This is a genomic window from Planctomycetia bacterium (genome assembly GCA_016795155.1).
Classification (GTDB): Bacteria; Planctomycetota; Planctomycetia; order Gemmatales; family HRBIN36; genus JAEUIE01.
Genome location: JAEUIE010000015.1, coordinates 1 through 57,671, shown reverse-complemented (window position 1 = coordinate 57,671; position 57,671 = coordinate 1). Strand labels below are relative to the sequence as shown.

Sequence of the window (57,671 nt, the reverse complement as noted above, 5' to 3'; positions counted from 1 at the left end):
CGCCCTCCGTAGGTAGCTTCACTGACGATCAAATCACTTTCAGGAAGTGCACTGACTGGCTTGAGGAATGGAAAGGATAAGCGACCCAGATCGCCTGTAAATGTAAGGCTCCTGTCTCTGGTGCCATTGCTGAATTGAACATGAATCAGTGCAGAACCCAGTACATGTCCTGCATCGTGAAAGGTGCACTGCGCGTCATCAACGGGTGTTAATGGACAATCATACGGAATGCTCTTGAGCAGCTTTAAAGTCTGATGAACATCGTATTCGTTGTAAAGGACAGAGTTATCACCCTGATATGTCGAAATCTTACGGGTCTGCACTTTGGCTGAATCAACCAGCAACGGAAACAGAAGCGATTGAGTTGCAGGTGTGCAGTAGATTGGCCCATGAAAACCATGCTTCACCAGGGTCGGCAAATTGCCACTATGATCCAGGTGGGCATGACTGAGAACTACAGCATCAATATCACGAGGGTCGAATGGGAACTCATCATTTCTGCGTTGGCTATTCGGCTCAAGATTCAAGCCGCAGTCAAGGAGTATTTGATGCTTCCCGGTGGCCAGCATGTGCATGGAACCCGATACTGCTCGAGTTGCCCCCCATGTTGTAAGAGTCGGCCCTTTGTCTGGAATTGCTTTACGATTCTTCATGCTGACATGATATAAGTACAACACGATTCAGCAGATATATCTGTGCGGCAATTAAACTGATAAGATGTGCTGAGAGCTTGAAATAAACGCGTGAATCGAACTATGCCCACCACATTAGCCGACCGTACTGTTCCTTTTCTTACCAGTCAGTTTCAACGAATCTTTGAGCTCTCGAGACAGCTCAAACAGCCCGTGAATCTGGGAGTTGGGCAGCCACATTTTGATGTTCCCGATGAAATAAAAAGTGAGGCTATACGAGCCATTCAGCAGGGCATGAATGGGTATACTCTGCCCAGCGGAAACGGAGATTTGCGACAATTGATAAAAACCAGCCTCGATAAACAAAATGAAAAGAACAATGATGTGATCATTGCCTGTGGCACACTCGGTGCGCTGACACTTGCCATGCAGGCCATTCTCAATCCCGATGATGAATTACTGATTCTCGATCCCTACTTTGTAGCATACCCGCAACTGGCAGGCCTGTTGGGCGCTAAAGTCACCTACATTTCTACCTATCCACATTTTCAACCAGACCCCGATCAGGTTGCCCGTGCCATCACTTCAAAAACCAAAGCATTTATCTTGTGCAGTCCCGGAAACCCAACTGGTGTTGTGGCCGAACCTGCACGTGTGAAAGCACTTGCTGAGCTTGCCGATATACGAGGCATATGGCTGATCAGCGATGAAATCTATTCCACCTTCATTTACGACCAAACGCATATCAGTCCAGCAAAGTATGCCGAGCACGTCATTGTTTGTTCCAGTTTCAGCAAGACACATGCTTTAACCGGCTGGCGGTTAGGTTACGCCTATGGCCCAGCTCCGTTGATTCGAGCTATGATCGCCATTCAGCAGGCTACATTCGTCTGTGCCCCTTCCATGGCTCAAGCTGCTGGAATGATCGCCTGGGATTATGCGATGGATAAATACAAAAAGGAATACCAAACCAAACGTGACTGGGTGCTGGCAAATTTGAACCCCAGGTATGAAGTAACCAAACCTGGAGGCGCTTTCTATGTGTTCCCAAAATGTCCTGCTGGAAGTGCGACTCAATTCTCTGAGAAAGCCATTCAGAACAACCTGGTAATTATGCCCGGCAACGTATTCAGTCAGCAGGATACACATTTCCGGATAAGTTACGCTGTTGACGATACGACACTGCAGCGTGGAGTAGAAATACTCAACAGCATGGTGTAAGAACCTCTTGCTCGTACCGAAATAGAATTCTTAAGATCATGTTCACCCTGTTGCAACTAAAGCTACAATAGCTGTTAATCTCGTATACCATGCATTTACAGGACAAGGCACGATGCAATCAGTCAGCAACTCTTTCAATACTCTCAGTACACTTTCCGCAGGAGGGAAGAACTACACCTTTCACCGGCTTGCCCCAGTATACCGAGCATTTCCCAACGCAGAAAAACTCCCGTTTTCACTGAAAATTCTGTTGGAAAATCTTCTTCGTAACGATAATGGCATCAGTGTCCGCAAGCAGGATATTGAAGCACTGGCACAGTGGAATGCCAAGGCAGAACCTGACAAGGAAATCAGCTTCAGCCCAGCGAGGGTGATTCTGCAGGATTTCACAGGTGTGCCTTGCGTAGTTGATCTGGCCACCATGCGTGATGCGGTCGCTGCCATGGGTGGTGATCCCAAAAAAATCAATCCCTTGCAGCCAGTGGAGCTGGTGATTGATCACTCATTTCAGGTCGATGTTTTTGGCACCCCAACTGCCCTGGCTGAAAACACTGCCATCGAGTTTCAAAGAAACCAGGAACGCTATGCATTCCTCCGATGGGGCCAGCAGGCATTTAGAAATTTCAAAGTAGTGCCACCACAGAATGGCATAGTGCATCAGGTGAACCTGGAATACCTGGCCCGCGTGGTGTTTGTCAATGAAGCCAATCAAGCTTATCCCGATACGCTGGTAGGCACCGATTCTCACACCACCATGATCAATGGCCTCGGTGTATTAGGTTGGGGCGTTGGTGGCATCGAAGCCGAAGCAGCCATGCTTGGCCAACCTGTTGTCATGCTTATTCCCCAGGTTATTGGTTTCAGACTGCTTGGCAAACTCAAGGAAGGGGCAACTGCCACCGATCTTGTCCTCACTGTTACACAGATGCTGCGAAAGAAAGGTGTCGTTGGAAAGTTCGTCGAATTCTTCGGTGCTGGCCTAGCGGAGTTACCACTGGCAGATCGTGCCACCATTGCGAATATGGCTCCTGAATATGGCGCAACATGCGGTATCTTTCCAGTCGATAATGTTACTCTGAATTATCTGCGACTGACTGGGCGCTCGCAGGAACAGATCAACCTGGTTGAAACCTATTACAAAGAGCAAGGCCTGTTCCATGATGCCAACACGCCTGAGGCGAACTATTCGGATGTGCTTGAACTTGATCTGAGCACCGTTGAACCAAGTGTCGCCGGCCCATCTCGCCCCCAGGATCGCGTTGTGCTCAAAGATGTTTCAGCCGGTTTCAAATCAGCTTTGCCAGGCATGCTCGCAGCCACTAAACCCAAAAAGCCTGCGCTGGAAATGGCTGCACCTGTTCCACAGAAACAAACAAACGGCAATGGTTTTTCGTTAGATCATGGTTTCGTTGTCATTGCATCGATTACCAGTTGTACCAATACCAGTAATCCAGCCGTCATGCTGGCAGCAGGCCTCCTGGCCAAGAAAGCTGTTGAAAAAGGACTGCACACTCAACCTTGGGTTAAGACCAGTCTGGCACCTGGATCTAAAGTCGTTACTGATTATTTAACTAAAGCTGGACTGCTGCCTTATCTTGAACAACTCAAGTTCAACGTCGTGGGCTATGGCTGTGCCACCTGCATAGGAAACAGCGGACCCTTACCTGCAGCAGTCTCCCGGGAAATTGAAACCAAAAACCTGGTGACTGCTTCCGTATTATCCGGCAATCGAAACTTTGAAGGTCGAATTCATGGTGAAATTCGCGCCAACTATCTGATGTCTCCCCCTCTGGTTGTTGCTTACGCATTGGCTGGACGAATTGATCTCAACCTGACACAAGATCCACTGGGTACAGGCAAGGATGGCAAGCTAGTTTACTTGAAGGACATCTGGCCAACCCAACAGGAGGTACAGAAAGCTATCAAGGAATCGATTAATTCAGACATGTTCGCCAAAAGTTATGGAGATGTGTTTGATGGCGGCCCGCAGTGGAAAAATATGCCTATTCCTGCTGGTGATCTCTTCCAATGGGATGAGAATTCTACCTACATTCGGAAAGCACCCTACTTTGATGGCATGACCAAAGTTCCTGGCGCAACCTGTGACATCCATCATGCCAGGGTGTTAGCCCTATTAGGTGACAGCATCACTACCGATCACATCTCACCAGCAGGCAACATCAAGGCAAATAGCCCAGCAGGCGCTTATCTTTTGTCACATGGCGTCAGTCAGGCCGACTTCAACAGCTATGGCGCTCGTCGAGGCAATCATGAAGCGATGGTGCGAGGCACCTTTGCCAATGTTCGTCTTAAGAATCTTCTGGTACCTGGCGTCGAAGGCAACGTGACCAGATACCTTCCAACCAACGAGCAAATGTCGATCTACGATGCAGCCATGAAGTATCAGGCTAATGGTACACCAACCATAATCCTCGCTGGCAAGGAATATGGTTCAGGTTCCAGCCGCGACTGGGCAGCCAAAGGGCCAATGCTGCAAGGTGTGAAAGCTGTGATCGCTGAGAGTTTTGAACGAATTCATCGCAGCAATCTTGTTGGCATGGGAATTCTTCCATTGCAGTTCAGACCAGGTGAAAACGCACAATCGCTGGGACTGAGCGGGGAAGAAACCTTTGAAATCGATGGCATTGCCAAGGGAGTTGCAACCGGATTTGCCAGTGGGAAGACCATAATCGTCCTGGCTGTTGCACCCGATGGAAAACGTACTTCATTTACTGTCACCGTGCGAATCGATACGCCTCAAGAAGTCGAATATTACCGTCACGGAGGTATTCTGCCTTATGTCCTAAGGCAGATGATCAATCCTTCATAACCATTCTGGACGGGTAACGCATGACTACCATCATGTGGTTCAGGCAGGATCTGCGCCTTCATGATAATCCGGCGTTACACTCAGCAGTCAGCCGTGGCGATGTGATTCCGCTCTACATCTGGGATGACAGCAAATACCCGTGGAAACCTGGAGCAGCCAGCCAGTGGTGGCTGCACCATTCACTGGCTGCATTAGATACTAGCCTGAGGAATGCAGGCTCCAGGCTGATTCTCAGGACGGGAAATCCACTCGAGCAGCTTTTTGCAGTCATTCAGGAATCAAAGGCTGTACGGATACACTGGAACCGTTGCTATGAGCCATATGCCCGAAAACGCGATGAAAAAATCAAGACTACTCTGAAAGAGCAGGGGATTGAGGTAGAGAGCTTCAATGGCAGCCTGCTGTTTGAGCCATGGGAGATACAAAATAAATCATCAACACCTTATCAGGTGTTCACTCCGTTCTGCAATGCGTGTCTGTCCAAGGCAGTTCCTCGCGCACCTGAACCGCCGCCTTCGGGGATTCGAGCACCCGAAAAGATGCCCTTTTCAGAAAAGCTCGACTCACTCCGACTTTTGCCTCGAATCCCATGGGATGAGCAATTTTATCATTATTGGAAACCGGGAGAACAGACTGCAATATCCAAACTCGATCAATTTCGTCGGAACGCCATCGCGTTATATTCAAGTCGACGTGATTTGCCGGGCAGCCAGGGTACCAGTCAATTTTCGCCACACCTGCATTTTGGCGAGATCAGTCCTCGCCAGATCTGGCATGCCTGCATCAATCGGCCGGATTCCCGGCAAACTGCTCTGCCGTTTTTACGACAGATCGCCTGGAGGGAGTTTGCATTCCATCTCCTTTACCATTATCCGGATTCTGACTGTAAGCCGCTGAAAGAACATTTCAGTCATTTCCCGTGGTCGTCGAATACTAAGTGGTTTAATGCCTGGAAGAAGGGGCAGACTGGTTATCCGCTGGTAGATGCGGGCATGCGCGAGCTCTGGACTACAGGATGGATGCACAATCGAGTTCGCATGGTGGTTGCATCCTTTCTAGTAAAACATCTGCTCATACCGTGGCAGCAGGGAGCGGAATGGTTCTGGGATACTCTGGTTGATGCAGATTTGCCGAACAACACGATGGGCTGGCAATGGACTGCTGGGTGTGGCGCAGATGCTGCACCATTCTTCCGCATTTTCAACCCGATGCAGCAAGGAAAGCGTTTTGATCCCGAAGGAGCCTATATTCGAAAATGGATTCCAGAGATTGGATCATTGCCAGACGAATTCATTCATGAACCCTGGCAGGCTGGTCAGCAAACTTTAACAAAGGCTGGAATTAAACTCGGATCATCCTATCCATTTCCTATTGTCGATCATCAGCAAGCTCGCAACAAGGCCCTGGAAGCCTATGCAGCAATGAAGAAAAGCTAAAGTTATTTTCGAGAACCCGATTTCGAGAAGGCTTCCAGTTTCGCCTGTGCCAACTGAATCCAGGGACGATACTGCGGATTATCGACAAATTTCTTTTTTTCGTCCTGCTGTTTGAATCCTTCCTCTTTGAGTATTTTCCATTTTTCGATGGCTGCTTCGGGCTGCGCCTGAAGTTCATCATTCAGTGCCAGCACCGCCTGATACTCAAATTTACTCGCGGTTCGCTTCCATTCCGGATTATTCAGTATGTCTTTCTTTTTCAGTTGCTCCAGCGCAGTTTGGTGTGCCAATAAACGATTGAGTAAATCCATACTTTCAGGAAAAGAAGGTGATTCCGGATAAAACTGCTGTACCATGGTCAGTTTTTTGATCGCTTCGGGCCAATCGGATTCTTTGTCTATATCTGCCTTGGCTTTGCTTTCTGCGAGCAATACCGGAGCATGATACTCCATAATCTCTTTTCGGGCACGATCAACAAAGGTCTTCGATGCGGGGGTCTTGAGTTCGTAGAGTTTTTCATAGCCTTTTTTGTAAGCATTACCCCAATTACTTACAGGTTCAGTACCCAGAATTCCTTTGCCTAATCGGTAATAATTTCCCGCTTCCAGAAACTCCAGATGCTCTTTTGCAATGGTCGCTTCCTTGCTTTCAGGATATTTGCCTCGCAGTTTCTCGAGTTCCGTTCTGGCATCCTCCCAATATTCAAAAACTTTATAGGAATCGCTCGTATCAGCCATTAAAGCTGCATCAAACTTTTCCATTTTCTTCACGGCTGAATTGAGCATGGCAACAGGTCCAGGACCCTGCATGGCGTAGATAATCATAAAAACCACGCCAATCAGTAGCACGCTGATTCCTGCCGCAGCCAGCAGTTGTTTCCTGAATTCTACTTTGGCCTTTTCCTTGCGTTTTTTGATCTTCTTTCCAGCAACAATTTCCTCAGCGAGTTGTTTATCTTTGCCATCGCCTTTACGGGCGACCTTGTTCGCTAGTTCAGCACCAAGACTTTTATGCGATTCAACACGTTGTCGCACTTCATCCAGAGCCTGAGCCACCGTCCGTGCATCAGCAGGGCGATGTTCGGGCTTCTTCTCCATCAACTGGCAAACCAGCGTATCCATCCAGGGTGGAATATCCATGACGATACGAGCTGGCCGTTCAAAAGTACCAGAGACATGCTGTATAAACATGTCCATCGCATTTTCAGCCGCGAATGGTTTGCGACCGGTTAACAGTTCATAAAAGACAATTCCCAATGCATATAGATCAGACTTGGGTGTGAGATCGCGTTCACCACGACACTGCTCAGGCGACATATAAGCAGCTGTACCAACGGTTGAATTCGCAGACGTGAGACCGGACATGTCACTGTCTTTGGCAATTCCAAAGTCAGTCAATTTCACATTGCCATGCCTGTCAATCATCAAGTTGGAAGGCTTCAGATCACGATGGATGATTCCATGATCGTGAGCATGCTGCAACGATGCACAGATCTGCTTACCCAGTTCGATAAGTTTTTCCCAGTGTATTCTTCCCTTGGTGGCTAACTGATGATCTAACGAATACCCCTCGATGTATTCCATGGCATAAAACGGGCGTCCCTGAAACTTGCCCGTTGCTAGCAATCTGACTATGTTTGGGTGTTTCAACTGCTTGAGGATAGTGGCTTCCCGTTCGAACCGTGCCTGGATTCTTTCGTTATCACCTAGGCCGGGAGCAATGACTTTGATAGCTACTCGACGCTGTTTGGTATCATCCTTGCTGAAGGTGGCACGATATACCGTGCCCATAGCTCCACTGCCCAATTCTTTTTCAATTTTGAATGGACCTATGGTTTGACCGATCAACATGCTTTTACTCGATGCTCTGAATTACCAACTGCTGCAACCTGAAGTTCGATTGAATATAGCATAAAGTAGCTTACAGTACCTGGCATATCAATACAACGCTTGATTGTATCGTACTTTCGAACAGGTCCAAAGCGTTAACATGAGTATGATGCCGTCTTTTCATCTTTGTTATGCATGTTTTCTTTCGCACTTCGAGCCTGTACGCTCGAGGTGGCAGGGGCCTCTGCAATCATTCCGTTCTGCGACCTTCGCCGGTCGCGGGCTGCTCTCACAAATTCCCTGAATAAGGGATGTGCCTGAATGGGCTTGGATTTGAATTCCGGGTGATATTGTACTGCAACAAACCAGGGATGATTCTTCAGTTCAATGACTTCCACTAATTTCCCATCTGGACTTAGTCCTGACAGTAGAAATCCTTTTTCAGAGAACTGGAAACGGAACTGATTATTGAATTCATAACGATGCCGATGCCGTTCCATGATGGATGCTTTGCCATAAGCTTCATAGGCCTTGCTGCCTACAAGAAGGTCACAGGGATACTGTCCCAATCGCATGGTACCACCCATGTCCTGAACTTTTTCCTGCTCGCTCATCATGCAAATGACCGGGTAGCGCGTATCATCGGTGAATTCCGTACTGCTGGCGTCCTTGTGGCCAAGCACATTGCGGGCAAATTCTATCGTAGCGCATTGCATTCCCAGACAGACACCAAAAAATGGGATGTTGTTCTCCCTGGCATATTTGACTGCCATGATCTTGCCTTCTATGCCTCGGTCTCCAAAACCACCCGGGACCAGAATGCCGTCCATCCCGCTCAAGAGACTATCTGCCCGCTGCTCATCTTCGAGATCTTCAGCATCAACCTTGGTAATGCGAACTCGTGTGCTATTGGCAATACCTGCATGAACCAGTGATTCATAAATGGACTTGTAGGCATCGTGTGTTTCCATGTATTTGCCAACGACTGCTACATTGGCCTCATGCACAGGATTCTTCAGCTTGGAAAGCATCTTCATCCATTCATCCAGATTGGGTGGCTGAGCAGCAGATGTCAGTCCAAATTTTTCGATGATTAGTTCATCGAGTTTCTTTTCATGCAAGCTGATGGGCACTTCATAAACACTGAAATCTCTATCTTTCTCAGCAATGACTGCACGATTTTCCACATTGCAGAACAGACCTATTTTCTTTCTCATTTCCTCGGAGAGATCTCTTTCAGTCCGGCAAATCAAAATATCCGGCTGAATACCGATCTGCCTCAACATACCAACAGAATGCTGTGTGGGTTTCGTCTTCAACTCCTGTGCCGCTTTCAGATATGGCACGAGGGTCAGGTGAACGTAAAGGCAATTGTGCTTGCCGACATCCAGCGCAAACTGGCGAATCGCTTCCAGAAAAGGCAGACCTTCAATATCGCCTACCGTGCCGCCAATTTCAGTTATGACGACATCTGTTTCTGGCTTTGCCATCAAGTGGATACATCGCTTGATTTCATCAGTCACATGGGGAATCACCTGGATCGTCTGGCCCAGATAGTCTCCATGTCGTTCTTTATTGATGATAGTCTGGTAAATACGACCAGAAGTGTAATTGCTATGCCGATCGAGTTCTGCATTGGTAAATCGCTCGTAGTGGCCCAGATCCAAATCGGTTTCAGTACCATCATCCAGAACGTACACTTCTCCATGCTGAGCAGGATTCATGGTTCCAGGATCAACATTGAGATATGGATCAAATTTCTGCAGGCGTACATTGAGGCCTCGACGTTCCAACAACATTGCCATGGAAGCGCAGGTAATCCCCTTACCTAAAGAACTGACCACTCCGCCAGTTACGAAAATGTGCTTTGCCATGGCTACACTCCGGTCAATTTAAAAACGTATTATACAACTTGTGAAATTAGTCTAACAGCTTAATTGGGCAGAAGGTTGACATCGCCATCATTGGTTTTCCAGGATTCCATTTGACTGCTGAATTTTGCTTCATCTAAAGCATAAAAAGGTGGCTCAATGGCTTTATCATACTGCTGATGATGTGTCACATAATCAACTTCCTGTTCCAGTTTGCGAATCCAGACGGGGACATCCAGCCCGGAACCAGTCGTTTTACGAGTCTGTAAATCGATAGCGGAAAGTAGTTTCTCAAACGCAGCAAGTGTAGAAGAAGGTCTATCTGCGACAACAGGTCCGATACTTTTCTGAAGTTGTAATTCCAGATTCGCGGGAGTTACTAGCGCGGTCATGGTGTCTACATCGAGAGTGGCCGTGAATTGCTCCGCAATTAAATCTGCCACGGTGCGCAACTGCATTCCGTGTTCAGACTGCAATTCTTTCAGATGCTGCATATGCCGCTGAGAAATTTCACTGGTCATTCGGGTAATGGTCTGCTTCCAGATTAATGCAGCAGAAAACTGACCTTCACGAGCCAGCGTATCATGCACCCAGATGAGCGGCTTGATATTCCAGACATGGCGTTCGTACGTGCTTTTCAAACGAAGGAAAGCCACTAAACGGAATAGATTTTCGCCGTAATCCGACTGGGTGGTTGTCGCGTTATAGTCCTTGTACTCTTCGTAATTTTCGACTATCGCTTTCAGTACCAATTCAAACTGTCGCACAATCTGTTCACGATTCACGAGCTTGCGACGCAGTGCAATCAGCAGTTTTTCGCAGGTGCTTGCATCTTCACCGTACGTAACGGATGCATCTTCCTCAAGGTACGTCAGGTAAGCATGCACGCCCCGGCTGAGTATAGCTCGCAGATTGGCCAGGGTCATAAACTTGGGATGAAACAATTCCGATCCAAACTTGCGAATGAATTCACGTAACTCCAGCCATTCCTCTTCACCATGAATCGCTTCGACACTGGAAAGTCTAACAGAATGACTGTGATCAATCCACAGCATCAGGAATGGCTTCACCAGCAGATCGAGCATACTGACCAGCTTGGCCGGTTCGGGTGATGGTTTCCATTGCTGGGCTGAACGCGAAATACTCAAGGTCAAACCATTCATGGCGGATTCGAACAGCCGGTTGAACTCGGTAACCACGCGGCCTTGTATCGATTGCGCCCGTTCCAGGTCTCGAACAACCTTCAATACCTGGTAAGTTTCCTGTACCATCCCCTGTCGGGGAAGAGACATCATCAATTCACGAAGAATGGTTTGTGCAGTTCTAGTTTGAATAATCTCATGAATTCGTCCACCGGCATCCACTGGTTTGTACAGGAGAGAGACTGAGCCCAAGGCAGATAAGAACAATTTCAGACGAGAAGGAATCTTTTCAATCTTTCCAAGATACAATAAATTTTCCATTTGAACCGCGTGATGCTCCCAATCCTCGCTCGTCGTACTGGGAACTTCCTTGTTCTCTATAGCATAGCTTAAAGCATGCAAGGAACGCTCGGCCATGGAGATATCCAATACTGCCGATATGCCCGCTTCAAGAAGCTTATCCTTAATGTTCCGCTGCCTGTCGTATTCCATCATTGATGCCTGATTACCCAGTGGCTCAGGTACAGGACAGCGCTGAATCTTTTCAAGAAGTGGAATTAATTTTTCCCGCTGGGCGACCGCCGTTTTCCACCATGAGCTAAGTGTTTCTGACAACTCCGTCTGCTGCGCATAGCGTTTTGCCTGGCGAGCAACGAGTTTCCACAAGTGTGCCATCTGCGCCTGAAAATGAATTTTCTGAGTAATTACCTCAGACTGCTGCTCCAGCGGGAATTCCTGCTGACGTCCGTGCATAGGCTCTTCAGACAGGCTGCCTTGTACACCGTCATCCGTGGTATCCCGATACTCCATGCCTTCGTAAGCCGCTGCATACGGATTCTCTTCCTTGCGATTTGCACTCGAATCCGCTTCCAGATCAAACGTTACCTCCAGATAATCTTCCGCATTGGCTTCGATCAGGTCAATAAACCGTTTTACCAGCTTCCATTGCTCGGAGTTGCTTAACTCCGATGATTGCAGCACTTGTAGGAACCATTTTAACATCAGGTCGTATAGGCTGCTTTTTCCATCTTCCAAAGGAACTTCCGTCGCGTGGCTCAGCCAACTGATCATGAGAGCCATGGCGGCTGAATAATCCTTACGATGATGGAGTACGTCAACCACCGCTGCAAACGACGATGCAGATTGAAATCGATGTAGATGCTTTCGCCAGAACGCTAGATCACCCGAAGTTTGACCGAGCTGATGCCAGTCCGTCAGAGCTTCAGCCACCTGCATGGCAGACGACAGGCTCTCTTCACCTGCTGCCCTGGGCAACTCGGTGACTTCAAAGGTAGCGTATTGATCCCACCACATGGCTATGCGTTTGAAAATTTTCTTGATTCCACTAGCAATCTGATGCTGCCCGGATGCTGCCGCCTCACACATCACTCTGCCTGCCAGTTGAAATGTGGAATCCATGAATTCGCACAGTTCAATCAGGCGATGGTCCAGAACTGCATCTTCCATGGACTGGAAAATCGGGAACTGAGCCTGAAATCCGAGAGCATTCCAAGGATCAGGCAACGCACCACATTCAATTCCCCGATGCAATATTTCCTCCAGATTGACGAATTCACTTTCCGCTGAATTCAGCGAGTTGATTTTGACCGCGATCTGTATGTTGGTCAATGTTGTCGTCAATAACTGCTGAAAACGATCTGAAAGTGGGCTATCTGCGCGAAGTCGTCTTACTGCTTCCCGTGGATTTCCCAGGTCGGACAAAAAAAAGGCAATGTGCCTATTTTGTAACTGCTCTGCGCGGTGTCGGGTAATAGCCTGGTTGAGAGACTGCCGGGCACGCCCGAATGGCTGCCTGAGTTCCTCAGCTTCAATTGCCATGCGTTTTCTGTGCTGTCCGTGCAGACGTGAAAAACAATAGCTGTAAAAATTGTCGCGGAGCTTGGCAATGCGAGGTACCAGCGTTGAAAGTTTCACGGTCGAATCGTAGCTTCCCGGCGCCCGTCCACTCATGGCTGATGCCATGAGCACTGTCCCAGCCAGTACTATGCCTGCTTCCCTGGTATATTCCTGATGCAGTTCCGGGTCTGTCGTCTTCATTTGATCAGAAAGTATTTGCAGAGTGACTGCTCGAGACACATACCGCTGATATTGGCCCGCTTCATCCAGCGAATGGGGGTCCCATTCACCAAAGACATAATTCGGGCGACGATTGGCAGGATGTGAGTGATCGTAATTTCTCGGATCGTAAGCCCATTCTTCAAGCCTATTCAAGTCAAACGATGCTTCATCGAGAATATCTTCAGGCAGGGAGGTCAGCACCTGCATCGCTTCCAATATTAAAGCGTGGTATTTCGTATGTCCGCAACCTGCCTGTCTGATGTAAAGTGGAATGGGTCGAAATCGCTCATGAGCATAAGGCTCGCCCAGTTGTCTGTTCTCAAGTGTAGCTATGGGCCGATAGCCCAGAAAATCATTCAGCCTGTGCAATACTGCAGAAACAAGCTTATCCTGTTGAACTGTCAGTGAACTTTCTGCGAGAAGTGTTTCGATCATTCGAACAATAAAAAACGGTGAGAACAATTCACGACTGGTTACATGGCCGAGCAGATCAGTATGAAATCTGCCATATTCCGGAATCAATTTCTGCTTGAGAATTTCCAGCATGGCGACGGCATGTGAAAGATCTTTAAACGCACTGCCGCCTTCTTCAGACAACCTGGGACACTGCAACCTGAGCCATTCAATCAGGGCAAGGCAAGGCTCAGCTGATTCTGTGAAATCGAAATATTGTTGTGCAGTATTCCACGCTACCTGAAATCGCGGATCAGGTCTTCCATTTGAAAAATTCAAATAGCCCAAGATGCTCGCAACATCGATTTTGTCTAATCCATCCCTTGGCTGAGCATCCACGTTATCCATACCTCGACAAAACTATTTCCTTATTTTACGCAAAGCATCCGTCACGAGACGTCGTAATTGTCTGTCGGGATTTCCCTCTGCAAGAACCGCTTCGAATACAGGGATGGCATCTTTTGCATCAGGCCCGATTTCACCCAGAGCATTGATATAGCTGGCTTTAATCTGAACATTACCTCTTCTCATATTCGGAGACTCCGATTGATAGGCTTTGATCAGATCAGGTACAGCATCTTTTGCCTCCACGCCGATGGCAGCCAGGGCATCTGCAGCATGTCGTCTCACCTGATTATCCTTATCACTTAATGCTGTTCGCAGGGCGGGTACAGCCTTCTTTCCATATTTTCTCAATGAAACAGATGCCGCAGCGATAACATCAACATCCTTATCTTTCAAGGCCTTCGCCAGGGCAGGGACCGTGGTACTCGCATCACCTCCCGTCATACCCAAAGCTTCTGCTGCTCCTCGTCTGACCAGCACATCCCTATCTTTTTCGAGAAGCTGAATTAAATAAGGATTCGCAGATTTTGCATCCTGACCCAGTTTGGCTATCTCTGTAACGGCTTTGCGCTTCTTGACTGCCTGATTGCTTTTAAGATCACCGATTAGCTGTTGAACCTGAGTGTTTTCCTGTGACAACGCCTTGTTATTTGCACCGAATGCAACCAGTATAAGAAACAACAACATTGCTTTCATTACTCTACCTCCAACAGTTTTATTGTTCATGATTTAACGTTGTTAAGCAAGTTGAGTTACAATAAAAGATCAACCTCGAGATTTTCATCTCATCAGGAAGTAGACGAAGTTGTCATTCAGACTGCTATAATCACGGATGAAGAACAGTCTAAGGGATAAACGACATGAGCGATGCGTCAAAGAAAATCATCATTGATGAAGACTGGAAATCCGAAGCACAACAAGAAAAAGAAATGCTGGAGGAAAAATTAGAGCAGGAAAAACTTCAACAAGGCAAAAGTATGCCCCAGGCATCCTTCGAAGTGCTGGTCAATTCTCTGGCCATGCCTGCCATGTTGAATCTTGGTTTGATTCACGTGCCTCAGCAAAAACCTCAAATTAACCTGGCTGAAGCACAGTTCTATATTGATTTGCTAACTGTTGTTGAAAACAAGACGAAGGGAAACCTGGAAACGGCAGAGCATAATCTGCTCAAGACCATTCTCTACGAATTACGCATGGCATTTGTCAACTTGAGCCAAAGCATCGACAAGCAGGGAACTCAAACGTCTACTTGACCTTCCTGATTCATTTTGAGAATCGACTCAGGCAGGATTGTTCGTAACCCGGATTGATCATTGAGAACGATTCCGTTCCAATGCAGTGACTTCACTTTTCCAGTAATGACACCTTGAGTTGTTACTGCTTCAACATGCCGTCCCAAAAGTCCACTATAATTTTCCCAACCTGCAAGAAGATCTTGATGCTGGTCATTTTGCAACAACTTGGCATACCCTTCATTCAGGCTGCTGATGATGGAATCAGTTACTTCCTCAACTTCGATCATGCGTTTCGTATGTTCATTCAGAAACGTTGAGTTGCTGATTCCCTTCTCGTGGTAATGGTGCATTGGCTTGTGAACATTAATTCCAATACCGATTACACACCATGGATTACGAATCTCAACCAGTATGCCACATAACTTTTTCTGGTTAATCAACACATCATTCGGCCATTTAAGGACGGGTTTAACTTGAGACCAATGATCAATTACTTTGCAGACACTGACTCCAGCCCAAATGGTCAACACAACTGGCCGACAAAGTTGCTCATCCAATTTGATGAGAGTTGAACAGAGTAGGGCAGTGCCCCGTTCCGCATGCCATCGTCTGCCTCGAGTTCCTCGTCCTGAATGTTGTTCATCAGCAATAACAACCAGGCCGTTGAATTGATCATCAGTTGCGTACTGCCAGGCAACGTCATTCGTGCTGGTGACTGATTCCAGATGAATCCGGCAGTTACCTATTGTGTTCATGATTCGGTGTAATCTAATGCAATATCGAGAGCAACCGCGGAATGGGTCAGTGCTCCGATGCTGACGAAATCAACACCTGTCTCGGCAATCTCGGTCAGGTTATCAAGAGTAATACCTCCTGAGGCTTCCAGCTTGGTCACACTTTTCAACCGGTCCCTCAGTTTTACTGCTTCAAGCAGCAAATGAGGCTTCATATTGTCTAGTAACACAATATCCGGTCTGGATGGCAGTATCTCGTTCAACTGATCCAATGATTCAACTTCAACCTCAACCAGCGGGCTGCCGTTTACTCTTTTCGCCTTTTCGATCGCTGCAAGTATCGGCGCGCGATGCTCTTTCAAAGCGGCCAGGTGGTTATCCTTGATCATGATCCTGTCAAATAATCCCATCCGATGATTGATGCCACCGCCACACCGAACTGCATATTTTTCAAGGTATCGCCAGCCAGGTGTGGTCTTTCGCGTGTCCAGCACCTGACATTTCGTATCTCGAACACGACTGACATACTGATGAGTCAGGCTGGCGACCCCAGAGAGCCGTTGTATAAAATTAAGAATGATTCGCTCAATGGCAAGGATGCTTCTCAGGTTTCCTTGTAGAGTTACCAGAACGTCGCCTGGTTTAACTTCCACTCCATCGGAGAGTCCAGTCTCAAGAGTTAAGAACGGATCGAAAGAATCCATTACCAGTTTGATGATTGGAATCCCTGCAATGACTCCTGGCTTTCTGACAACAATATTCGCCTTACCGGCAAATTCCCTTGGGATTACCGTCAGGGATGTAATATCACCTTGGCTTCCCAGATCTTCTTCCAGGGCGAGTTTGATCAGTTTCGTTGCAGCCTGCTTCTCAGCTTGACCGAATAGCATTGGCATTTCTCGTTACTGTAGGTGAGAAGTCCCAGTCATCAGCTTGCCACCTTGCAGAGGGTTATTATCATGACGTTGATCGAACGATGCATCGTATGACAGGCATTCAACTTAGGTTGTTCTATAACATTGGTATCAGGATTGTGCTGCATCGACGAACGAATAACTGAAATGATGCGTATACCTTGTATCGTTTCACAATCTACCTTGAGAAATTTGCAAGTTCAGGCTGATCAATTAAGGAAACAACATGGCAGAAAGCCCCAATTCAACAGCACAGGAAGTGATTGTTGAAACTCGAAATCTCAGCAAGGTTTATCTTGATTTCTGGGGACGAAAAAAGAAACAGGCCCTTCGTTCACTCAACCTCGACATCAAGAAGGGTGAAGTTTTTGGATTGCTGGGGCCTAACGGTTCAGGGAAAACCACCACCATCAAATTGCTCCTCGGTCTGTTATTTCCCTCAGAAGGCGAAGGGCTGGTTTTCGGAAAGCCGGGAACTAATGTTCAGAAGAACGAACGCATCGGCTACCTGCCTGAAGAATCGTATCTGTATCGTTTTCTCACCGCGGAAGAAACACTCGATTTCTACGGCAGATTATTCAACATACCAGCTGATGTTCGTCGGCAGCGTGCCAACGAGCTAATTGAAAAGGTCGGTCTGGCTCGTGATAAGAAACGGACGCTGAAAGAATACTCCAAGGGGATGCGGCAACGTATTGGGCTGGCACAAGCACTCATTAACGATCCTGATCTTGTCATTCTCGATGAACCTACTTCAGGTCTTGATCCTATCGGCACCAAATGGATGAAAAATCTCATCCTTGAATTGCGTGATCAGGGCAAGACCATATTAATGTGCAGCCACCGTCTGGAAGATGTGCAGGATGTTTGTGATCGCATTGCTATTTTGTTTGACGGTGAACTCCAGGAACTTGGTTCGGTTGACAAGCTGCTTGAAGTTGAAGAAATGGTTCAGTTGACGGCACGAGGAATGAAAATCACCGATTCTCTACGAAACGACCTTGCAGAAGTCGTGAAGAAGCACGGTGGGAATGTTGACAATATTGACCATCCAACCACCACGCTGGAAGATCTATTCCTGCGCATCGTAGAAGACAGTAAAGCCAGACCAGGCAGACGGTATGTTCCACCCAGTGATCGACCAGCTGGAAATCAGAAAGTTTAAGACGGTTATTTCTTCAAACTTCTCAACAGGTGTAATCAGGAATGATGTTTGCAGCGTTTAATATTGAAACGGTTTATCCAACACTCGAGCGAATGGGCGAGTACGCAGAAATATGGCTCCGCAAGGCTGGAATTGGTTCCATCATTTTATTGCTGATCTGGACTCTGTGGTTTGTCCTGAAGGCTGCACTGCGTGATGGTCAATGGGTGCCTTATGGACTCACCGGCAGGTTGAGTTCGGAAGGCACAGAAAACAACTGGCGTGCCAGGGTCTTCTGGATACTGCTCGGCCTGACGGCAGTTGCATTTATTGGCATGATTGCTTACTTTGGATACCATTTGTTTACTCAAAATACCATTTTTGATCCGTTTGATGTCCCCAGTCCGGAAAACAAGTATCGAGATCATACTCGGACCGATATTGCGGTAAACTTCTTCTGCGCTCTGGCACTTCTGACACTCTCAATTGAATTTATTTTTGAAGTTCTCAGATTCAGCCCCCGTCGATTGATGGCCATAGCCCGGTTCAGCATCAAGGAAGCCATACGCAGGAAGGTGCTCTGGGTGTTTCTCATCCTCGGTATTGTTGTTTTGTTTGCCAGTTGGTTCATCACCACAGAGAAAAAGAACGATCAGTGGCAGCAGTATATCAATCTCGTTTTCTATGTCGTCACCACGATGATTCTGGTAACGTCAGGTATCCTGGCGTGTTTCAGTATCCCGACTGACATTAAACATCAGACCATTTTTACCGTGGTGACGAAGCCAGTCCAGAAACTGGAAATCGTACTGGGCAGAATTCTGGGCCTGGTGGGGTTGATGACAGTTATTCTGATTCTTGCTGGTGCAGTAAGTCTTATCTATGTTGCGCGAGGAGTTGATCAAGAAGTCAAGAAATCCATACGTGCGAGAACTGTTGCTTTCGGAAACCTGTTATTCCTGGATATTACCCCTTCCGGCGAAGTAGTTGTCAAAGAACGTGGTGGCGATAACGTCGGACGTGTCTGGGAATATTTCCAGTATCTATCTGGAGGCACTGGACAGGAAGCAGTGTGGTTCTTTGATAAACTTCCAGCTGCAGTTGCCAATCGGGAACTGGTAACCATCGAGGCCACCTTCGATATCTTCCGAACGAGCAAAGGTGGTGCAGACGGATTTGAACAGGGTGTTGCTGTTCAATTCTCATTTGTGAACCGAGCGAAATGGAAAGGTAATTTTGATGAATACCGCAATGCACGTGATCCCAAAACAAACCTGCCACTTTCCGCTGACGAAAAAGCCCGTAAGTTTGGTTACTACGAATTGCCCAAGCCTGCAAGGGTATTTGATGAAGGCGAACCAACGCTAGTCAGTTTCCCGGGAAGCATCATGGCTGACAGCCCTTCCAATGCCATTCTGGAAGTCCATGTCAACTGCCGATCCAATTCACAGTATCTGGGCACTGCTCAGCGTAATCTGTTCATGCTGGTGGATGAAGGCAACTGGGTATTGAATTTCTTCAAGGGCCTGGTTGGAGTCTGGTTCTTTATGGTTCTGGTTGTCACCTTTGGTGTCGTGTTGTCCACCTATCTGAATGCTCCCATCAGCCTGCTGATTACCATCCTTCTGGTGATTATGGGACAACCTACCATTCTCAAATACATCTACGAACAATCGCTCCCTGATGATCCTGTCAACCGACCTGGCGGGCGTGCCTTTGAATCAGCACTGCGATTGATCAACAAGGAAAACATGGTGACACCGTTGACTGACAATGCTGCGTCAAGAACAGCCATTGCGATGGACAACTCTGTCAGGTACGTGTTCAAGCTGATCCATGCAGCATTACCAGATCTTGAAATCTATGATCGCAAGCTGTTTGTATCGGAAGGATTCGACATCCCAGGCAGTGAACTGTTTGCCTCATTTCTGCGTTTGATCATGTATCTGTTTCCGTGTTTGTTATTGGGATATTATCTGCTATGTGGCAGAGAAATTGCTAACTAACAGGAACTATTGAGAGCCATCACATGGCCACAGCCTACGAACGCATACGACAAAGAAAAATCATTTACCTGGTGGCCATCGTGCTACTGTTTGGGATGGCGTATGCACATAAACTGCTGGTCATCGACACTGCTGCCAAACAGTACGACATTAGCGAAACCAATCTGGGTAAGGTAGATTTGGGTGGTTCGATCTCGCGGTTTGTTCTGTCCAGTTTTCGAGGACCTCTTGTTTGCGGTCTGTGGTGGGAAGTAACCGAATTGCAGGAACGACACGACTACAAGCAACTTGAAATCATTCTGACCGCATTGACAAAACTACAGCCGCATTTCAAGAAGCCCTGGCAGTATCAAGGCTGGAACCTGGCGTACAATGTTTCCGTTGAATTCGACAGGGTACAGGACAAATACTTCTACATCTCCAAGGGGATTCGCTGGCTGGCCAACGGTGAAGAGATCAACCGCATCAAACTGTATGATCCCTCGCGACCGGATGAAGTACATGTCATTGGTGACCCGGAAATGCGTTCAGAAATAGCACAATACATTTCAGGGAAAATGTACTATGCAGATGAACAAACCATCTTCAGACCACTCCTTCATATGAGTTGCATCCCCCTCTCACAGAGGGAACCCGTCAATTTAAAGAACAATCCATCACAACTGGAGCGGTTCAAATCGCAGTATCCCCGATTTGTGCGCAGAGTACAAGCCTATCTGAATGTGCCGGAAGGTGATGAAACTGCATTAAACCGTGAGCTAATCAACTTCTTAACTGAGCATCAGGATGTCCCTTCTCTATGGCAGGTTGACAGCGACAACACTGTGAAACTGGCCAATGATCCGTGGCCCCGTTGGCCCAATATGGCTGACCGCGATTTACTCGGCAAAGTAATTGACCAGGAACTGATGCAGGATGGCTTGGATATTGCCGGTCATTGGTACGAATTCTCCACGGAAATGCTACCACCACCCAAGACAGAGTTATCTGAAGATGTAACCCCTGAACAGGGAAAATATACCCGAACTAACAAAAACATGCATAGCATGTTGTTCCGCGCTAAACCCGCTCAGACACAATCCCGCAGCGCTCAGGAACTTTACAAAGAAGGCTGGGCAGAACAGGGACAGCTGATAGCTGAAAAAGGCCACACCATGTGGTTGGATCTTGGTAAGGCCTGTAATATTGAGCAGCCTGATGCCAAGTACCAGGATATGGTTAAGAAGGCAGGAATCTATCAGGAGAAATACAAGGAACAGGCAGAAAATCTCATGGCACCTCCTGAATATCTCAAATCGCAAAACCCTGAAGAATATGCCCATGCAATGGACTGTTATAAGGCATTCAACTTTATCAATAATCTGGTCAAATTGCGATCAATCTGTCGCTACGATTACTGGAAGCAGACCTCTGCTGCCAACAAATCAGACAACTACCGAGAAGCCTCGCTGTCGCGATATTTCGCTGAGCAGAACTATACTGACTGGCCAGTCTCGGTTGCACATTATCAAAGAGCCATTGGCCTGCTCAGTCTATTGTTCCGTAACTCCATGTCTGTCCCGGATGAAATTGGATTAAGGTGCAGCATGCTGGCACCTGGAATTGGAACCACACTGGCTCAGGTAACTCCTGCAATCAGTTTCAATCTTTCACTGTATGGAGGTCATGATACCATTCAGGAAGAAATGCTTGACCTGCAGGAGAAGTACATGCGAACCATCGCAAGAAATCTTGCACCTGATCGACTCCGAGCTGAATATCATGTCTGGCTGCTGAGGCAGCATCTCAGCACAAGTCTGCTCACCGCGGCATTCCCCAACACGGTATCTTCGTGGTCCGGCGTCGTATCGCCTTCAATCCTGAATATTGACTGGATTGAGGACGTGGTTTCATCAGAACGGGGACCTTTTGATGATCTGATTCCAGAAGCAGTTAAAACAAATCGCGAAAAAGACAAAACGATGACGAAGAAATAGACTGTTGAATTCTTCTCCCTCATCGGTCACCAATGATATATCATCATGGATAGTTCCAGATGAGGGAGTCCAGCCATGTCGAAATTTGGTGTAATTCTCGTTGCCGCTGGCAAGTCCTCTCGATTCAAAGACGATGTCAAAAAACCCTACGCGGACATTGATGGCAGGGCAGTCTGGCTTCGTGCCGCAGATCTCTTCATCAGTCGAAAAGACGTTGTCCAGACTATTCTTGTGATAGCTGAAGAAGATGAGGAAAATGTCCGCAGACGGTATGGCCCCAATATGGCCTTTATGAATGTCATGCTGACTTTAGGGGGAGCCACACGATCAGATTCCGTATCCAATGGCCTGGCAAAACTGCAACCTGATCTTCACTATGTTGCCATCCACGATGCGGTGAGGCCTTGTGCTACTGCAGATATGATTGACAAGGTCTTTTCTACCGCTCAGGAAACTGGTGCTGCCATCCTGGCATCACCGATTGTTGATACACTCAAGCGTGATAATGGCAACTCATGTATTGAAAGCACCGTTACACGTGAACATCTCTGGTTAGCTCAGACGCCACAGGTCTTTCGAAAAGAGATTATCGAAAAAGCATATGCGTCCCGCAAAATGAATTCCAATATTACTGACGATGCACAGCTTGTTGAAATGCTGGGAGTACCTGTAACACTGGTTAGCAGTGACGCATCGAACATTAAAATCACCACCAAGTCAGATTTATATCTTGCAGATGCCATATTGAAATCAAGACCCAAACCCAAAGCACGCGCATTTCATCCATTTTCTGAAGAGGACATGTGGAAGTGATTGGCGCATCACCTCTCAGTTTTCAGCCATGGATGCGCAAGATGCCCTGGGGTGGCAAGCAACTAACTGCTCTCTATGGCTTCAACTCGAGCCCATCTCCTGTAGGCGAAGCCTGGTTGCTTAGCGATCATCACCTGCATCACAGCAAGTCAACTGTTTCTCAAGTTGACCATCTGACACTCCGTCAATTGATCCAGCATCACGGGCGTGATTTGGTTGGTCAGGAATTCAGCTTACCCTTCCCGATTCTAATCAAAATCCTGGATGCTGCCGAGAATCTTTCCATTCAGGTGCACCCCGATGATGATCAGTCAAGACTCTGGTCGCCTGGCGAAAGAGGCAAATCAGAAGCCTGGGTTGTATTATCTGTCGAAAAGAATGCCGCTCTTTACATCGATTTGAAACAGGATTGCAGCATGGAGCAATTCGAAGCATCCGTGAGACAGGGAAAAACAGTCGAGTGCTTGAATCGAATAGAACCACGAATTGGTGAGGTATATGCAATTCCGCCGGGCACAGTCCATGCCATTGGGGCAGGCATCATGCTGCTTGAAGTTCAGCAGTCCAGTGATGCTACATTCCGGCTGGATGACTGGGGCAGAACTGAGGCAGATGGAAAGTCCCGCCCGTTGCATGTAGAAGCCGGGTTGGCATGCGCCCGTAAATCGCCAACTGGTGTTGGACTGCAAACCGCCATAAGTGAGCCCTCTGGTGCAAAACTGCTTGTGCAAAACAGTCATTTTTCCATCAGGCAATGGAGCGATTGCTCTCAAGTAGTAATCCATGCGCCAGCCATAGTGATTCCCTGGCAATCCGACATCATTTGCATGGAAACAGATTCATCTTACCATCGTGGGAATGCAACCGTGATTCCTGCGTTGATGAAGCAATGCACTTTCGAATTGCAGCCTACTGCAGTTCTTTACGAAATACACTGGCATCCGTCTTAGAGAATGATTCGCATCTTTGGACCAGTTTTGAGATACGACCTGGTGTGCACCGCACGCCGCACGCGTTACTTTGTCATGCGGTTTTTCTTTGCCCTGCTTCTGTTTCTAACTCTGTACGTCTTCTATGTGAAACAACTGGGTAGCGTTAATGTGGAACGTGTCTCCAGGCAGCGACTGGTCGATTTCGCCCAGATATTCAGCTATGCGTATCTCGTAATTCAATATTTTCTAGTGCTGCTGATCACTCCGGCTTATGTCGGTACAGCCATTGCCGAAGAGAAAGAGCGTCGCACGCTTGAATTTCTACTGGCTACCGATTTGCATTCGCAGGAGATCATCTTCGGCAAGCTGGCTTCACGTGTGGGAAACATCGTTATGTTCCTGCTTGCAGGCCTGCCTGTCTTGTCTTTTGTACAGTTTTTCGGTGGCATCGACCCTGATCTACTTCTCTATGGGTTTATCGCAACTCTCATTACAGTATTGAGCGTTGCTGCAGTCAGCATTGCCTGCTCCGTGCAAGCCCGACACAGTCGGGAAGGTATCATCCGATCCTATCTGATTGTTGTCAGCTACTTTATATTCGGGTTCCTGCTCAGTTGGCTCATCATGTTTTTAAAAGGTTTGAGAGGTGGACTGGGAGCAACAGGGAACTTGGTAGACGATGTGTGGTTTGTTCAGGGGATTTGTTACTTCACGGAGTATTACCTGGCTGGTGATGCATTCCATGCTGCATATCTCTACTTTTCATCATCAATCTTACCAGGAGTAGCTTTTACATCATGGACAGGAATTCGACTGGCGTCTTCGATTACCGACCTCATTCGAAACTACTTATTGTTTCATGGCATCATTGCAATTCTCTGTCTGCTTTACTCGATTGTTTATCTTCGCCGAATTTTCGTCCAACAGATGTACGGAGATGTCAGAAAAAGAATTGGAACGAAATCGCTGTCCAGAAAATCGAATGTACCGGTAGCAGTAATACAGGAACAGAAACCAGCCAGAGTAAGAGGAATTCGCTGGTCGCTGGGAAACTGGCAACCCATGATCTGGAAAGAATGGCTTGTTCCCAGACAATCGCACAGATCTTTAATGATGAAATTAATCACCGGATTCAGTTGGGCATGTTTTCTGTTTCCGGTGGTTGTCATATTCATCATGGCACAGAATCGCTCCAGTCTGAACTGGAGCATACTCAGCGATTCTATGAATATCTACATCCGTATTGCCGGTACCGTCTGCATGTGCCTGATGCTACTGGGAACGGGGATACGTGCTGCCAATTCCTGCACCGTGGAGCGAGATAAACAGACTTTGGAATCATTGCTTCTTACGCCACTGACCACGTTTGAAATCATTTTCGGGAAGTGGTTTGGGGCATGGCTGGGCTTCAGTTCATCTTATGTACTATTGGGAATCATCTGGTTACTGGGGCTGATCTTTCAGGGGTTGGAATTCCGCTCTACCCTTTACCTGACACTGGCATTTCTCATTTACAACAGTTTCGCTGCATCAATGGGATGTTACTTCAGTGCAGCACTGAAATCAACCACGCGTGCCTTACTCACCACCGTCTTCTGGCTGATCATCTGGCTGGGTCTACACTGGGTATTTGTCGGCCTTGTGCTCTTGCTGACGTCGAGTGGCAGTATGCAGGGGGTCTACTTCTTCATGCTGGGAATGACACCACCTTTTGTGTTCGGATTTCTGGCACATCACCAGCATTCCATGGATTTCTCTGATCTCAATGCCGGGAATGAAATCATGCCCTATGTCATTACGGGAATGGTGATTAATGCAGGATTATCGGCATTATTCTTCCTCTTAGCTCTGCAACGGTTCTACCTCAACACCGGACGGGTTCATAATCTTAAATCATAAGCATTGTTCATCTGTCCCAATACCCGGCTACATTGCTTCCATAGGAATCAACTGACTGATATGCTTGGCCCCATCTTTAACCGTGAAGCCCTGACTGTTCCGCGTCATTCACGTCATTATTTGTTACGCAGTCTTTATCTCGGACTTCTGCTTGTTACTGGAGTTACTTTCTGGCAGACACTGTATGGATGGGGGAAATCGGTAACCTTAGGAGATTACTCACATTTTGGCGTTCTGTTCTTTCAACTTCTCAGTTTCCTGCAACTAACCCTCGTCATTTTCTTTTCTTCACTTTTTGCTGCAGCATCCGTCGCACAGGAAAAAGATCGCAGAACATTCATTCTGCTTTTGATGACTGACCTGCGGAATTACGAGTTGGTACTCGGCAAACTGCTCGGTAGTCTGATGCAGATCAGCATTCTGCTCATCGCTTCTCTGCCGATACTCGGGGCAACAGTTCTCCTGGGAGGGACAACATTTCTGCAGGTCATTGATGCGTTTCTCGTTCTTGCCGGTTCCGCACTGGCTGCCGGTTCACTGGGTTGCCTGATTGCCCTTTGGCGTGATAGAACATTTCAAACGCTAGCCGTCACCGTGCTGGGAATTGTCTTATATCTGGTGCTGGTCGAAGCGATTGGATTTCTCTCGCAGGTGTTTCCTGCTTCCGAATCAGCCTTACTGTATCTGCGTGAATGTCTTAATCCTTACCGTGTCTTGATTCGAGTACTTTCTCCAGACAGTCAGCATTTGCTTGGCTTGCAGAGTCTGCCCTTCTTTTTCTCCATGCTGGGAATCTCTCTGTTCCTTAACATTCTCGGCATTGCGATGCTGCGTATCTGGAATCCCAGCAACGAAAAAAGTCGAGGTCCGGAAGGCTCAGAAGATGAATCTGAACAGGAATTGCAGGAAGGCCGAAATCGCCATGCTGCCCCCGGTAAAGTTCGTGAAGTATGGGAGAACCCCATCGCCTGGCGCGAAATCAAGACACGAGCCTATGGGCGGAAACCACTAGTCATCAAGGCGCTCTTCTTAGTTGTCATCGGGTTCCTTATCTGGTCCGCAGTAACCTCTTTGAAGTCTCCGACTATCGCAACACGTTTCGACCTGGCGTACGCACTGGTGCCCATGATGGTGTTGAGCTTTATCCTGATCAATGCACAGGCAGTAACTTCTATTACCTCCGAAAGAGACCTGGGTGCACTGGAATTACTTCTCGTCACCGAATTAAGTCCTGCAGAATTCCTGTTCGGGAAAATCAAGGGTGTTATCTTCAACACCAAGGAAATGATCCTGCCACCTTTGATATTTCTTGGTTGGCTTGGCTACCAGGGCTATTTACCTTTGGAAACATTTTCGTTTGTCTTCATCACGATGCTGGTTTTATTAGCATTTATTATTGTGCTGGGAATTCATGTGGCCTTAAGCCGGGTTAATACTCGACTGGCGATTGGGATGAGTCTCGGTACGGTCTTTTTTATTTTTGTCTGCACCTTCCTGTGTATTTATCTGATTATGATTGGTGGCAGGTTCGAAGTGCAGATCACGAACTTCCTGCTTTTCCTGTTCATTGGTATTGGCGGCTTGTGGCTGGTGCTCAGTGGCGACAAACCCAGTTCAGCTCTGCTGCTTGCGTCTATCATTTGTCCGGTTGGAATTTTCTATGCCATTACCAATGTGATGGTGGGCAATGTTCGCACCGGTGGTGGGGGTGATGCGCTCTGGCCATTCCTGGTTGTCGTAGGAGCATTTGGATTCACCATTGCAGCTATTGTCATTCCACTGCTGAGCGAGTTTCATGTTGCCATCGCTGCCAGTGTAGCCGCAGAGGATGATGCCACCGAGAAAAAACGGTTCGAAGAAGCACGGGCCAAAAGTTAGAGTTCAACTCGGATCCTGGTATGAACAGTAACATTGAAGTCCTGTGTGTTGGTATTATCGTCGCCGACCATGTCTGTACACCTATCAATCATCTCCCCCGAGCTGGCGAACTGGTTTTGGCTGATTCCATGCTGTTAACCAGCGGTGGCTGTGCTGCCAACACTGCTGTTGACCTTTCCAAAATGGAAGTACGTGCATCTGTCGTAGGCAGAGTTGGCAACGATCTGTTCGGCAAGGTAGTCCGCGAAATTCTCCTGAGTGCAAACGTTAATACCGAGAGCATTCTGGAAACTCCCGGAATTGAAACCAGCCAGACCATGATCATCAATGTCAAAGGAGAAGATAGACGATTTGTGCATACCTTCGGCGCTAATGCCCACCTTACTGCGAACGACATCTCTCACGCCCTTCTTGATGGAATTAAAGTTCTGTATGTAGGTGGCTACCTGCTCATGCCTGGTCTGGAACAATCCGGGCTGTCAAAGTTATTTCGCACCGCGCAAGACAAAGGCATCATAACCGTCCTGGATGTTGGCATTCCTTACCCTGGAGAATACATCTCGAAGCTGAATTTACTCCTGCCATGGGTAGATGTCTTCCTGCCCAACGAAGATGAAGCCGCCATCATCCTTTCTACTACTGAACCGTGCAGGCAGGCTCAGGAATTCCATCAGATGGGAGCCAAAACCGTAGTAATCACGTGTGGAAAGCAGGGTGCCGTGCTGGTCAACAAGCATGTGAGATTAAAGTCTGGAATTTATCAGGTCGAGTATGTGGATGGCTCTGGCAGTGGCGACGCATTTGATGCAGGGTATATTACTGGAATGATCGAAGGACTGGATGAGCGAGGATGTCTCTCATTAGCCAGCGCACTTGGTGCATCCTGCGTTCGTGCCGTCGGCACCACTTCGAGCGTCTTTACGAAGAATGAATGCCAGATATTCCTTCGACACAACCAACTGAACATCACAGAATGGTAACACTCGGTTTTCCACCAGGATTACAGTCATGTATTACATCGGTGTTGATGTTGGTGGGCAAACCATCAAAACGGGCGTGGTTGATTACAAAGGCCAACCCGTAGAAGATATTTCCATCGTTCCGACAAAATCAGAACTCGGCGCCGATGTGTTTCTTAGTCAAGTTGAACTCTCTATTCATCAGTCGATTGAAAAGGCAACAGTCAGCATAAACGACATCAAGGCCATTGGCGTAGCAACCCCGGGACTTATGGATATTCCCAAGGGAATCATGACGCATCCCGTCAATATGCCCACTTTGCGAAACATTCCAGTCCGCGATCACATTCAGAAAAAACTCGGCAAACCAACCGCCTTTCAAAATGATGCCAACGCTGCTGCCTACGGTGAATTCTGGGCTGGAGCAGGACAGGGAAGCAGCAGCCTGGTGTTGTTCACACTGGGTACTGGAATTGGCTGTGGAATCATCTGGGACAAAAAGATCATTGAAGGCGAGCACAGCCACGGCTCCGAGGTTGGTCACATTGTCATCCAGGCTTTTGGTGGAAGAATGTGTGGCTGCGGTAATACTGGCCATCTAGAGGCTTATGCCAGTGAAACGGCTTTACGAAAAATAATGACCGAAGAAATACAGGCAACGCCACCGACAATGCTCAGCCAGTTGGTTCAATCAGAAGGTCTTAATGCAAGAACTTTGTTTCGGGCAGCTGAGATGAACGATGCGCTTGCAAAGAAAATAGTAGATGATGCTGCATATTCACTGGCTGTTGGCGCCACCTGCATGATGCACACGATTGATCCAGATATCGTTCTTTTTGGTGGCGGAATGAGTGTCGCTGCCGGTCCGAAGTTTCTAGAGCAGATTCGTGAGCAGATACTGCGCATTGCATTCCCGGTGCCGGCACAGAACACCAGAATAGAGTATGCATCCCTGGCTGAAAAAGCTGGCTACATCGGCGCTGCTGGCTGGGCCAAGCATCTGTTTGGATAATGTTGACAGGATGAAACCGACCTACCCCAACTCACCTCTACATGCTATCCTACTTGGAATGGAACGTTACTCTGCGGTTCTCGTGATGCGTGACTACTTTTGACGAACCGATAAGAGTACCCGTGGGATGTTCACTCGTATCTGGGGCTTGCACGCCTACCCGAGGTAGGATCCAAAAGCCAGGTCGGTAACGTCCCCCTTTAAAAACGGGTTCTCAAAAGCACGTCACACGGCTCTCGTGGTTAGCGTTCCATTATTTTCTTTTTCACCAATCAGTTGCTGCCAGACTTCATTCACGGGTGCTTCAATCACTAGTGGTTTTTCCGTAACCGGGTGTACCAGTTCGAGTTTCCTGGCATGAAGTGCAATGGCATTGAATCGGGGATCTTCATACACTGCTGCAAACGTAGTCCTGGCGCCGTATAGCAAATCGCCTTTCAAAGGATGCCCCCGTGTGCTGGCCTGCAATCTGATCTGATGCATTCTGCCGGTGAGCAATTCAATTTGCAACCACGAAAAGTCGCTATTTCTTTCCAGGCATTCATAACGAAGTTCAGCACGCTGAGCATTTGGCTCATCCTTTGCTACCACTTCGCCACGTGGCTCATCGATGATTTTGCGTACATAATCAACCCAATGCCCTGAAGGCTGAGCAACCAGCCCCTCCACCAGTGCCCAGTAAACTTTTCTTACCCGACGCTGTTGAAATTGTTCCGCCAGTCGCCTGGCGGCCAGCCTGGTTTTTGCAAAGATCATGCATCCACTCGCAGGCCGATCCAGCCGATGCGGTACTCCTAGATAAACCTCTTCCATTTTGCGAGTGTTACTCAAATATCTCTTGATTCGCGATTCAAGACTGTCAATTCCCGGCGGTGCTTGCGTCAACAAGCCCGCTGGCTTACTCACGGCAATACACCATTGATCTTCGCGTAAGACAGTAAAACCGGCTGAATACTCTGACTTTGACATGCGATTTGAATGCACCTCACTCGTCCAATCCCTTATTCCATGCTATTCTAATGATGTAGTACACTCAACTGAACCACACCTCGTTCATTCGTGTCTCCTCTCCAGACGTGATGAACAATCAATCATGATCAAACCCGATTTTCTGCAATTACTTAACGAACGTGTTCTGGTGCTCGATGGCGCCATGGGAACCAACCTCCACAATTACAACCCCACTGATGCTGACTGGGGTGGTAAGGAGTTCGTCAACTGCACTGAATGGATGCTCTATACCCACCCCGAATGGGTGCACGCCATCCACAAGGGCTTCCTGGAAGTCGGCAGTGATGGCGTTGAGACCAATACCTTCGGTGCCAATAAAATCGCCCTCAATGAATTCGGCGAAGGCGACAAGGTTGAAGAGATCAATCGCCTGGCAGTGAAGATCGCCAAAGAAGCCTGTGCCGAGTACAGCACTCCCGATAAGCCCCGCTATGTCATCGGCTCCATTGGACCTGGCACCAAGTCAATTACCCTCGGTCATATTTCCTTCGACGAACTGCTCGAAGGCTATCGCCTGCAGGCCCGTGCCCTCATCGAAAACGGTGCGGATGTACTCCTGGTCGAAACCGCTTTCGACCTGCTCAATCTCAAAGCTGTCTGCATTGTCTGCGTTGAAGAAATGCAGCGGGCCGGCATCAAACTGCCTTTGATGGCACAAGTCACCATTGAACGACAGGGCACTATGCTCGCCGGTTCAGACATTGGCAGTGCGATGGTTACCCTGGAAGCACTATCCATCGATATTATTGGCATCAATTGTGCCACCGGCCCCGATCTCATGGTCAGCCATATCCGCCACCTCAGCGACTATGGCCGCCGCAAGATCAGTTGCTTACCCAACGCAGGCCTGCCTGAAAACGTCGATGGTAAAGCTCACTTCCCGCTCCGTCCTGAAGAACTGGCCCGTGCTCTCAAGCAGTTCGTCAGCGACTACGGCGTCAATATTGTCGGCGGCTGCTGTGGTACCACCTTTGAACACATCCGACAACTTGTCGAAGCAGTCAAAGGAATCAAACCCAAAGTTCGCACGCCTGTCTTTGAACCGAGCGTCGCCAGCCTATACCAGGCACAAACACTCAAACAGAGTCCCGGGCCGCTGATCGTCGGAGAGCGTACCAACACCACGGGAAGTCGCAAGTTTAAAAAACTCCTCGAAGCAGACGACATCGAGGGCATGGCCGCCATGGCACGCGAACAGCAAGATGAAGGCGCTCACCTGCTCGATGTCTGCGTCGCCTATCCAGGCCGCGATGAAGTGGCAGATATGAACAAGGTTCTCCGCCGCTTCAACGAAGCAGTCCGTCTGCCCATCGTGATTGATTCCACTGAATGGCAGGTGATGGCTGAGGGGCTCAAATATATTACCGGCAAGCCTTTCCTCAATTCGATCAACCTCGAAGAAGGCCGCAAGAAACTCGATATCATCGTGCCGCTGGCTAAGAAATATGGAGCAGCCCTCGTCGCTCTCACCATCGATGAAACCGGACAGGCAACCACGTGCGACTGGAAATTCGATGTCGCCAAACGTATCTACGATATCTGTGTGAATGAGCATGGAGTCGAGCCTACTGATCTCTACTTCGATCCCTTGACATTGCCCGTCTCTACCGGGCAGAGCGATCTCTACAACGCCGCCGTCGAAACACTTAACTCGATGAAGCGGATCAAAGCCGAACTTCCCGGAGCGGGCACCTGGCTGGGCCTTTCTAACATCAGCTTCGGCCTCGATCCATACGTCCGCCAGGTGGTCAACAGCGTTTTCCTCAAACTCGCTCTCGAATCGGGGCTCGACGCCGCCATCTTGAACGCCAGCAAGATTCTACCGCTGAATGAGATTGATCCGGAGGGGCTCAAATTAGCGGAACGACTGTTGCTCAATCAGCGGGAAGATGGCGATCCCTTGCAGCAACTCATCGCTCACTATCAATCGTTTGGTGGCGAAAAGAAAACGAACGCCAAGAAAACGGTTGATCTCGGCAGCACCATCGAAGAACGTCTTAAAAACGCCATCATCATGGGTCGCCGCGATACACTGATCGACGACCTCGAAACCGCTCGCAAAACCTATACACCACTCGACATCATCAATACCATCCTGCTCGATGGCATGAAGGTCGTCGGCGATCTCTTCGGTTCCGGCCAGATGCAACTTCCCTTCGTGCTGCAATCTGCCGAGGTGATGAAAGCATCGGTCAAGCATCTCGAACAATACATGACCAAGGTCGAGGGTTCCGAAAAAGGCAAGATCGTCCTCGCTACCGTCAAGGGCGATGTACATGACATTGGCAAGAACCTCGTTGATATTATCCTCACCAACAACGGCTACAAGGTTTACAACCTCGGCATCAAGCAATCGATTGAAACCATTCTCGAAGAGCTGGAAAAGACCAAAGCCCAGGCCATCGGAATGAGTGGCCTGCTGGTAAAATCGACTGTCGTTATGAAAGAGAACCTGGAACTGATGCAACAGCGGGGCTACAAGATTCCGGTTATCTGTGGAGGTGCCGCGCTCACTCGCCGTTATGTCGAAGACAATCTCCGACGCACCTATCAGTCCGGCCCGGTCTTTTATGGCGAGGATGCTTTCAGCGGCCTGCACCTGATGGATGAACTCTGCGGCCACAAACCCGCCACCCTCACCGCCAACCACGAACCCATCATCACCCTGGCACCCCCAGTAAGAGGCACCACCGCCGATAACTATACTGGCGGAGCAGGGGCCGGTCTGGCTCCCCTCTCCCTCCCGGGGAGAGGGGTCGGGGGTGAGGAGTTCGATAACGCCGCCGTTCAGGCGCTTCCTGTCGAACGCACTCTAAAACCCGCACCCAACCTCCCCAAGCCCCCGTTCCTCGGCACCAAAGTCGTCCAGAACATCGACATCGCCGAAGTCTTCCGCTTCATCAACGAACGCACGCTCATCGGCACGCAATGGCAATTCCGCAAGAACAACGTCAAACCCGCCGAGTATGAACGCCAGATGCAGGAAACCGCCTACCCGCTTTTCGACCGAATGAAGAAGCAGTGTATCCGCGAAAATATTCTCCGCCCCACGGCAGTGTACGGCTTCTTTCCCGCTGCCGGCGAAGGCAACGATCTGATTATCTTTGAAGATGACTACCACACTGAGAAACTCCGTTTCCACTTCCCAAGACAGGTAGGCCGCGATAACCTCTGCCTGGCCGACTACTTCGCTCCGAGGGAGAACGGCAAAGCCATTGACCACGCCGGCTTCTTCGTCGTTACCGTCGGTCGTTATGCATCCGAACGCGCCCGTCAGCTCTTCGAGCAGAACAACTACACCGAATATATGTACCTGCATGGCCTCTCCGTCGAAGCCGCCGAAGCAACTGCGGAATACTGGCACAAACGAATGCGTACAGATTGGGGCATTGGCCAGGACGACGATCCCGATGTCACACGGCTGTTCAAGCTCGCTTATCGCGGCTGCCGCTACAGCTTCGGCTACCCCGCCTGCCCGAACCTGGAAGACCAGGTAAAGCTATGCCAGTTGCTGCAGCCCGAGCGCATTGGGATTACCTTGAGTGAAGAGTTTCAGTTAGAGCCAGAACAATCAACGTCAGCGTTGGTAGTCCACCACCCGGAGGCGACTTATTTTAATGTGAAGTAGACTGATGAGGTAGGTAGACATGGATGGCTCATTATTTCAGATTACCGTAAATTCAGACTATCGCTCATACGATCAGTTCATCGATTATTCTTGGAATGAAAAACTTGGGGCGGAAATTCAAACCGAGCCACTAAAGAGAATTGTGGGCCGTTTAATTCTACATTGGAAATCGGCCAATTTGACCCACCATATGCAACAATTGATGATAAAGTGCATCGCAAGTATGGCTAAAGGTTTTGTTAGCGCAAAGTCATCCATACAACAGGCTCTCGAACTCATCGAATCGCACCTTGAACATTACGAGTTCCTAGCTTTATCTGAATCTCAACGTTCCCTGCTTAGCCAATGGATTCAGAGTAAGAGTCATTCAATTGAGGGGGTAACAAGGGAGTTGATCAACGAAGTCGATGAATCCAAACTCTTCAGCCATTTTTTTTGTGACACTGATTTTCAAATTGCAATCTGGTCGGGGCAAAGACAAGCATACTCATCATTATATTTTGGATACGAATACTTTGTGCTTTCTATGTTTCTCCATGTAAGTGGTCGCACTAACTATCGAATGACCAATTCAAGCCTTAACGCAGATCTTCGAAGTACCTTTAGTGATAACATCGCCACAAAGTGCTGGATTAATTCTCGAAGAAGTTGTGCAGGGTTCATTCGGCATGCGCTCGCACATGCTGGAGGTACGGAGACAGACGAACTAAAGAAGATAAGGCATGGAATATCAGTTCTTGATGGTATGTTGCAGGTAATGCCGGAAAACAATCGCAATCTCTATGAGCTTCTGAAATCAATGGCAGATACACTGATATCCCATTGCATTCCAGTTTTTTCCAAAGAAATGAAGTAAGACAATGCGTACAAAGGACTTCACGACGGCAATCAATGCGTAAAGTAGGAAATACGATAATTGAATCGTGTGATTTGCTTCTTTCTTTTGGCTCATACATGACTTCCGATCCTTTCACCAAACCCGAACTAATCTCCGGCTTCACCGACGCTGCGACCACTGCCGAATCCTTCTGGGGCAAATTCTCCCCCGATACGTTCATCGAACGGCCGTTGGATCGCAGTTGGTCACCCGCACAGAACGTGATCCATTTGATCCAGGCAACCAAACCGGTCGTTATGGCATTACGCTTGCCCCGCTTCCTCCCTCGGCTGCTGTTTGGAAAGTCAAACGCTCCGTCTCGTCATTACGACAAGATCGTCGAAGCGTATCAATCAGTGCTGTCACAGGGTGGACAGGCATCGGGAAAGTATGTGCCCAAGTTGCCAAAGAAGCCGGCGGATGTTGTCGAGTATCAACGCCGACAGGTGGAGAAACTCTCTACAACCATTCGGTCGCTCTCCCAGGCACTGGAGAATTGGACAGAGCAAGACTTGGATCGGCTTGTCTTGCCACATCCACTGCTAGGTAAATTGTCCGTCCGTGAAATGCTCTTCTTCACACTCTATCATCTTGGGCATCATCAAGATAAAGTCGCAAGCAAGACCGCTTAACTACAAAGTCATTAAGTGTGCTGAGAATACAATAAGCGCGTCATTAACCCGAACCAGGCCATCAAATGAAATTCATCTGCATCACGTTTGCCTTGATGATTGCTGTTACTCAAACCAGCAACGCACAATGGGTACAACAATCCATCAACACCACTGCTGACTTCCGAGGCCTTTGCGCCATCTCTAGCGACGTCGCCTGGGTCAGTGGCACTAAAGGCACCGTGGGTCGCACGCTTGACGGCGGCAAGACCTGGGAAGTCATCACCGTCCCCGGCGCGGAGAAACTCGACTTTCGTGACATTGAAGCCTTCAGCAAAGATGTCGCTTACATCCTCAGCATCGGCTCAGGTGAAAACTCCCGCATCTACAAAACAACAGATGGCGGCAAGCAATGGAAACTGCAGTTCACGAATGATAATCCCAAAGCGTTTTATGATGCTCTCGCCTTCTGGGATGAGCAGCATGGCGTGGCGATCAGCGATCCAGTTGATGGCAAATTCCGATTGCTCATCACCAGCGATGGAGGAGCTAACTGGAAACCTATACTCTCTGCCAACATGCCAGATGCGTTGGAGGGCGAAGGTGCTTTTGCAGCCAGCGGTGCCTGTCTACTTGCTACCGGAACCAATGACATCTGGTTCGTTACAGGAGGAGCATCAGCTGCGCGATTGTTTCATTCGCCAGACAAAGGCAGGAACTGGACTGTACTGGAATCAAAGATGCAGGCCGGGGTGGATTCCCGCGGAATTTTCTCGCTGGCGTTCAAGGACCGATCCACAGGCATGATGGTGGGTGGAGATTACAAGATTCCATTGCAGACAAATCAAACATGGCTACTCACAACCAATGGCGGAATATCCTGGGAAGCTGCCGAGAAACCAAGTCTATTGCCTTTTTGTTCATGTGTTGTCTGGGCAGGCAACCATTGGATTGCAGTAGGAACCACGGGATCGTTCCAATCCCAAGATGGCAAGAAGTGGAACCGTATCGATGCAGAGAATTACAATGTAGTCAGTGCTGGCAAAGATGGCAGCACCTGGGCCGCGGGACCTAAGTCCCGAATCGCCACGCTGAAAAACTGACTATTCTTCGGTTTTTGATTTCAGAACTTTGATGTTCCACCGCGATCCTTGGCGTTCTACCTTGAACCAGGTGAATATTTTCCCGGCACGAATGGCATCTTCCGTTTTGCCGTGATGCTTCAATTCGGTTTCCAGAATCGCCTGTTCAAGTTCAGGTGGTATTAACATGATCAGCGTCAAAAGCCTTTCGCTTGCATGAACAGCCAGTGCAAAATTCTCACATGTTACCCGGTCGTTGTTTACAAAAGTCAGGAACTTGCCTTGTTCGATGAGCGAATTCAATTGGGTGTCATTCATCTCGACAAAGCGTAAAGGTTGCTTGCTGGAGATGTTTCGATAAACGATGTAGCGTCCGTTGTTGAGCCTGCCAGCAACCGTCAGTTCCAGATTGGAGATTTGTTCGAGAAGAACTTCAGGCTCGTGGTAGCTGAATTGAATGCGCCAGCGTTTATTCCTGGCCATCGCATACCCTTGTTCAACGCCATCGCCAATAGTATCACCTTTTTCTCCACCACCTCCTTTACCTTTAGGCCCCGGTCGCCCTGGATTAGTCGCAGTCTGAATATTCTTAGGCAACGCTGGCATGGTTGAATTCAAGTCCGATTTGTCGGGATTGGGCAACTGCTGAACGTCGAGTTCTTTAACGGTAATGAGATCTGTCTTCACTTCACTGGCGTCATCACCAGTATGACCTGCGTGCCTGGGTTTATCCTGAGTATCCTTATCAGAATTGATCCGTGCTTCGACTACCTCCTGCTCCATAATAGGCTGTTGTGGCGGCTTCCAGTAGTAGCTAATGCTCATACAGGCCACTACCACCAGTACGGCAATCACATGCACGCCTAAAGCTATCAGAATGGAAAGCGGAAACTCGTAGTGCGACGAATACTTCTTCCAGAATCCGATTTCTGGTTCAATGTTCGTATGAACTGGTAACTCTGCAGAATCCAAAGGCGACATGTTCAGTTCATTGTTCCCATCAGGGAAGAAAGACTGGCAATCAAAGATTTCGGATGATGATGAAGCGGTTTCCGAGGAAGCCATCGCATTGCTCCTGGAGTTTGAAAATGATATCTCAACCATACCCTGAGAGTTACAGAGCCACAAGCCGGAAAATCCTCAAAAGAAGTCAAGTATGCAAACCAGCGAACAGCACAAAACCTGTGCTAAGAAACAATATCCGCGAGTTTCCTGTGCCATCATCACGGTGAGTGATACACGGAATGAAGGAAACGATACCAGCGGACAGACCATCCGTGATTTCCTGATTCAAGATAATCACCCTGTTGCCTCATATTCCATTCTCAAGGATGAACCTGCCGAAATAGTAAAAGCCGTGCAGACACTTGCTGCAAAGGCAGACGTGGAAGCAATCCTGTTAAATGGCGGTACAGGCATAGGCCGACGTGACAGTACAGTAGAAGCCATCGGATCGTTGCTGGAGAAAACACTGGTTGGCTTTGGTGAGATATTCCGAATGATCAGCTATGGCGAAATCGGGGCCGCTGCCATGCTGTCGAGAGCAGTAGCTGGTGTGTATCAGGGAAAACTGATATTCTCCATGCCTGGTTCCACACATGCAGTCAAGCTGGCCATGGAGAAGCTGATTCTGCCGGAGTTGGCACACCTGGTGTGGGAAATTAAAAAGTAGCTCTCAGCTTTCAGGACTAGATTCAAATGAATATTGGCAGTATTCTTACATCTGAAAACTTATTTAGCTGACGGCTGATGGCTGAAAGCTGATAGCTCACTCGAGATCCACTATGTCCGTCAGTACCTTCGCCCAAGGCCTTACCGTAGAAACCGCATTTGACGTTCTCGCAATCGCTCAGAAACTCAAAGCGGCAGGCAAAGATGTCATCTTCCTTCAGATTGGCGACAGCCCGTTTCCGACAACAGCCCATGCCAAGAAGGCCGCTATTGATGCAGTAAATTCTGATCAGAGCCATTACTGTCCTTCGCGAGGCCTGCTCTCGTTCCGTGAATCGATTGCCAAGTTTTACAATCGCGAGTTTGGTGTCAACGTTACTGCAGACCATTGCGTCGTTGTCCCCGGCGCCAAGGTGCTGGAGCAGTTCTTCTGCGAAGCATTTCTGAATGAGGGTGATTCGGTATTGGTCTTTTCACCACATTTCCCAACGTATCCACCTAATATTGATCGCCGGGGAGCCAAGGCATGGTATGTGCCGCTCAAGGAAGAAAACCAGTTCCGACCTGATGTGAAAGACGTGGCCCGGTTTCTCAAAGAAGCCCCCAAGCCGCGTGGTATCTTCTTGAACTCACCCCACAATCCAACGGGTGGCGTTGCTACCCTGGAAGATTTGAACGGCATCGCTGATCTCATTCGTGGCAAAGACGTCATGGTGATGAGCGATGAACCTTATGCACACATGGTCTGGGAAGGCAGACATCACTCCATTCTTGAATGTCCAGGAATGATTGATCAGGCAGTTGCGGTATTCACTTTCAGCAAGTCTTACAGTATGTCCGGCTATCGAGTCGGCTTCGGCATCACCCGGCCTGATTATGCGGATCTGATTGGCAAACTGATTAACACCTCGTTATCCTGTGTGCCACCCATTACTCAACTTGCAGCACAGGCTGGTCTTGATTTCGACGAGAAGGAACGCGATGAGACCATGCTCAAGTTCAAAAAGAAGGTAGAAATCCTCGTCGCAGCGTTGAAAAAAGTGCCTGACGTAACAGTAGAAATGCCGAAAGGCACTTTCTATGTATTCCCCAATGTCTCGAAGATTTGCAAACGGCTTGGCATTACATCCCACGGCCTGGCTATGTTCCTGCTGGAATCTGCTGACGATAAGCTGGGCGTTGCCTGCCTCGGTGGCGAATGCTTTGGCCCAGCTGGACAGGGGTATCTACGCTTCAGTTGCGCTGAGCCAGACGACAAGCTGGTTAAGGCTGTGGAATTCTTAACTGAAGCGGTGAAGCGAACGGATCGGGTTGCCAAATACCTGGAAACTCATCCCAAGTATCGACTGAAATAACTGATAACAATCAGCGTGTGGATCGCACCATGATCACCAGTGAAAGGCGATCTGGTGAAGTACCTTCCAAGGTCGCCGTAGCTTTGCGCGTATTTTCGCTGAGCGATTGCGGCAATCGTAATGAGAAATAAGAAAGCGCTACCGCAGCCTGGTGCTTGCTGACCTTGGCTTGCTCCAACTTCCCATCATTGAGCCCAAGACTCTTGGCCACCTGATTGCGACCCGATACATCGAGTGGGTAGAACAGCATACTGGTAACAGTGGAATCTTTTTTCAATTCAGAATGCTTCCAGTAATCAACCGTTTCAAGTGCCTTCAAATATGCACTCAATTGTGCTTCTGTCAGATTTTCCAGGTAGACCATAAACGTAGCAGGCAGGTTCTTTTTGAGTCGAAGCTGCAATTCATCATCAACGACGATAGGCAACTGGGCCTGTTTGCCTGCTTCAAGCAGCCGTGTCATTGTTTTGATGTTATCTCTGGACGACAAATCTAGTACCGAAGTCTCCTTGAGCTGAACATGAGACTTCATTTTATCCAGTGAGAAATCTGCAACGGAGAGCATTGCAGGCAAAGGTCGATCCAGTGTCTTGAAATACGATCCCATATTCTTGACAGGGCCTGTCAAGATAGAAGCTTGATGATCAAGATATTTGCCTTCGCGGATAGACTCTGCCTGGGCTAGCCAGTTGATTGATTCAGTAAACCGGTGGTTTACACTCTCAATTTCATCATACCCCTGAGCCAATGCTTGTTGAGCCATCGCAATGTAGGGCGTGAGTTCGAATGACTTCTTGGGCTCCACCACGACAAGAGGGGAATGCACATCCTTCGAATCTTTATTCAGTGTGATGTTAGGAGAAGGACTTGGAACAGGTTGCTGACTGACCGTCTCCGGTTTTGACAGATACCACCAGACACCAACTGCGACGAGCATCCCTGCTGCAATGGCGACTGAGGAACCAACGGTTCGCCAAAGAGTATAACTCCTGGCCAGTTTCTGCTTCTGCAAAAATTGTTGCGTGACCTTCTGCGGGAACGAATAGCCTGGCAGCGATTTCAGGTTCTGCGAAATGGAACGTAACTCAGCAACATGCTTCTGTGCCGCTTCGGATTCCCGCAATGTCGCCATGACGCGCTCGTACTCTTTCGAGTCGAGTTCGCCATCGACATAGGCGGAAAGCAGTTCCTGTAAATTCTCCGAAAGCATGTCTCGCACAATCCACTTTTATTACTGTTTCTGTTGCTGCTCGAGGGCATCTTTCAGTTCAAGCCTGGCACGATGCAATCTGCTTCGCACCGTCCCGACAGGAACATCCAGCACTTCTGCAATTTCCTCGTAACGCATATCGTCAATTTCCTTCATCACGATCACCATGCGGTGTTCATCGGAAAGCGATTTCAATGCGGTCCTCAGCCATTGCCTGTCTTCTTCACGAATGAGAGTCTGTTGTGGCCCTTCCGCTTCGTTCGGATCAGCAGGTTCTTCCTGATTGACCTGAGAAATCGAAAGAGTCTGACGAGGTTTTTTCCTTCGATGCAGGTCGATGGCATGGTTCATGGCAATGCGATAGATCCATGTGTAAAATCGCGATTGTCCTTTGAACCTCCTGGCGTTGGCAAATGCACTCAGGAATGTTTCCTGCATGACATCTTGCGCATCTTCCTGGTTATCCAGGAATCTCACCAGTGACGTGTATAGCCTGTCCTGATATCGATGAACCAGAATGCCAAAAGCATCCAGATTACCTCGTTGAAATGCACGTAGCAGATATTGTTCATCCGCCTCCATGCCACTGTCCTTTGGACGGGGATTAGTCTGCGAAAGTTCCCGATTCTGGTTCTGCAAATCGGCAGCCATAGTTCGTGAACTCTCCAGATTCAGGGCTGGATACGCACTTGACAAACAATAACTCTCTAAAACAGGCATATTCGGCGTGATTGAAGACAAGTTCTGTCATGTTCACTTGTCTTTTCAGCCTGGCCTGCGAATCTAACTCTTATATTCCCAAGTGAAAACATCGACATGACCGATGCAGCTATTATTGTACGGGGGGCCAGAGAACACAACCTCCGTTCGGTAGATTTAACGCTTCCTCGTAACCAACTTATCGTTTTTAGCGGTGTGAGCGGATCGGGAAAAAGCAGCCTGGCTTTTGATACTCTCTTTGCTGAAGGCCAGCGCAGATATATTGAATCACTTTCCAGTTACGCCAGGCAGTTTCTCGGACAACTTCCGAAGCCGGATGTTGATTACCTATCGGGCCTGTCTCCATCCATCAGCATTCAACAGAAGGCCGGCGCGCAAAATCCACGCTCGACTGTTGGAACCATCACAGAAATTCATGACTTTTTACGTGTTCTGTACGCTCGCATTGGGCAGGGATATTGCCCAACTTGCCAGATTCCCATTTCAGCACAAACCAAAGAGCAAATCGTCACCAGATTGCTCGCCAGCATGAACGGCAAAAAGTGCCAGGTGCTGGCTCCAGTTGTACGAGGTCAGAAAGGGGAATTTAAGGATTTCTTTAAGGACCTGCTCAAACAAGGCTATGTCAGAGCCAGGGTCGATGGCGCAATCATCAACTTGACTGATGACTTGAAACTCGACAGGCAAATCAAACACCATATTGAGATTATTGTTGATCGCTTGGTGATTGAAGAGAAGGGACGAACACGACTCTCGGAAGCTGTAGAATCTGCACTCAAACTGGGTGAAGGTAATCTCATCCTTCTCGTGGAAACACAAGAACCAGACTCTGCTCGGAAAAGCAAACAGTTTGCCACTGAGAAGCCTGTCAATGCTGATATTTCCTGGCAGACACTTACTTTCTCGGCACGTTATGCCTGTACACATTGTGGCAATAGTTATGAGCCTCCGTCGCCACAAATGTTCAGTTTCAACAGTCCCATTGGCATGTGCATGGACTGTGATGGGCTGGGAAACAAAATTGACTTTGCTGAAGAACTGCTGGTGCCTGATCCCAATAAGAGTTTTTATCAGGGTGCCATTCCATTGGTAGGCCCGATGACACATATGGGGCGTTGGCGAAAGCATGTTTTCAACGGACTTGCAACCAGCAAGAATATCAACCTGAAGACGCCATGGAATAAGTTGAGCAGGCAGGAACGCGATTGGATATTGCATGGCACGCCCGAAAAGATCATCTGCGAATGGAAGGCACGGGGCGGATTTATCTGGAAGCATGCCGAAGACTGGGCTGGTGTCGTTCCCGATCTGATGGCCAGCTACAAAAAGGTTTCAGCGGGCCCGCGGAAGATGCAATTGGAAAAGTACATGCGCACCATGACTTGCCCCAAGTGCAAGGGACAACGTTTGAATCGCCAGGCTGCTTCGGTTCGCGTGGCCAACAAGACCATCATCGAAACGGGAAACATGCCGGTAGGCGACTTAGCTGACTGGTTTGCCAAGTCTGGCGAGTTGGAAAAAAAACTGGATGCTACCCAGAAAGTCATTGCAGAAGAGGCACTGAAGGAAATACGAACACGATTGCAGTTCCTCGTTGATGTTGGCCTGGATTATCTCAGCCTTGACAGGACTGCGCCAACCTTGAGTGGTGGCGAGGCACAACGCATCAGGCTTGCCAGCCAGATTGGTTGCGGCCTGGTGGGAGTGTTGTACATTCTCGATGAACCGAGCATAGGTCTGCATCCACGAGATAATGCCAAGTTGCTGCATAGCCTCATGCGTTTGCGTGACATGGGCAACACGGTGATCGTAGTAGAACACGATGAAGAGACGATGCGTGCCGCCGATTATATTGTTGATTTCGGGCCAGGGCCTGGCATTCGTGGCGGCGAAGTGGTGAATGCAGGTTCCCTCAAAGAACTATTGCAGAACGATCGCTCGGTAACCGGCGGCTACCTTTCTGGCCGATTGGAAATTCCAGTTCCCGACGAACGAAAGAAACCGGGAAAACAGAAAATCAAGATTGTCGGCGCCAAGCACAACAATCTGAAAGACATTGATGTTGAATTCCCGCTGGAATCATTTATTTGCATAACGGGTGTCAGTGGCTCCGGAAAAAGCTCCTTGATCAATGACATACTGTTAGTTGCAGCCAGGCAGGAACTTCGCAAGAAGAATTCCGGGAAAGCTGCTGAAGAAGAACGTGGCGATGAAGAAGAAGTTGCTGAAAGCTACGAAGCGGGCGCTCACGACAAGATTAAGGGCCTCGAGCACATTGATAAGGTGATTGCCATCGATCAATCGCCCATTGGTCGCACACCGCGTTCCAATCCTGGCACTTATATCAAAGTCTTCGATGAAATCCGCAAATTGTTTGTCGCCATGAACCAGTCCAAGATTCGTGGCTACAAAGCCGGACGATTCAGCTTCAATGTGCCTGGTGGCAGATGTGAAGCCTGTATGGGTAATGGCTCCAACAAACTGGAAATGGATTTTCTGGCAGATATATGGGTTCCCTGTACCATTTGTGATGGCAAACGCTTCAATCGAGAAACCCTGCAGGTTAAGTTCAAGGAAAAGAACATCCATGACATTCTGGAAATGGATGTACAACAAGCGTTGCAGCATTTCAGTGAAATCCCACGCATTCAGCGGATGCTGCAAACACTACATGATGTCGGCCTGGATTACATCAAGTTGGGGCAACCATCACCCACCTTAAGTGGTGGCGAAGCACAGCGAATCAAGCTGGCCAAAGAACTCTGTCACAAGAGTACCGGTCACACTCTCTATATCCTGGATGAACCAACCACCGGCCTGCATTTCGATGACATACAAAAACTACTGCAAGTATTGCATCAGTTCACGCAGGATGGCAACACGGTGGTGGTCATCGAGCATAACCTCGATGTCATCAAAACTGCAGATTGGATCATTGATCTTGGGCCTGAAGGTGGTGCAGCAGGCGGGCAGGTGGTTTGCGTCGGCACTCCAGAAGAGGTTGCCAGGAACAGCAAATCCTACACCGGTCAATCACTGAAACCAGTGTTGAAAGGACAACATCTTCTTTCTGCTGCTGACATCAGAAAAAGTAATGGGAAAAAGTCAAAGAATCAAGTTCCACAATTGACGGAAATCATGATCCGAGGGGCTTCACAGAACAACCTGAAACATATAGATGTCCAGATACCTCGTGAAGCCATGTCAGTTTTCTGTGGCCCCAGCGGATCAGGCAAAAGTACCTTGGCCATTGATACGATTTACACCGAAGGACAACGGCGATACGTTGAATCGCTTTCTTCCTATGCACGGCAGTTTCTCGGTCAATTACAAAAGCCTAAAGTAGAGCATGTCGATGGCTTATCGCCTGCCATCTGTATTGAGCAGAAAACAGCCAGCAAAAGCCCCCGATCAACCGTTGGCACCGTAACTGAAATCCATGATTATCTGCGCGTTCTCTACGCCCGGCTTGGTCAGTGTTATTGCCCCAGGTGCCAGATACCCGTGGGTACCCAATCTGCCGATGAGATTATTGAGCAGCTATTGAAGTTGCCTGAAGGCACCAAACTCTATTTGCTTGCTCCTATTGAGCGTAAAGGGCAGGAAAGTTACTCAGCGATCTGGGAAGAGATCAGGCGGAGCGGATTTGTCAGAGTGCGGATCAACGGCACCACCTACGATATCGATCAGTTGCCTGAGATTGATCATCGCCGCAAGCACGACGTTGAAGTGGTGATTGATCGTGCCATTGTGCGAAGCTCTCAACGGAGCAGGCTGGCGGAAGCTGTTGAATCCGCCCTCAGCTTTGGCAAAGGTGTCATGCTCGTCGCCCATGTCCAGGATGGAGTAGCAGAGAAGAAATGGAAGGTGGAGCGCTACAGCCAGCATCTGGCTTGTAGTAAGTGCAATCGAAGTTTTGAGCCACTGGCGCCGCATCATTTTTCTTTTAACAGTCCATTAGGCTGGTGCCCCACATGTGAAGGTCTGGGTGTTCGACAAGGAACCAGCCAGACTTCTCTTTATCGCGATCCGCAAGCATCACTGCGGGATGGTGCACTTTCCATATGGCCAACCACCACGGTTCCCGGATTGCTGCCAGTTCTGGAAACACTCGCTGAACAGGAAAGCATCGATCTCGATTCCGAATTTGAAAGCTTGGGGAATGATTCCAAGCGGGTTGTCTTGCATGGTAATCGCAACGAATGGCTGAAGATGCCTTCTCCGATTGAAGGACAACCACCTCTCAAGTTTACTTACAAGGGAATTTACCCAGCTATCGAAGAAGCTGCCCGTGTCAGTTATGTGCTCAGACAACGACTCAGTGATCAACTGACACAATCGATCTGCACTACCTGTCTAGGCTCGCGGCTGCGTGATGATGCTGCTGCAGCAAGGTTTAGTGGCTTAACCATTGGCGGACTGGGTGCATTGTCACTCAGTGAATCTCTGAACTTTTTCAAAACATTGAAACTCAGCACAACCGAGAGAAAAGTGGCGGGCGATTTGCTGCGGGAAATCTCCAACCGCTTGCAGTTCCTGGTCGATGTGGGGCTTGATTACCTGACGCTGTTCCGTTCCGCTCCGACCCTGTCTGGTGGCGAATCGCAGCGTATTCGCCTGGCCAGTCAAATTGGATCGGGCTTGACCGGAGTGCTCTACGTGCTGGATGAACCTACTATTGGATTGCATCCAAGGGATAACAGGCGCTTGATTCAAGCATTGGAAAAGCTCAGGAATCTTGGTAACACCCTGATCCTGGTCGAACATGACCGTGAAGTAATCCAGAAGGCTGATCACTTGCTCGATTTTGGTCCGGGTGCTGGCACCGATGGTGGAACCATCACTGCACAGGGTTCCCCGGCTAAAGTTGCGAAGATGAAGGAATCGCTGACAGGCGGTTATCTTTCGCAGCGTTTAACCATTCCTGTTCCGAGTAATCGCCGAATCAGCATGAATGCTGATGCCATTCACGCACCCAAGAAGCAATGGCTCAGCATCCAGGGTGTATTCCATCATAACCTGAAAGGTGTTGATGTTAATTTTCCACTAGGCTGCCTGATCGCCATCACTGGGCCCAGTGGTTCCGGCAAGAGTTCGCTGGTGCAAGATGTGCTGCATCCAGCACTAGCAAGAAAACTGCATCGTGCCCAAATTCAAAGTGGAGCCTACCGCGACCTGATCGGGTTGGAACATATCGACAAAATCATCAATGTTGATCAGTCCCCCATTGGCAATGCACCAAGCTCTAACCCTGCTACCTACACTGGGGTGTTTGATCTCATTCGGCAGCTTTATGCCCAGGTGCCTGATTCCAAAGTACGAGGCTACCAGCCACGGCGATTCAGCTTCAATCAACCGGGAGGCCGATGCGAAGCCTGCGTAGGCATGGGACAGAAAAAAATCGAGATGCACTTCCTGCCCGATGTCTGGGTCACCTGCGATGTCTGCCAGGGCAAACGCTATTCACCCGAAACACTGGAGATCCGCTACAAGGGTTACAATATCGCAGAAGTGCTGAACATGCGAATCGCACAGGCACTTGAAGTGTTTACCAACGTGCCTCGCATCAAGGCACTGTTGCAAACCCTGGTCGATGTGGGGCTAGGCTATCTCGAACTGGGCCAGGCTGCCCCCACTCTTTCAGGCGGGGAAGCACAGAGAGTAAAGCTCGCTGCAGAACTGGGCCGACCCAATACGGGAAAAACGATTTATGTGCTGGACGAGCCAACCACCGGGTTACATTTCGACGACATCCGCAAACTGCTCGACGTTCTTCATCGATTAGTTGATCTGGGGAACACCGTTATTGTCGTTGAGCATAACCTGGATGTTATCAAATCATCAGACTGGCTGATTGATCTTGGCCCCGAAGCTGGCGAAGCGGGTGGCAAGATTGTCACGGAGGGCACGCCGGAATGGGCTGTAGACCATGCGAACAACTCCGTCACCATGCCCATCCTGCAGGAAATCCTCCAGGCAGGTCCCTATCTGGAACGCGAGAAGTTCCATAAGCCGAAAGAGGTTGCGGTACCACTCGAAGTGCCGTTAACCCTCAAGGATACCGATGCTGGCAACATTGCCATGCCTTGGGAAGCTGACGGCCCCAAATGGCATTGCCAGGATCGAGTCAGCTACAGCGGCAGGCCTTGCAAGTGGGATGGGATTGCGTTGCAATATGCCATCGAGCTGATCGAACTGCAGAACTCATCATCTCTGGGTAATGTGAATTGGAATCACCGCACCACGGTTGAAATTGCTCATAAAACCAAGAGCCGCGGCTGGTTCCTTCATGCATCGACAGGTGACGAGTGGCTGCTCTGGCTTGGTTTTCGTGTAGCCAAAAATACATTCCAGGAATCTACACTGGAACATTCGTTGAAGTTAACATCGCTGCTTAAGATACCCGGCATGGTCGCTCATAGTGGACAACGACGGATTAAGGTTAGCAACCCGAAAGGCCCCTGGCAAAGTGTTGAAATTGGCGTCTACCAGAAGGCCGATATTGAAACCCCTGCCTTCAAACGTTTTTTGACCGAGGCAGTGAAATCTTTCGCCTCAGTCACCGATCAACTGGAGCGCAGCATTGATAGTCTGATGCCGTGGGCCAAAAATGGCGAACAATGGCATCTGTCTTCCAAGGGTTTTCCACCCGGGCAGGGCTGCAAATGGGATCAGGCAATTCTGAAACAACTACTGACCTCGCTTGGCAAACTTGATCCCAAAGCAACCTACAATTACAACCTGCGCGATGCTATTCACATTAAGCCATCAGGTGCCTCAGCATTCTGGCTTCGTATCAAGACTAAGCTGGCAGATGCTCTGGAAGTCATCTGTTATTGCAAAAAAGGACAGTTCAATCTCGCCAGGATTGAAGAAATTGCATCGGATGTCCATTTCATCACCAATAAGCCAAAACTTGACGAAGCCCAATTCTGTTATTCAGATTTGAAAGAATTTAACCCTCTCAAACTTGTTGCCTTCCTCAAGGAATCTCGTGCCGGCCTGATCCAGGATTACGGCACAGGGGAATAACGATGATCTGGGCCGTTTACTGACCAGATGGAATCCTGCTGTTTCGCAAAGATTTATTCATCGAGATGAGCAATCCCTGCATTTCTTAGCGTCTTTCTGTATAAGATTAAGCCAGACTTGTTGGGTGTCTCCCGAGGCAAACGATCATCATGAGAAAACCATTTATACTTGGCTTGATACAGATGAGCTGCAACCGGTCAGCTACTGAGAATCTGCAGCATGCATCAGTCATGTTGAGAACAGCAGCCAAACAAGGCGCCCAGGTTGCAATTCTTCCAGAACTCTTCCTGGGTCCATATTTCTGCCAGACTGAAGAGCACCGATTTTATGAATGGAGTGAACCGGTACCAGGCCCCACCACCGAAACTCTGAGCAAGATAGCCCGCGAAACGGGCATGAGCATTGTCGGGTCTCTCTTTGAAAGACGCATGAGTGGCATCTATCACAATACCGCCATGGTGCTGGATGCTGATGGGACGTACCTTGGCAAGTATCGCAAAATGCACATCCCTGATGATCCGCTCTACCTGGAAAAGTTTTATTTCACCCCGGGTGATCTTGGGTTCAAGTCGTTCAATACTCGGCACGCCAATATTGGAACTCTGGTCTGCTGGGATCAATGGTATCCTGAAGCAGCACGCCTGACTGCCTTGCAGGGTGCAGACATACTCGTTTATCCAACAGCCATCGGCTGGCATCCTTCCGAGAAAGCTGAGTTTGGCGAAGCCCAGCAAGGGGCCTGGGAAGGCATTCAGCGCGGGCACGCCATTGCAAACGGGTGTTACGTCGCTGCGGTCAATCGGGTTGGGCACGAAGGCCCCATAAACGGTGGCATTGAGTTCTGGGGCGGCTCATTCGTTTACGATCCCTTCGGTAGACTACTTCACCGTGCCAGTAATGACAAAGAAGAAGTCATACTCGTGAAATGTGACCCGGCCATAGCAGAAACTACCAGGCAACATTGGCCATTCCTCCGCGACAGACGCATCGATGCATATGGAGGCATCACGCAGCGTGCACACGAAGGAGATGAAAAATGAGCAGACGTTGGCCTGCAGAATGGGAAGAGCATCAGGGCATCTGGGTTGCCTGGCCTCATCATGAAGCAGATTGGCCTGAGAGATTCGGTCCGATTCCATGGGTTTATGCCGATTTTCTCACCAAGGTGGCCCGTGTCGAGCATCTTCACATCATCGCAGCGAAAGACTTGCGCCCTGACATGCTGAAATTGTTTGAACGAACTGGACTGACGCCCGATCAGTTCTCACTTCATGATTTTCCAACCGACCGTGTCTGGACTCGCGACTATTGTCCCATCTGGGTGCAGGACAACAGCCTGCCACTTGCGGTGAAATGGCAATTCAACGCTTGGGCCAAATATGACAACTGGCAAGCCGATGAAGAAGCTGGCACTTTGATCATTGATGGCGACAAGGAGTTTCCCCAACATCAGAACCGAAGAATAGTACTGGAAGGCGGCGGCATTGATGGCAATGGCAACGGCATGTTGCTGACGACCCGCGAGTGCCTGCTGAGTGACGTTCAATGCCGCAATCCAGGTTGCAGCCAGTCAGACTACGAAACCATCTTTCGCAAACACCTCGGAATCCATCAAACCATATGGCTCAATAAGGGCATCGCTGGCGACGATACGCATGGCCATGTGGATGACCTGGCACGTTTTGTGAACAGGAACACGGTCGTTTGCGTGTATGAGTCAGACGCGGGCGATATCAATCATGAAGCAACCAGGGAAAACGTCGAAATTCTTCGGTCCATTAAATCGCAAGAAGGCAAACCGCTGGACGTCATTACGCTGCCAATGCCTGCACCCATCATTTTCGATAACCAACGGCTTCCTGCCAGTTACGCCAACTTCCTGATCGCCAACAAAACGGTCTTTGTTCCTGTATTCAACGATCCCGCTGACCGACATGCATTGAACACGCTGGCGCACTGTTTTCCAGATCGTGAAGTGGTCGGAATTTACTGTGGCGATCTTGTCTGGGGATTGGGGACTCTACATTGCATGACGATGCAGCAACCTGCTGTCAGCTAGACAGTGATTTTCTGATACGCCATGCATGCACTGCGAGAAGTAACAATAACAACGTGTAAACCTGCAAACCTGCTGACTTTGCCAGATATTGACTGAACCAGGGTGCCACAGCCAGTGCCAACAGCCAATAGGCCCAGCTTGTCCGGAACAGCAACCCTGCTGGTTCCTGGCTTTGTTCCAGAATCCATTCAGTAACAATGATGACAGCCAGCACTCCCAGAATTGAGTCATACACGCCTACATACAGATTGATCACGGGAATCAGAAACAGAGTAACCGCCCATAACTTGCGCCGCTCTTCAATATGTGTTTTCCAATTCCACCAGCCGGGCAGCAAAAGAACCAACGAGATGATGACTGATGTCACTACGAATGCAACGCGCTGATACATTGTTGCACCAAGCAGCAGTCGATAGAAGTGATTGAAATCAACATACTTCCATATTCTGATAGCTAATTGTTCTTTGGAGGATGTCGATTGACGGAACTCCAGCAGCACCTGAACGTAACCTGTATTTGCATCCCAACCTGTCGTCATCAATGAGAAGATGAGTAACACCGAACCGGTAATGGTCATTCCCAGCAGGACTTTCCACTGACGCGCAACCAATAACAACGGAATGATCAGGATCACCATCGTTGGCTTGTAGAAACATATCCCAAGAGCAATTCCGGCAAGTACCGGTCGATTGCGCTGATAGAAAACAAATGTTAGTGCATAGCTCAAGAATGCAATGGCTGATAACTGGCCTCCCAGCCAGCATTCAAACAGGAACGGCTCGAACGAAAGGGCCAGAAGGATAACAAGCCAGTAGTCTCTGCTTTTCAGTTTTGGACATGCCAGCAGCATGGTTCTCAAACCAGTGAGGTAAAGCACAAGAGATATGATCAGCCAGATGAGTGCGGCATAATCGTATTCCAGCCAGACCAAACTTCGAAAAAATGAGGCAACAAATGGAGGGTGCACATACGGAATGACTTCATCGGCTGGTATCTTGGGAAACAGGCGATGATAATAGGTTGCATGTAACTCACGATCATAGAGCCTGTCTACATGGCCTTCGCTCAGAAGCTGTGCAGCAACATAGAACCCTGCGAAATCAGCGCCCCAGGGAATGCCCACCGCCGAGGTACCTTCATGCGAAGTGGAAAAGCTGATAGCAGCCAATGTCACTCCAACGAGAATGATGCACCCAGCAATCATTGCCAGAAAGCCAGGCTGAAGACGTGAGCGTAGATAGTTATTAATTTTGTTTATCATGAAACCGCAATATACAGTGAAAGGTATTAAATAATGCACCATAATCGCTAAAAACATCGTAAGCGATCGAATGAGGGAACGAATTGCGCGAATCCTGATTAAACCTTAACATAAAGGAATCCTCATGAAATGGCCCATTCTCCTGTTATCACTCGTTGGAATCGGATTGATGTCAAATGATATTCAAGCTGAGGATAAGTTACCACCACTGATTCCGCGAGAGGTGTTATTCGGGAATCCAGAACGTGCCGGAACACAAATTTCACCTGATGGCAAGCATCTCTCTTACCTGGCTCCTGATGACAAAAATGTTCTACAAGTCTGGGTCAGATCACGTGATAAGGATGATGCTCGCAAGATCACCAACGACCCTAAACGCGGCATCCGACGTTACTTCTGGGCATTCGACAACAAACATGTTCTTTATCTCCAGGACACAGGAGGAGATGAGAATTTTCACTTGCACAAGGTTGAACTGGAAACCGGGAAATCAACTGATATCACCCCCTTCGATGGTGTCCGCGTTCAGAATATTTTTCTTGAAGAAAAGTTCCCCACTACCATCGTGCTGTCCATGAATCAACGGGACAAACGAGTTTTCGATCTGCACAAACTGGACCTGGCTACCAACCAGATGGAATTGATTGAAAAAAATCCAGGAAATGTGCTCGGGTATGTACTCGATCCGAACATGAAGCCTCGTGCCGGCATGACGATGGGCGCCAACGATGGCGTGCAGACATTGATGGTTAAAGACCAGGAGAAGGATGCCTGGAGACCTCTGAAATCCTGGCCTTCAGAAGAGCAGGGGGCTCCTATCGCCTTCACTGAAGATGGCAAAGCATTGTGGATAATCGCTAATCACAATGCCAACACTGCCCGACTTCTGAAGCTGGATATCGCTAGCGGCAAAGAAGAAGTCATTGCAGAAGATCCTGAGTTTGACGTGAGCAATGCTTTCAGTGATCGTAAAAGAAAAATCCCATTGGCTGTCGCATTCGAAAAAGCAAAGACGGAATGGACAATTCTTGACCAGAGCGTAGCGGAAGACTTCAAGTACCTCGCATCGGTTCGACGAGGCGATTTTGATATCACCAGCACTACAGTAGATGATCAGACTTGGATTGTCTCTTACGATGCAGATGATGGTCCTGCAACGGCTTATCTCTATGATCGAGCCAATAAAAAGGCTACTTATCTCTACAGCAACAACAGCAAACTGGAGAAAGTTAAACTTGCCCGCATGGAACCAATTGAATACAAGGCAAAAGATGGATTGTTGATTCGTGGATATCTGACATTACCTATAGGTGTGGAACCCAAAAACCTGCCAACGGTGCTTCTGGTGCATGGCGGCCCCTGGGCACGAGATAGCTGGGGATACAGCGGCCTCGTGCAATTCCTGGCTAATCGAGGCTATGCAGTTCTGCAGGTCAATTTCCGTGGCTCAACCGGCTACGGCAAGCAATTCCTGAATGCCGGCAATCGCGAATGGGCTGGCAAAATGCATCAGGACCTGATTGACGGCGTTGATTGGGTCGTAAACAAGGGTTATGCAAATCCGAAGAAGGTCGCCATCATGGGTGGTTCCTATGGAGGTTATGCCACTCTGGTGGGACTGACCTCTACACCAGACGTATTTGCCTGTGGTGTCGATATTGTTGGCCCCAGCAACATCATTACTCTGCTGAATTCCATCCCGCCTTACTGGGCACCCATGAAAGCCATTTTCACTAAGCGAGTTGGCGATCTGGCAACCGAAGAGTCTTTCCTGAGGGAACGTTCCCCGCTCTACAAGGTGGATCGCATCAAAGCTCCACTGCTGATCGGTCAAGGCAAGAATGATCCTCGTGTCAAGCAAGCCGAAAGCGATCAGATTTATGATGCCATGAAGAAAGCTGGACTCCCTGTTCAGTATGTCATCTATGCTGATGAAGGTCATGGCTTTGCACGACCTGAAAACAGTCTGCATTTCTTTGCCATCACCGAGAAGTTTCTCTACGAACATCTGGGTGGCAGGGCCGAAGAGATGGGAACCATGCAGGGACATTCAGCTACAGTTAAGTAAAAATGATGCAAACAACCCCGGAACCATTCCGGGGTTATTTGTTTTTCACATCGTGTTCTTAAAACATTAGAATGAAACCAACAACCAGCCAATCACAACATGAACGCAAGCCTGTTCCCATCTGGATTGTTCTTCTTCTGATCATCGGTGTGCCAACAGTAATGATTACGCTCGGCATGTCGCTCGGTGCAGCATTCATCGAGATGATGATGTTTTCTATTCTCTGTCTTTTCGGTCTTGCCCTGGTTTATTTCATGAGATGACGGGAAAAGGTTGGCAATTGTCTGACGAGATAATTATGCTGTAGAGGCTTGCACATTCCTACCAGATTTTCCTACCTGGAATTGATAATGAATCGTCGCACGTTTTTGGCCAGCATGGCCAGCTTATTTACCTCAGGTTACCTGTATGCCAATGCCCAGGCTAAGCCTGTTACACTGGGTTTGCAAAGCTATACTTTCCGCAACTTCAATCTTGAACGCACCCTGCAGTTCATGCAGAAACTGGGAATAGGACATGCTGAGTTTTTCAACAACCATATCCCCCTGAATAGTACTCCAGAACAGTTGAAGACCGTTCTGAAACTTTGCAATGAATACCAGGTGAAGCCTGCAGCGTTTGGCGTTCAGAGGTTCACCAAGGACATTGAACAGAATCGCAAGCTCTTTGAATTTGCAAAATCTCTTGGCATCAAGGTGCTCAGTGCTGATCCTGATCCCGATGCCTTCGACAATCTGGATAAACTATGCGAAGAATACAAAATCGCAATTGCCATTCATCCTCATGGCCCCGTCGGCGGTAACAAAATGCACCGCTGGTATTCTGCTGAGATCATTATGAAGGCAGTGAAGGATCACCATCCATTAATTGGCTCCTGTCTTGATACCGGCCACCTGATTCGCTCAGCACAAATGGGACATCATCTGGACCCCGCTGCAGAAATTCGAACCATGGGCGCCCGAAACTTTGGCGTTCACCTGAAAGACCACGACAATCAGCGCAAGACTGATGTTATCTGCGGCAAGGGAGTTCTTGACGTCAAATCGGTTTTCCAGGCACTCCGCGATGTCAATTTCAAATACATGGTCAGCCTGGAGTATGAAGCCAACCCAGCCAATCCTTACGATGATGTCGCTGCCTGTTTTGAAGTAATGAAACAGGCCAATCAGTAAAACCACCAGGATTCACTCAGGCCACGTCATATGAAAACCGCTCACTCTCGAAGAGATTTTCTTCATGCATCTCTTGCAGGAATCTCATCTCTCACCCTTTCCGCTTCGAGTTATGCCCGCATTCCCGGAGCCAATCAGAAACTTGGTATTGCCATTATTGGCGTAGGCGGGCAGGGTGGGTTCAGTCTTGGCAACCTGGCTGCAATCGAGAACATCGTTGCCCTTTGCGATGTTGATAGCGATCGCGTCAAGAAGGAACGATCTACTCATTCGCAGGCATTCTTCAGTCAGGATTTCAGAGAAATTGTTACACGTCGTGATGTGGATGCTGTTGCTGTCTGCACGCCGGATCATACGCATGCCCCGATAGCCATAGCAGCCATGAAGGAAGGCAAGCATGTCTATTGTGAAAAGCCTCTCTGTCACTCTATCCATGAAGTTCAGGCTTTGATGAACGAGGCCAGGAAGCGAAAGTTGGTCACCCAAATGGGAACGCAAATCCATGCGGGTGATAATTATCGTCGAGTGGTAGAAATTGTTCAAAGTGGCAAACTGGGAACCATTCAGGAAGTCCACACATGGGTTGGTGGAAGCTATGCCGCTGAGGATTTTCCCGCTGATAAGCCAGCAATTCCACCCGGCTTGAACTATGATTTGTGGCTGGGGCCCGCTGAAGAGCAGGCCTATCACCCCAGTTTTGTACCGTTCTACTGGAGAAAATACTGGAAGTTTGGTACAGGTTGTTTTGGTGATATGGCATGCCATCATATGGATCTGCCATTCTGGGCACTCGGGCTGAGTATGCCTTTACAGGTAACTGCTGAAGGTTCACCGGTGCACCGAACCGGCTGTCCCACATGGGTCATTGCCCGTTACCAATTTGCCAGACCCTGCGGAGGTAGTCCGATTCCATTGACGTGGTACGATGGTGGAAAACGACCACCACAATTCGATAAGGAAGGCATGCCAAAGTGGGGTGCTGGCAACTTGTTTGTAGGCACCGAAGGCATGCTTCTTGCCGATTACGGCAAGTATTTGCTCTTACCACAGGACAAATTCGCCAACCTTAAACTCGAGCAGACTATTCCTGCTACGAAGGGACACCATCGCGAATGGTGCGAAGCGATCAAAGGCAACGGCCAGCCACTTTGCCAATTCGATTACAGCGGTCCATTATCCATGGCAGTCCTGCTCGGTACGGTCTCATACCGCACGGGTAAAACCCTTGAGTGGGATCAATCAGCGTCTTGGGTGAAAAACAGCCAGCCTGAAGTGGATAAGCTTCTCAGAAAAACTTATCGTCAGGGTTGGAGCTTATAGAAATTAGAACTTATGAAGAGTATTCAGCCTCCTGTTCGCATCTTGCTTGGCCCAGGCCCCAGTGAGCCACACCCTGATGTTTTGCAAGCACAATCGAAGCCGATGCTGGGGCATCTGGATCCCGTGTTCATGCAAATCCTGTTGGAAACACAGGATGCTCTCCGAAAAGTTTTTCAAACACGGAATGAACACACCTTAGCTGTTAGCGGCACCGGCATGGCGGGCATGGAATGTGTCTTCGCCAACCTGATTGAACCTGGCGATAAAGTACTCATCTGTGCAGCAGGCTTTTTCGGCGAGCGCATGGGTGATATCGCCAAACGCAGCCGCGCTAATGTCGAAGTCGTTCGTGCCACTTGGGGAACTAGCTTTGACCAAGAAGCCATCCAATCGGCACTCGCTCAATACCAACCCAAAGTAATGGGCATCGTCCATGCTGAAACATCAACCGGAGCCTGTCAACCTTTGCAAGACCTCGGCAGACTGTGCCAGACTCATAACACCCTGCTCGTAGTTGATGCTGTTACCAGCCTGGCAACGATACCGCTGAAAGTGGATGAATGGCAGATCGATGCAGTTTATTCAGGCAGTCAGAAAGGACTCGGCTGTCCACCCGGACTGGCGCCGGTTTCCATGAATGAGCGTGCCATTACAAAAGTCAGACAACGCAAGCAACCAGTGCAGAGTTACTATCTCGATATCCTCGAACTCATGAAATACTGGAGTTCTGCGCCAGCTTATCATCATACCGCACCAATCACTTCCTTCTATGCACTGCATGAAGGACTCAAGCTGGTACTGCAGGAAGGCTTGGAAACTCGCTGGCAAAGGCATCAACGGAACTGGCAGGCTCTAAAATCAGGCTTGCTGCAATTGGGGCTCAAGTTGCTGACCGATGAATCGTGCCAGATGCCTGCCCTTACCGCTGTTGAAATACCATCCGGCATCGACGATTTGACGATCAGGAAAAAACTGCTGAATGAATATGGAATCGAAATCGGAGGCGGTCTGGGACCACTCAAAGGCAAAATCTGGAGAATTGGCCTGATGGGCTATGGAAGCTCCATCCAGAACGTTGAGAAATTCCTCAGTGCAATGCAGAAATGCCTGAACTAGGGCGTGTGGAAATACTCTAGGCAAGCCAGCGTAATCAGGTATAGGGTCTTCTGTCAAATCAGGAGATTCTGCCATGGAACGGCATTCGATATCCGAAGAGAAGTATGAGCGGATTCGTCACCTCTTTCCGGCTGAGGA

The 57,671-nt window shown here is 48.7% G+C and carries 39 protein-coding genes (1 of these 39 running past the window's edge); 27 read left to right on the top strand and 12 right to left on the bottom strand.

Annotated elements, in window-relative coordinates; translation table 11 throughout:
* Positions 1-653, bottom strand: partial view of an MBL fold metallo-hydrolase gene (locus JNJ77_06480; GenBank protein ID MBL8822218.1) — the start only. It extends 742 nt beyond the left edge of the window; the window shows 653 of its 1,395 coding nt (coding positions 1-653); it begins with the start codon at positions 651-653; the stop codon falls past the left edge of the window.
* A 102-nt stretch (positions 654-755) separates the two neighbouring features.
* Between JNJ77_06480 and JNJ77_06475 the strand changes: the two genes are divergently transcribed.
* From JNJ77_06475 to JNJ77_06465, 3 genes are all read left to right on the top strand, one after another.
* Complete coding sequence (locus JNJ77_06475) at positions 756-1,853, top strand: aminotransferase class I/II-fold pyridoxal phosphate-dependent enzyme (GenBank protein ID MBL8822217.1); 1,098 nt, start codon at positions 756-758, stop codon at positions 1,851-1,853.
* Between the two features lie 112 nt (positions 1,854-1,965).
* Positions 1,966-4,683 (top strand): aconitate hydratase AcnA, encoded by a 2,718-nt coding sequence (acnA, locus tag JNJ77_06470; GenBank protein ID MBL8822216.1) that lies wholly within the window; start codon positions 1,966-1,968, stop codon positions 4,681-4,683.
* 20 nt (positions 4,684-4,703) lie between these two features.
* Positions 4,704-6,119 carry a deoxyribodipyrimidine photo-lyase gene (locus JNJ77_06465; GenBank protein ID MBL8822215.1) on the top strand — a complete coding sequence of 472 codons (1,416 nt, stop codon included), beginning with the start codon at positions 4,704-4,706 and terminating at the stop codon, positions 6,117-6,119.
* Positions 6,120-6,121: 2 nt separating this feature from the next.
* Here the strand turns inward: JNJ77_06465 and JNJ77_06460 are convergent, their stop codons facing one another.
* From JNJ77_06460 to JNJ77_06445, 4 genes are all read right to left on the bottom strand, one after another.
* Complete coding sequence (locus JNJ77_06460) at positions 6,122-7,969, bottom strand: serine/threonine protein kinase (GenBank protein MBL8822214.1); 1,848 nt, start codon at positions 7,967-7,969, stop codon at positions 6,122-6,124.
* A 134-nt stretch (positions 7,970-8,103) separates the two neighbouring features.
* Positions 8,104-9,822, bottom strand: a complete 1,719-nt coding sequence (locus tag JNJ77_06455) for a CTP synthase (GenBank protein ID MBL8822213.1) — start codon at positions 9,820-9,822, stop codon at positions 8,104-8,106.
* Between the two features lie 59 nt (positions 9,823-9,881).
* Positions 9,882-13,832 carry a hypothetical protein gene (locus JNJ77_06450; GenBank protein ID MBL8822212.1) on the bottom strand — a complete coding sequence of 1,317 codons (3,951 nt, stop codon included), beginning with the start codon at positions 13,830-13,832 and terminating at the stop codon, positions 9,882-9,884.
* A 21-nt stretch (positions 13,833-13,853) separates the two neighbouring features.
* The gene (locus JNJ77_06445) at positions 13,854-14,564 is read right to left on the bottom strand and encodes a HEAT repeat domain-containing protein (protein MBL8822211.1); all 711 of its coding nucleotides are present in this window, start codon (positions 14,562-14,564) and stop codon (positions 13,854-13,856) included.
* A gap of 134 nt (positions 14,565-14,698) precedes the next feature.
* Here JNJ77_06445 and JNJ77_06440 point away from each other — a divergent pair, with 134 nt between their 5' ends.
* The gene (locus tag JNJ77_06440; GenBank protein ID MBL8822210.1) at positions 14,699-15,091 is read left to right on the top strand and encodes a DUF1844 domain-containing protein; all 393 of its coding nucleotides are present in this window, start codon (positions 14,699-14,701) and stop codon (positions 15,089-15,091) included.
* On the opposite strand, the gene JNJ77_06435 is transcribed toward JNJ77_06440, so the two are convergent.
* Both JNJ77_06435 and nadC read right to left on the bottom strand, forming a co-directional pair.
* A complete protein-coding gene (locus JNJ77_06435; protein ID MBL8822209.1) occupies positions 15,076-15,828 on the bottom strand; it encodes a biotin--[acetyl-CoA-carboxylase] ligase in 753 nt (250 codons plus the stop codon). The two genes, JNJ77_06440 and JNJ77_06435, sit on opposite strands and share 16 nt — an antisense overlap.
* Entirely contained in the window at positions 15,825-16,703 is an 879-nt protein-coding gene (gene nadC, locus JNJ77_06430; protein ID MBL8822208.1) for a carboxylating nicotinate-nucleotide diphosphorylase, read from the bottom strand. The genes JNJ77_06435 and nadC overlap by 4 nt, the downstream gene beginning before the upstream one ends.
* 244 nt (positions 16,704-16,947) lie before the next feature.
* Here nadC and JNJ77_06425 point away from each other — a divergent pair, with 244 nt between their 5' ends.
* The 9 genes from JNJ77_06425 (at position 16,948) to JNJ77_06385 (ending at position 29,340) form a co-directional block, all read left to right on the top strand.
* Positions 16,948-17,886 (top strand): ABC transporter ATP-binding protein, encoded by a 939-nt coding sequence (locus JNJ77_06425; GenBank protein ID MBL8822207.1) that lies wholly within the window; start codon positions 16,948-16,950, stop codon positions 17,884-17,886.
* A gap of 41 nt (positions 17,887-17,927) precedes the next feature.
* The gene (locus JNJ77_06420; GenBank protein ID MBL8822206.1) at positions 17,928-19,871 is read left to right on the top strand and encodes an ABC transporter permease; all 1,944 of its coding nucleotides are present in this window, start codon (positions 17,928-17,930) and stop codon (positions 19,869-19,871) included.
* A gap of 23 nt (positions 19,872-19,894) precedes the next feature.
* Positions 19,895-21,847: a hypothetical protein gene (locus JNJ77_06415; GenBank protein ID MBL8822205.1), complete on the top strand. Its 1,953-nt coding sequence runs from the start codon at positions 19,895-19,897 to the stop codon at positions 21,845-21,847.
* A 75-nt stretch (positions 21,848-21,922) separates the two neighbouring features.
* Complete coding sequence (ispD, locus tag JNJ77_06410) at positions 21,923-22,660, top strand: 2-C-methyl-D-erythritol 4-phosphate cytidylyltransferase (protein ID MBL8822204.1); 738 nt, start codon at positions 21,923-21,925, stop codon at positions 22,658-22,660.
* A 32-nt stretch (positions 22,661-22,692) separates the two neighbouring features.
* Entirely contained in the window at positions 22,693-23,610 is a 918-nt protein-coding gene (locus JNJ77_06405) for a class I mannose-6-phosphate isomerase (GenBank protein MBL8822203.1), read from the top strand.
* A gap of 3 nt (positions 23,611-23,613) precedes the next feature.
* Positions 23,614-25,491, top strand: coding sequence for an ABC transporter permease subunit (locus JNJ77_06400; GenBank protein ID MBL8822202.1), 1,878 nt, complete (start codon positions 23,614-23,616; stop codon positions 25,489-25,491).
* Positions 25,492-25,551: 60 nt separating this feature from the next.
* The gene (locus JNJ77_06395) at positions 25,552-27,369 is read left to right on the top strand and encodes an ABC transporter permease (GenBank protein ID MBL8822201.1); all 1,818 of its coding nucleotides are present in this window, start codon (positions 25,552-25,554) and stop codon (positions 27,367-27,369) included.
* A 20-nt stretch (positions 27,370-27,389) separates the two neighbouring features.
* Positions 27,390-28,349 carry a carbohydrate kinase family protein gene (locus tag JNJ77_06390; protein MBL8822200.1) on the top strand — a complete coding sequence of 320 codons (960 nt, stop codon included), beginning with the start codon at positions 27,390-27,392 and terminating at the stop codon, positions 28,347-28,349.
* Positions 28,350-28,377: 28 nt separating this feature from the next.
* Positions 28,378-29,340: an ROK family protein gene (locus JNJ77_06385; protein MBL8822199.1), complete on the top strand. Its 963-nt coding sequence runs from the start codon at positions 28,378-28,380 to the stop codon at positions 29,338-29,340.
* A gap of 225 nt (positions 29,341-29,565) precedes the next feature.
* On the opposite strand, the gene JNJ77_06380 is transcribed toward JNJ77_06385, so the two are convergent.
* The gene (locus JNJ77_06380) at positions 29,566-30,309 is read right to left on the bottom strand and encodes an RluA family pseudouridine synthase (protein MBL8822198.1); all 744 of its coding nucleotides are present in this window, start codon (positions 30,307-30,309) and stop codon (positions 29,566-29,568) included.
* A 124-nt stretch (positions 30,310-30,433) separates the two neighbouring features.
* Here JNJ77_06380 and metH point away from each other — a divergent pair, with 124 nt between their 5' ends.
* From metH to JNJ77_06360, 4 genes are all read left to right on the top strand, one after another.
* Positions 30,434-33,979 carry a methionine synthase gene (gene metH / locus JNJ77_06375; GenBank protein MBL8822197.1) on the top strand — a complete coding sequence of 1,182 codons (3,546 nt, stop codon included), beginning with the start codon at positions 30,434-30,436 and terminating at the stop codon, positions 33,977-33,979.
* A gap of 19 nt (positions 33,980-33,998) precedes the next feature.
* Positions 33,999-34,835: a hypothetical protein gene (locus tag JNJ77_06370; protein MBL8822196.1), complete on the top strand. Its 837-nt coding sequence runs from the start codon at positions 33,999-34,001 to the stop codon at positions 34,833-34,835.
* A gap of 98 nt (positions 34,836-34,933) precedes the next feature.
* A complete protein-coding gene (locus JNJ77_06365) occupies positions 34,934-35,488 on the top strand; it encodes a DinB family protein (protein MBL8822195.1) in 555 nt (184 codons plus the stop codon).
* Between the two features lie 65 nt (positions 35,489-35,553).
* A complete protein-coding gene (locus tag JNJ77_06360) occupies positions 35,554-36,570 on the top strand; it encodes a glycosyl hydrolase (GenBank protein MBL8822194.1) in 1,017 nt (338 codons plus the stop codon).
* Here JNJ77_06360 and JNJ77_06355 read toward each other — a convergent pair whose 3' ends face one another.
* Positions 36,571-37,614 carry a hypothetical protein gene (locus JNJ77_06355; GenBank protein ID MBL8822193.1) on the bottom strand — a complete coding sequence of 348 codons (1,044 nt, stop codon included), beginning with the start codon at positions 37,612-37,614 and terminating at the stop codon, positions 36,571-36,573.
* Between the two features lie 91 nt (positions 37,615-37,705).
* Between JNJ77_06355 and JNJ77_06350 the strand changes: the two genes are divergently transcribed.
* Complete coding sequence (locus JNJ77_06350; GenBank protein ID MBL8822192.1) at positions 37,706-38,221, top strand: MogA/MoaB family molybdenum cofactor biosynthesis protein; 516 nt, start codon at positions 37,706-37,708, stop codon at positions 38,219-38,221.
* Positions 38,222-38,333: 112 nt separating this feature from the next.
* Positions 38,334-39,575 (top strand): aminotransferase class I/II-fold pyridoxal phosphate-dependent enzyme, encoded by a 1,242-nt coding sequence (locus tag JNJ77_06345; GenBank protein ID MBL8822191.1) that lies wholly within the window; start codon positions 38,334-38,336, stop codon positions 39,573-39,575.
* A gap of 10 nt (positions 39,576-39,585) precedes the next feature.
* On the opposite strand, the gene JNJ77_06340 is transcribed toward JNJ77_06345, so the two are convergent.
* Together JNJ77_06340 and JNJ77_06335 are read right to left on the bottom strand one after the other, a co-directional pair.
* A complete protein-coding gene (locus JNJ77_06340; protein MBL8822190.1) occupies positions 39,586-40,785 on the bottom strand; it encodes a hypothetical protein in 1,200 nt (399 codons plus the stop codon).
* A gap of 21 nt (positions 40,786-40,806) precedes the next feature.
* Positions 40,807-41,367, bottom strand: coding sequence for a sigma-70 family RNA polymerase sigma factor (locus tag JNJ77_06335; protein MBL8822189.1), 561 nt, complete (start codon positions 41,365-41,367; stop codon positions 40,807-40,809).
* Between the two features lie 234 nt (positions 41,368-41,601).
* Here JNJ77_06335 and uvrA point away from each other — a divergent pair, with 234 nt between their 5' ends.
* The 3 genes from uvrA (at position 41,602) to JNJ77_06320 (ending at position 50,596) form a co-directional block, all read left to right on the top strand.
* On the top strand, positions 41,602-48,537 hold the full coding sequence (gene uvrA, locus JNJ77_06330; GenBank protein MBL8822188.1) for an excinuclease ABC subunit UvrA: 6,936 nt from the start codon (positions 41,602-41,604) through the stop codon (positions 48,535-48,537).
* Between the two features lie 149 nt (positions 48,538-48,686).
* The gene (locus JNJ77_06325) at positions 48,687-49,577 is read left to right on the top strand and encodes a carbon-nitrogen hydrolase (GenBank protein MBL8822187.1); all 891 of its coding nucleotides are present in this window, start codon (positions 48,687-48,689) and stop codon (positions 49,575-49,577) included.
* Positions 49,574-50,596, top strand: coding sequence for an agmatine deiminase family protein (locus JNJ77_06320; GenBank protein ID MBL8822186.1), 1,023 nt, complete (start codon positions 49,574-49,576; stop codon positions 50,594-50,596). Before JNJ77_06325 ends, JNJ77_06320 begins: the two co-directional genes overlap by 4 nt.
* On the opposite strand, the gene JNJ77_06315 is transcribed toward JNJ77_06320, so the two are convergent.
* Positions 50,589-51,857, bottom strand: a complete 1,269-nt coding sequence (locus JNJ77_06315) for a DUF2029 domain-containing protein (protein ID MBL8822185.1) — start codon at positions 51,855-51,857, stop codon at positions 50,589-50,591. The two genes, JNJ77_06320 and JNJ77_06315, sit on opposite strands and share 8 nt — an antisense overlap.
* A 169-nt stretch (positions 51,858-52,026) precedes the next feature.
* Between JNJ77_06315 and JNJ77_06310 the strand changes: the two genes are divergently transcribed.
* From JNJ77_06310 to JNJ77_06290, 5 genes are all read left to right on the top strand, one after another.
* Complete coding sequence (locus JNJ77_06310; GenBank protein MBL8822184.1) at positions 52,027-53,925, top strand: S9 family peptidase; 1,899 nt, start codon at positions 52,027-52,029, stop codon at positions 53,923-53,925.
* Positions 53,926-53,996: 71 nt separating this feature from the next.
* Positions 53,997-54,188, top strand: a complete 192-nt coding sequence (locus JNJ77_06305; GenBank protein MBL8822183.1) for a hypothetical protein — start codon at positions 53,997-53,999, stop codon at positions 54,186-54,188.
* Between the two features lie 231 nt (positions 54,189-54,419).
* The gene (locus JNJ77_06300) at positions 54,420-55,097 is read left to right on the top strand and encodes a sugar phosphate isomerase/epimerase (GenBank protein MBL8822182.1); all 678 of its coding nucleotides are present in this window, start codon (positions 54,420-54,422) and stop codon (positions 55,095-55,097) included.
* 30 nt (positions 55,098-55,127) lie between these two features.
* Positions 55,128-56,417, top strand: a complete 1,290-nt coding sequence (locus JNJ77_06295) for a Gfo/Idh/MocA family oxidoreductase (protein ID MBL8822181.1) — start codon at positions 55,128-55,130, stop codon at positions 56,415-56,417.
* Between the two features lie 12 nt (positions 56,418-56,429).
* Positions 56,430-57,533, top strand: coding sequence for an alanine--glyoxylate aminotransferase family protein (locus tag JNJ77_06290; protein ID MBL8822180.1), 1,104 nt, complete (start codon positions 56,430-56,432; stop codon positions 57,531-57,533).
* The last annotated feature ends 138 nt before the right edge of the window (positions 57,534-57,671 follow it).

What these genes read in the sequence shown, in the direction of transcription:
- JNJ77_06380 (MBL8822198.1), bottom strand. Translation starts at nt 30,309, where the DNA reads ATGTCAAAGTCAGAGTATTCAGCCGGTTTTACTGTCTTACGCGAAGAT.
- JNJ77_06385 (MBL8822199.1), top strand. Translation starts at nt 28,378, where the DNA reads ATGTATTACATCGGTGTTGATGTTGGTGGGCAAACCATCAAAACGGGC.
- JNJ77_06305 (MBL8822183.1), top strand. Translation starts at nt 53,997, where the DNA reads ATGAAACCAACAACCAGCCAATCACAACATGAACGCAAGCCTGTTCCC.
- JNJ77_06415 (MBL8822205.1), top strand. Translation starts at nt 19,895, where the DNA reads ATGGCCACAGCCTACGAACGCATACGACAAAGAAAAATCATTTACCTG.
- JNJ77_06425 (MBL8822207.1), top strand. Translation starts at nt 16,948, where the DNA reads ATGGCAGAAAGCCCCAATTCAACAGCACAGGAAGTGATTGTTGAAACT.
- JNJ77_06355 (MBL8822193.1), bottom strand. Translation starts at nt 37,614, where the DNA reads ATGGCTTCCTCGGAAACCGCTTCATCATCATCCGAAATCTTTGATTGC.
- JNJ77_06445 (MBL8822211.1), bottom strand. Translation starts at nt 14,564, where the DNA reads ATGAACAATAAAACTGTTGGAGGTAGAGTAATGAAAGCAATGTTGTTG.
- JNJ77_06290 (MBL8822180.1), top strand. Translation starts at nt 56,430, where the DNA reads ATGAAGAGTATTCAGCCTCCTGTTCGCATCTTGCTTGGCCCAGGCCCC.
- nadC (MBL8822208.1), bottom strand. Translation starts at nt 16,703, where the DNA reads ATGCCAATGCTATTCGGTCAAGCTGAGAAGCAGGCTGCAACGAAACTG.
- JNJ77_06455 (MBL8822213.1), bottom strand. Translation starts at nt 9,822, where the DNA reads ATGGCAAAGCACATTTTCGTAACTGGCGGAGTGGTCAGTTCTTTAGGT.
- JNJ77_06310 (MBL8822184.1), top strand. Translation starts at nt 52,027, where the DNA reads ATGTCAAATGATATTCAAGCTGAGGATAAGTTACCACCACTGATTCCG.
- JNJ77_06315 (MBL8822185.1), bottom strand. Translation starts at nt 51,857, where the DNA reads ATGATAAACAAAATTAATAACTATCTACGCTCACGTCTTCAGCCTGGC.
- JNJ77_06335 (MBL8822189.1), bottom strand. Translation starts at nt 41,367, where the DNA reads ATGGAGGCGGATGAACAATATCTGCTACGTGCATTTCAACGAGGTAAT.
- JNJ77_06390 (MBL8822200.1), top strand. Translation starts at nt 27,390, where the DNA reads ATGAACAGTAACATTGAAGTCCTGTGTGTTGGTATTATCGTCGCCGAC.
- metH (MBL8822197.1), top strand. Translation starts at nt 30,434, where the DNA reads ATGATCAAACCCGATTTTCTGCAATTACTTAACGAACGTGTTCTGGTG.
- uvrA (MBL8822188.1), top strand. Translation starts at nt 41,602, where the DNA reads ATGACCGATGCAGCTATTATTGTACGGGGGGCCAGAGAACACAACCTC.
- JNJ77_06345 (MBL8822191.1), top strand. Translation starts at nt 38,334, where the DNA reads ATGTCCGTCAGTACCTTCGCCCAAGGCCTTACCGTAGAAACCGCATTT.
- JNJ77_06360 (MBL8822194.1), top strand. Translation starts at nt 35,554, where the DNA reads ATGAAATTCATCTGCATCACGTTTGCCTTGATGATTGCTGTTACTCAA.
- JNJ77_06365 (MBL8822195.1), top strand. Translation starts at nt 34,934, where the DNA reads ATGACTTCCGATCCTTTCACCAAACCCGAACTAATCTCCGGCTTCACC.
- JNJ77_06465 (MBL8822215.1), top strand. Translation starts at nt 4,704, where the DNA reads ATGACTACCATCATGTGGTTCAGGCAGGATCTGCGCCTTCATGATAAT.
- JNJ77_06370 (MBL8822196.1), top strand. Translation starts at nt 33,999, where the DNA reads ATGGATGGCTCATTATTTCAGATTACCGTAAATTCAGACTATCGCTCA.
- ispD (MBL8822204.1), top strand. Translation starts at nt 21,923, where the DNA reads ATGTCGAAATTTGGTGTAATTCTCGTTGCCGCTGGCAAGTCCTCTCGA.
- JNJ77_06420 (MBL8822206.1), top strand. Translation starts at nt 17,928, where the DNA reads ATGATGTTTGCAGCGTTTAATATTGAAACGGTTTATCCAACACTCGAG.
- JNJ77_06440 (MBL8822210.1), top strand. Translation starts at nt 14,699, where the DNA reads ATGAGCGATGCGTCAAAGAAAATCATCATTGATGAAGACTGGAAATCC.
- JNJ77_06435 (MBL8822209.1), bottom strand. Translation starts at nt 15,828, where the DNA reads ATGAACACAATAGGTAACTGCCGGATTCATCTGGAATCAGTCACCAGC.
- JNJ77_06405 (MBL8822203.1), top strand. Translation starts at nt 22,693, where the DNA reads ATGCGCAAGATGCCCTGGGGTGGCAAGCAACTAACTGCTCTCTATGGC.
- JNJ77_06395 (MBL8822201.1), top strand. Translation starts at nt 25,552, where the DNA reads ATGCTTGGCCCCATCTTTAACCGTGAAGCCCTGACTGTTCCGCGTCAT.
- JNJ77_06325 (MBL8822187.1), top strand. Translation starts at nt 48,687, where the DNA reads ATGAGAAAACCATTTATACTTGGCTTGATACAGATGAGCTGCAACCGG.
- JNJ77_06460 (MBL8822214.1), bottom strand. Translation starts at nt 7,969, where the DNA reads ATGTTGATCGGTCAAACCATAGGTCCATTCAAAATTGAAAAAGAATTG.
- JNJ77_06320 (MBL8822186.1), top strand. Translation starts at nt 49,574, where the DNA reads ATGAGCAGACGTTGGCCTGCAGAATGGGAAGAGCATCAGGGCATCTGG.
- JNJ77_06350 (MBL8822192.1), top strand. Translation starts at nt 37,706, where the DNA reads ATGCAAACCAGCGAACAGCACAAAACCTGTGCTAAGAAACAATATCCG.
- JNJ77_06300 (MBL8822182.1), top strand. Translation starts at nt 54,420, where the DNA reads ATGCAGAAACTGGGAATAGGACATGCTGAGTTTTTCAACAACCATATC.
- acnA (MBL8822216.1), top strand. Translation starts at nt 1,966, where the DNA reads ATGCAATCAGTCAGCAACTCTTTCAATACTCTCAGTACACTTTCCGCA.
- JNJ77_06295 (MBL8822181.1), top strand. Translation starts at nt 55,128, where the DNA reads ATGAAAACCGCTCACTCTCGAAGAGATTTTCTTCATGCATCTCTTGCA.
- JNJ77_06400 (MBL8822202.1), top strand. Translation starts at nt 23,614, where the DNA reads ATGATTCGCATCTTTGGACCAGTTTTGAGATACGACCTGGTGTGCACC.
- JNJ77_06475 (MBL8822217.1), top strand. Translation starts at nt 756, where the DNA reads ATGCCCACCACATTAGCCGACCGTACTGTTCCTTTTCTTACCAGTCAG.
- JNJ77_06340 (MBL8822190.1), bottom strand. Translation starts at nt 40,785, where the DNA reads ATGCTTTCGGAGAATTTACAGGAACTGCTTTCCGCCTATGTCGATGGC.